The 42,556-nt window shown below is 40.9% G+C and carries 44 protein-coding genes; 19 read left to right on the forward strand and 25 right to left on the reverse strand.

What is annotated here, in order from left to right; all coding sequences use genetic code 11:
* Positions 1–159: 159 nt before the first annotated feature.
* Positions 160–1,005 carry a carboxylating nicotinate-nucleotide diphosphorylase gene (gene nadC / locus Q0Z55_RS08690; protein ID WP_297427117.1) on the reverse strand — a complete coding sequence of 282 codons (846 nt, stop codon included), beginning with the start codon at positions 1,003–1,005 and terminating at the stop codon, positions 160–162.
* A gap of 175 nt (positions 1,006–1,180) precedes the next feature.
* Between nadC and ampD the strand changes: the two genes are divergently transcribed.
* Both ampD and murJ read left to right on the forward strand, forming a co-directional pair.
* Positions 1,181–1,756, forward strand: coding sequence for a 1,6-anhydro-N-acetylmuramyl-L-alanine amidase AmpD (gene ampD, locus Q0Z55_RS08695; protein WP_297427119.1), 576 nt, complete (start codon positions 1,181–1,183; stop codon positions 1,754–1,756).
* Between the two features lie 58 nt (positions 1,757–1,814).
* Entirely contained in the window at positions 1,815–3,365 is a 1,551-nt protein-coding gene (gene murJ, locus Q0Z55_RS08700; protein ID WP_297427121.1) for a murein biosynthesis integral membrane protein MurJ, read from the forward strand.
* A gap of 28 nt (positions 3,366–3,393) precedes the next feature.
* On the opposite strand, the gene Q0Z55_RS08705 is transcribed toward murJ, so the two are convergent.
* From Q0Z55_RS08705 to Q0Z55_RS08745, 9 genes are all read right to left on the reverse strand, one after another.
* Complete coding sequence (locus Q0Z55_RS08705; RefSeq protein ID WP_297427124.1) at positions 3,394–4,080, reverse strand: FKBP-type peptidyl-prolyl cis-trans isomerase; 687 nt, start codon at positions 4,078–4,080, stop codon at positions 3,394–3,396.
* Positions 4,081–4,139: 59 nt separating this feature from the next.
* On the reverse strand, positions 4,140–4,844 hold the full coding sequence (locus Q0Z55_RS08710; RefSeq protein ID WP_297427127.1) for an FKBP-type peptidyl-prolyl cis-trans isomerase: 705 nt from the start codon (positions 4,842–4,844) through the stop codon (positions 4,140–4,142).
* 183 nt (positions 4,845–5,027) lie between these two features.
* Positions 5,028–5,585, reverse strand: a complete 558-nt coding sequence (locus Q0Z55_RS08715; protein WP_297427130.1) for a DNA-3-methyladenine glycosylase I — start codon at positions 5,583–5,585, stop codon at positions 5,028–5,030.
* A gap of 25 nt (positions 5,586–5,610) precedes the next feature.
* Positions 5,611–5,856: a hypothetical protein gene (locus tag Q0Z55_RS08720; RefSeq protein WP_297427133.1), complete on the reverse strand. Its 246-nt coding sequence runs from the start codon at positions 5,854–5,856 to the stop codon at positions 5,611–5,613.
* A gap of 15 nt (positions 5,857–5,871) precedes the next feature.
* Positions 5,872–6,402, reverse strand: a complete 531-nt coding sequence (locus Q0Z55_RS08725; protein ID WP_297427135.1) for a M23 family metallopeptidase — start codon at positions 6,400–6,402, stop codon at positions 5,872–5,874.
* Positions 6,403–6,443: 41 nt separating this feature from the next.
* On the reverse strand, positions 6,444–7,478 hold the full coding sequence (mutY, locus tag Q0Z55_RS08730; RefSeq protein ID WP_297427139.1) for an A/G-specific adenine glycosylase: 1,035 nt from the start codon (positions 7,476–7,478) through the stop codon (positions 6,444–6,446).
* A 91-nt stretch (positions 7,479–7,569) separates the two neighbouring features.
* On the reverse strand, positions 7,570–7,926 hold the full coding sequence (locus tag Q0Z55_RS08735; protein ID WP_297427141.1) for an HIT family protein: 357 nt from the start codon (positions 7,924–7,926) through the stop codon (positions 7,570–7,572).
* A 35-nt stretch (positions 7,927–7,961) separates the two neighbouring features.
* A complete protein-coding gene (locus tag Q0Z55_RS08740; RefSeq protein ID WP_297427144.1) occupies positions 7,962–8,699 on the reverse strand; it encodes a dienelactone hydrolase family protein in 738 nt (245 codons plus the stop codon).
* Positions 8,700–8,807: 108 nt separating this feature from the next.
* A complete protein-coding gene (locus Q0Z55_RS08745; RefSeq protein ID WP_122900757.1) occupies positions 8,808–8,963 on the reverse strand; it encodes a DUF1328 domain-containing protein in 156 nt (51 codons plus the stop codon).
* A gap of 186 nt (positions 8,964–9,149) precedes the next feature.
* Between Q0Z55_RS08745 and Q0Z55_RS08750 the strand changes: the two genes are divergently transcribed.
* A complete protein-coding gene (locus Q0Z55_RS08750) occupies positions 9,150–9,602 on the forward strand; it encodes a YcgN family cysteine cluster protein (protein WP_297427150.1) in 453 nt (150 codons plus the stop codon).
* Here the strand turns inward: Q0Z55_RS08750 and Q0Z55_RS08755 are convergent.
* Positions 9,599–11,716, reverse strand: coding sequence for an EAL domain-containing protein (locus tag Q0Z55_RS08755; RefSeq protein ID WP_297427153.1), 2,118 nt, complete (start codon positions 11,714–11,716; stop codon positions 9,599–9,601). The genes Q0Z55_RS08750 and Q0Z55_RS08755 overlap by 4 nt on opposite strands.
* Before the next feature lie 248 nt (positions 11,717–11,964).
* Between Q0Z55_RS08755 and Q0Z55_RS08760 the strand changes: the two genes are divergently transcribed.
* Positions 11,965–13,233, forward strand: coding sequence for a replication-associated recombination protein A (locus Q0Z55_RS08760; RefSeq protein WP_297427156.1), 1,269 nt, complete (start codon positions 11,965–11,967; stop codon positions 13,231–13,233).
* A 199-nt stretch (positions 13,234–13,432) separates the two neighbouring features.
* Here the strand turns inward: Q0Z55_RS08760 and purC are convergent, their stop codons facing one another.
* Genes purC through dapA form a run of 3 tightly spaced genes read right to left on the reverse strand, consistent with a single transcriptional unit; the run spans position 13,433 to position 15,697 of the window.
* Positions 13,433–14,152, reverse strand: coding sequence for a phosphoribosylaminoimidazolesuccinocarboxamide synthase (gene purC / locus Q0Z55_RS08765; RefSeq protein ID WP_297427159.1), 720 nt, complete (start codon positions 14,150–14,152; stop codon positions 13,433–13,435).
* 36 nt (positions 14,153–14,188) lie between these two features.
* Positions 14,189–14,785 carry a lipoprotein-34 precursor (NlpB) gene (locus Q0Z55_RS08770; RefSeq protein WP_297427237.1) on the reverse strand — a complete coding sequence of 199 codons (597 nt, stop codon included), beginning with the start codon at positions 14,783–14,785 and terminating at the stop codon, positions 14,189–14,191.
* 15 nt (positions 14,786–14,800) lie between these two features.
* Positions 14,801–15,697, reverse strand: coding sequence for a 4-hydroxy-tetrahydrodipicolinate synthase (dapA, locus tag Q0Z55_RS08775; RefSeq protein ID WP_297427162.1), 897 nt, complete (start codon positions 15,695–15,697; stop codon positions 14,801–14,803).
* 735 nt (positions 15,698–16,432) lie between these two features.
* On the opposite strand from dapA, the gene mhpT reads away from it, so the two are divergent.
* The 3 genes from mhpT (at position 16,433) to Q0Z55_RS08790 (ending at position 19,353) form a co-directional block, all read left to right on the forward strand.
* Entirely contained in the window at positions 16,433–17,656 is a 1,224-nt protein-coding gene (gene mhpT, locus Q0Z55_RS08780; RefSeq protein WP_297427164.1) for a 3-(3-hydroxy-phenyl)propionate transporter MhpT, read from the forward strand.
* A 118-nt stretch (positions 17,657–17,774) separates the two neighbouring features.
* Positions 17,775–18,425, forward strand: coding sequence for a bifunctional nicotinamidase/pyrazinamidase (gene pncA, locus Q0Z55_RS08785; protein ID WP_297427166.1), 651 nt, complete (start codon positions 17,775–17,777; stop codon positions 18,423–18,425).
* The gene (locus Q0Z55_RS08790) at positions 18,418–19,353 is read left to right on the forward strand and encodes a bile acid:sodium symporter family protein (RefSeq protein WP_297427170.1); all 936 of its coding nucleotides are present in this window, start codon (positions 18,418–18,420) and stop codon (positions 19,351–19,353) included. Before pncA ends, Q0Z55_RS08790 begins: the two co-directional genes overlap by 8 nt.
* A 30-nt stretch (positions 19,354–19,383) precedes the next feature.
* On the opposite strand, the gene Q0Z55_RS08795 is transcribed toward Q0Z55_RS08790, so the two are convergent.
* Positions 19,384–20,637, reverse strand: a complete 1,254-nt coding sequence (locus Q0Z55_RS08795; RefSeq protein ID WP_297427173.1) for a hypothetical protein — start codon at positions 20,635–20,637, stop codon at positions 19,384–19,386.
* 77 nt (positions 20,638–20,714) lie between these two features.
* Here Q0Z55_RS08795 and serB point away from each other — a divergent pair, with 77 nt between their 5' ends.
* From serB to Q0Z55_RS08810, 3 genes are all read left to right on the forward strand, one after another.
* On the forward strand, positions 20,715–21,935 hold the full coding sequence (gene serB / locus Q0Z55_RS08800) for a phosphoserine phosphatase SerB (protein ID WP_297427177.1): 1,221 nt from the start codon (positions 20,715–20,717) through the stop codon (positions 21,933–21,935).
* A 154-nt stretch (positions 21,936–22,089) separates the two neighbouring features.
* Positions 22,090–22,389: a hypothetical protein gene (locus tag Q0Z55_RS08805; RefSeq protein ID WP_297427180.1), complete on the forward strand. Its 300-nt coding sequence runs from the start codon at positions 22,090–22,092 to the stop codon at positions 22,387–22,389.
* A 101-nt stretch (positions 22,390–22,490) separates the two neighbouring features.
* Positions 22,491–22,961, forward strand: coding sequence for an SCP-2 sterol transfer family protein (locus tag Q0Z55_RS08810; RefSeq protein WP_297427183.1), 471 nt, complete (start codon positions 22,491–22,493; stop codon positions 22,959–22,961).
* Between the two features lie 29 nt (positions 22,962–22,990).
* Here Q0Z55_RS08810 and dtd read toward each other — a convergent pair whose 3' ends face one another.
* Positions 22,991–23,431 carry a D-aminoacyl-tRNA deacylase gene (gene dtd, locus Q0Z55_RS08815; RefSeq protein ID WP_297427185.1) on the reverse strand — a complete coding sequence of 147 codons (441 nt, stop codon included), beginning with the start codon at positions 23,429–23,431 and terminating at the stop codon, positions 22,991–22,993.
* Positions 23,432–23,666: 235 nt separating this feature from the next.
* On the opposite strand from dtd, the gene Q0Z55_RS08820 reads away from it, so the two are divergent.
* The 3 genes from Q0Z55_RS08820 to Q0Z55_RS08830 all read left to right on the forward strand — a co-directional run bounded on the left by Q0Z55_RS08820 (position 23,667) and on the right by Q0Z55_RS08830 (position 26,141).
* A complete protein-coding gene (locus tag Q0Z55_RS08820) occupies positions 23,667–25,187 on the forward strand; it encodes a catalase (RefSeq protein WP_297427188.1) in 1,521 nt (506 codons plus the stop codon).
* A gap of 166 nt (positions 25,188–25,353) precedes the next feature.
* Positions 25,354–25,812, forward strand: coding sequence for an ankyrin repeat domain-containing protein (locus tag Q0Z55_RS08825; RefSeq protein WP_297427240.1), 459 nt, complete (start codon positions 25,354–25,356; stop codon positions 25,810–25,812).
* Positions 25,813–25,946: 134 nt separating this feature from the next.
* Positions 25,947–26,141 carry a CopG family transcriptional regulator gene (locus Q0Z55_RS08830; protein WP_297427191.1) on the forward strand — a complete coding sequence of 65 codons (195 nt, stop codon included), beginning with the start codon at positions 25,947–25,949 and terminating at the stop codon, positions 26,139–26,141.
* A 62-nt stretch (positions 26,142–26,203) separates the two neighbouring features.
* Here Q0Z55_RS08830 and Q0Z55_RS08835 read toward each other — a convergent pair whose 3' ends face one another.
* Positions 26,204–26,560: a roadblock/LC7 domain-containing protein gene (locus Q0Z55_RS08835; protein ID WP_297427195.1), complete on the reverse strand. Its 357-nt coding sequence runs from the start codon at positions 26,558–26,560 to the stop codon at positions 26,204–26,206.
* A 373-nt stretch (positions 26,561–26,933) separates the two neighbouring features.
* Here Q0Z55_RS08835 and pncB point away from each other — a divergent pair, with 373 nt between their 5' ends.
* From pncB to asd, 3 genes are all read left to right on the forward strand, one after another.
* Positions 26,934–28,139 (forward strand): nicotinate phosphoribosyltransferase, encoded by a 1,206-nt coding sequence (gene pncB, locus Q0Z55_RS08840; RefSeq protein ID WP_297427198.1) that lies wholly within the window; start codon positions 26,934–26,936, stop codon positions 28,137–28,139.
* Positions 28,140–28,245: 106 nt separating this feature from the next.
* Positions 28,246–29,082, forward strand: a complete 837-nt coding sequence (locus tag Q0Z55_RS08845) for a sulfurtransferase (protein WP_297427201.1) — start codon at positions 28,246–28,248, stop codon at positions 29,080–29,082.
* Positions 29,079–29,930, forward strand: a complete 852-nt coding sequence (gene asd / locus Q0Z55_RS08850) for an archaetidylserine decarboxylase (protein ID WP_297427204.1) — start codon at positions 29,079–29,081, stop codon at positions 29,928–29,930. The genes Q0Z55_RS08845 and asd overlap by 4 nt, the downstream gene beginning before the upstream one ends.
* 32 nt (positions 29,931–29,962) lie before the next feature.
* On the opposite strand, the gene phoR is transcribed toward asd, so the two are convergent.
* Entirely contained in the window at positions 29,963–31,321 is a 1,359-nt protein-coding gene (gene phoR, locus Q0Z55_RS08855) for a phosphate regulon sensor histidine kinase PhoR (RefSeq protein ID WP_297427207.1), read from the reverse strand.
* Between the two features lie 2 nt (positions 31,322–31,323).
* The gene (phoB, locus tag Q0Z55_RS08860) at positions 31,324–32,034 is read right to left on the reverse strand and encodes a phosphate regulon transcriptional regulator PhoB (protein WP_297427210.1); all 711 of its coding nucleotides are present in this window, start codon (positions 32,032–32,034) and stop codon (positions 31,324–31,326) included.
* Between the two features lie 504 nt (positions 32,035–32,538).
* Between phoB and Q0Z55_RS08865 the strand changes: the two genes are divergently transcribed.
* Positions 32,539–33,375: an SDR family NAD(P)-dependent oxidoreductase gene (locus Q0Z55_RS08865; protein WP_297427213.1), complete on the forward strand. Its 837-nt coding sequence runs from the start codon at positions 32,539–32,541 to the stop codon at positions 33,373–33,375.
* A 12-nt stretch (positions 33,376–33,387) separates the two neighbouring features.
* On the opposite strand, the gene Q0Z55_RS08870 is transcribed toward Q0Z55_RS08865, so the two are convergent.
* The 5 genes from Q0Z55_RS08870 to Q0Z55_RS08890 form a co-directional block, all read right to left on the reverse strand.
* Positions 33,388–34,755 (reverse strand): MATE family efflux transporter, encoded by a 1,368-nt coding sequence (locus Q0Z55_RS08870; RefSeq protein ID WP_297427215.1) that lies wholly within the window; start codon positions 34,753–34,755, stop codon positions 33,388–33,390.
* A gap of 70 nt (positions 34,756–34,825) precedes the next feature.
* Positions 34,826–35,980 (reverse strand): methionine aminotransferase, encoded by a 1,155-nt coding sequence (locus Q0Z55_RS08875; RefSeq protein WP_297427218.1) that lies wholly within the window; start codon positions 35,978–35,980, stop codon positions 34,826–34,828.
* Positions 35,981–36,045: 65 nt separating this feature from the next.
* Positions 36,046–37,350: a DUF445 domain-containing protein gene (locus Q0Z55_RS08880; protein ID WP_297427221.1), complete on the reverse strand. Its 1,305-nt coding sequence runs from the start codon at positions 37,348–37,350 to the stop codon at positions 36,046–36,048.
* Positions 37,351–37,364: 14 nt separating this feature from the next.
* On the reverse strand, positions 37,365–37,910 hold the full coding sequence (locus Q0Z55_RS08885) for a hypothetical protein (RefSeq protein ID WP_297427224.1): 546 nt from the start codon (positions 37,908–37,910) through the stop codon (positions 37,365–37,367).
* Positions 37,911–37,950: 40 nt separating this feature from the next.
* A complete protein-coding gene (locus Q0Z55_RS08890; protein WP_297427228.1) occupies positions 37,951–38,490 on the reverse strand; it encodes a DUF924 family protein in 540 nt (179 codons plus the stop codon).
* 211 nt (positions 38,491–38,701) lie between these two features.
* Between Q0Z55_RS08890 and gshA the strand changes: the two genes are divergently transcribed.
* On the forward strand, positions 38,702–40,279 hold the full coding sequence (gshA, locus tag Q0Z55_RS08895) for a glutamate--cysteine ligase (RefSeq protein ID WP_297427231.1): 1,578 nt from the start codon (positions 38,702–38,704) through the stop codon (positions 40,277–40,279).
* A 12-nt stretch (positions 40,280–40,291) separates the two neighbouring features.
* Positions 40,292–40,786, forward strand: a complete 495-nt coding sequence (locus Q0Z55_RS08900) for a disulfide bond formation protein B (protein WP_297427234.1) — start codon at positions 40,292–40,294, stop codon at positions 40,784–40,786.
* 34 nt (positions 40,787–40,820) lie between these two features.
* Here the strand turns inward: Q0Z55_RS08900 and Q0Z55_RS08905 are convergent, their stop codons facing one another.
* The gene (locus tag Q0Z55_RS08905) at positions 40,821–42,143 is read right to left on the reverse strand and encodes a hypothetical protein (RefSeq protein ID WP_366806871.1); all 1,323 of its coding nucleotides are present in this window, start codon (positions 42,141–42,143) and stop codon (positions 40,821–40,823) included.
* Between the last annotated feature and the right edge of the window lie 413 nt (positions 42,144–42,556).

Below are 42,556 nucleotides of genomic sequence, written 5' to 3' on the forward strand. Positions count from 1 at the left end.
CGTGATGACCGTGATGACCGTGATGACCGTGATGACCGTGATGACCGTGATGACCGTGATGACCGTGATGACCGTGATGACCGTGAGCAAAATCGTGACGATGATTAAAGCATAAAAAAGGGTGCTTTATAGCACCCTTCATATTTTGGCTGTTTTTGCTTAACCATTAAAGCGCATAGATAAATCAATGGCTGTTACATCTTTAGTCAAAACACCCATTGAGATGTAATCGACACCTGTAGTCGCCACTTCACGTAAATTGGCAATAGTAATATTACCCGATGCTTCTAATTTACAACGTCCTGCAACATGTTTCACTGCATCAATCATTTGTTGTTGGCTAAAGTTATCCAGCATCACAATATCGGCTTTGGCTTCTAACGCTTGATTGAGCTCATCCCAAGTTTCAACTTCAACTTCAACCAATTTACCCGGTGCAATTTGATGGGCTTTGGCAATCGCTTGCGCAATGCCACCTGCGGCCATAATGTGATTTTCTTTAATTAAAAAGGCATCAAATAAACCTAAACGATGGTTTTGACCACCACCAATCGCCACTGCATATTTTTGTGCAATACGCAGGCCCGGTAGAGTTTTACGTGTATCTAAAAGTTTGGTATGTAAACCATCTAACTCTTTGACATATAGTGCCGTTTTGGTCGCTACAGCCGACAAAGTTTGAATAAAATTCAGGGCAGGGCGCTCTACGGTAAGTAAGCTACGTGCTGAGCCTGCGAGCTTTAAAAAGGCTTCATTGGCTGCAACAGTTTCGCCCTCTTGCTTTAACCAAGTCACTTCTACTGTAGCATCGTAAGCTTGAATCAGCGCATCGACCCAAGGACGACCGGCAAGAATCATCTGTTCACGGCTAATAATGGTTGCCGTAGCTTGTTCATCTTCAGGTGTTAATAAAGCCGTGATGTCACCGTCACCAATATCTTCTTGCAAGGCATGCTGAATATTGATTTGAATTGATTCTTCTAACAAAGATTGAGAGATGCTCATGCGAAGTTCCGTATCTTATAACGTCTATCAAAAATTGCGGCTTATATTAGCATTGTTACTTTAAAATGACTGATTTTTTATCCAATTTCTTTGCAAGGTTTGAGATTTTACCAAGAAAGTTTTAGCATGGAGCCCAGTTTTTATTTTATTTTAATTATTTTTAAGGACGTGCATCATGTCACAGGCTGTTACTTTTGTTGTGGAACATGGTCAGCTGATTGGGGCAAGGCAGGTGCCATCGCCAAACTATAATCAGCGCCCACAAGGCACTGAAATTCAACTGTTAGTGATTCATAATATTAGTTTGCCACCATCGCAATTTGGCGGTGGCTATATTGAAAAATTTTTTCAAAATCAATTGGATTGGAGTGAGCATCCTTATTTTAAGACCATTGAAGGCATGCAAGTTTCTGCACATGTTTTGATTTTGCGCACCGGCGAAGTTTTGCAATTTGTGAATTTCAATGACCGAGCTTGGCACGCAGGCCGTTCAAGTTATTTAGGCAAAGCAGAATGTAATGATTATTCGATTGGCATTGAACTTGAGGGAAGTGATGATCAGCCGTTTAGTGACCTGCAATATCAGGCTTTAAGTCAAGTTACGCATGCTTTACGTCAAGCTTATCCAAAAATTTCCTCACATATTGCCGGTCATTCTGACATTGCACCACAACGTAAAACCGATCCGGGCCCGTATTTTCAGTGGCAAAAATTTCGTGACTTGTTACGTGATTCGACACATTTTGAATGATTTTAAGCATGCGATAGGGCATGCCTTTCTTTACAATAGCGTTCAATTTAATCTGTAGGTGCTTCTGATGGCGCTGTGGCGATCGACCTTTATTGTGAGTGCAATGACCATGCTCTCACGTGTCATGGGTTTAGTCCGTGATGTAGTGTTGCTTGGGGTGTTTGGTGCAGGCAAAGACTTTGACACTTTTGTCATTGCGTTTCGAATTCCGAACTTTTTTCGGCGTTTGTTTGCTGAAGGGGCATTTTCACAAGCTTTTATTCCGGTTTTAACTGAATACAAAACCACGCGTACCCATGCTGAAGTGCAAATTTTAATTAGTCGAGTCTTTGGCTGTTTAGCCACATTCATGACTTTATTGACTTTGATTGCCATGATCGCAGCTCCTGCCATTATGTATGTTTATGCGCCGGGTTTTCATGATGATGCAGAGAAATTTGCCTTAGCTACAGATATGTTTCGTCTCACGATTCCATATTTACTTTTTATGTCACTCACTGCATTTGCCAGCAGCATTTTAAACAGTTATGGCTCGTTTACGACGCCTGCATTTGCACCTGTATTGCTGAATTTGTCCATGATCGCAGGGGCATTGTGGCTCACGCCTTATATGGCAACGCCAATTATGGCTTTGGGTTGGGCGGTGATTGTGGCGGGCTTTTTACAACTTGCCTTACAAATTCCTGAGCTATGGCGCAAAAAGCTGCTGATTCCACCTAAAATTGATTTTAAACATGAGGGTGTAGAACGTATCTTAAAGCTGATGCTACCGGCATTATTTGGTGTTTCAGTCACGCAAATTAACCTATTGCTCAATTCTATTTGGGCTTCGTTTATGCAAGATGGTTCGGTGTCATGGTTATACAGTGCTGAACGTATGACAGAGTTACCATTGGGTTTAATTGGTGTAGCGATTGGTACGGTAATCTTACCGGCATTGTCAGCGCGTCATGCCGAACAAGATCAAACCAAATATCGCAATATGATGGATTGGGCCGCTAAAATTATTGTACTTGCCGGTGTGCCTGCGAGTTTGGCTTTATTTATGCTCTCGACCCCAATTATTCAAACGCTTTTCCAACGTGGTCAATTTACCCTAGCTGATACGCAAATGACGGCACTTGCCTTGCAATGTATGAGTGCGGGGGTATTGTCTTTTATGCTGATTAAAGTTTTTGCGCCAGGTTTTTACGCCCAACAAGACACGAAAACACCAGTGCGGGTGGGCTTAATGACTGTGGCAGTCAATGCGGTACTGACCTTAATCTTGATTGGTGTATTTAAGTTTATGGGATGGCAAGAAGAGCACATGGCATTGGCTTTAGCTTCTTCCGGCTCGGCTTTAGTCAATGCTGGCCTGTTATATTTTTATTTACACAAACGCGATATTTTCCGCTTTGGCACACATTGGAAAAAGCTCATGCTGCAATTTTTGATTGCCAATAGCTTAATGGTACTCGCCTTAGCCTATGCCTTAACTTGGTATAACGGAGATGTTGCAGAGTGGTTACGCGTAGCGCAAGTACTGGGCTTATGCATGGTAGGCGCGGTGACCTATGCTGTAGGTTTAATATTAACAGGCATCCGCCCACGTCATTTACGCCCATAATTAAAAAGACCGCCGAGGCGGTCTTTTTTTAATCTAAAATTGCTAGTAATTCAATATCAAAAATCAAAGTACTATTGGGACCAATAACATCGCCTGAACCAGTTTCAGCATAAGCTAAATGCGCTGGAATAAAAAAACGATATTGGCTACCCACAGGCATTAATTGTACGCCTTCAGTCCAACCTTGGATCACTTGCGAAAGCGCAAACTCAGCCGGTTGTTGGCGGGCAATTGAACTATCAAATACGGTTTGGTCGAGTAAACGACCTTCATAATGCACACGCACTGTAGAAGATGCTTTGGGTTTTTTAGCTTGCGTTGACTTTAGCACTTGATACTGTAAGCCAGAAGCGGTGACTTGAATACCTGATTTTTTTGCATTGGCTGCTAAAAAAGCCTGACCTTGTGCAAGGTTATCAGCCGCTTGTTTTTGAAATTCAACCAGGGCTTTACTTTCGCTGGCTTGACGATATTGGCTAATTGCTGTGCCCATGTCGGCTGTGCTTAAACTGGCATTTTTGCCTGCAAGTGCCGTTTTAAAGCCTTGTAAAAATGCATCAATATCAATATTTTTAAAGACGTCACTATTATTGTCAGCCATGCTGTAACCCAGACTATAACCGACTTGTTTTTCTAAGCTACTTTTATTGTTAATGTCAGCAGCAAAACTGGTACTACAAAAAGTTAAAGCAAGTACAGATAAGGTTTTTTTCATAACATGATCTCAAAATAAATTAAGGAGAGCATTTGGCTCTCCTTAAATACAGTGTTGAATTATTTAACTTCAATTAATTCAACATCAAAAATCAGCGTGCTGTTTGGTGGGATCATGCCTGAAGCACCTTGTTCGCCATAACCTAAGTGACTTGGAATATAAAGTGTCGCTTTGCCACCTTCTTTCATCAGTTGTAAACCTTCGGTCCAACCCGGAATGACTTGATTAAGTGGGAATTCAATTGGCTCACCACGTTCAACTGAACTATCAAAGACTTTACCGTCAACCAATTTACCCGTGTAATGCACTTTTACAACTGAAGTTGCAGTAGGTGATTTACCTGTCCCTTCTTGGGTCACTTTATACTGTAAACCTGATGCAGTAGTTTGCACACCCGGCTTGGTTTTGTTTTCCGTTAAGAAAGCATCACTTGAAGCTTCGGCTTGTGTTGTTTGCGCTTCTTGCTCGGCTAGCATCTCTTTTTGGAATTGCTCATAAGCCTGTTGTAATTGTTGTTCTGTATAAGCGGGTGCAGTACGCGCATGACCGTCACGAATACCAGCTACAAAACTATTTACGTCTAATTCAGGTGGAGTTTGATGAGCCACTTCATAGCCTAATGCATAGCTAATTTTTGCAATTGGCTTGGCATTTGGGTCAGCTTTAGCAGTTAGTGTTGCCGGATTTTGTGATGCATAGTAAACAGGTACAAGAGCAGCACCGCCTAAAAGCACTGCAACAGCGATGGGTAAGGCTTTACTCATAAGTTTTTCTCAAAAATTCTTCGGTCAAATACGTCGGGCGCAAGTGTACCGTGTCACCATAAAGATGATGGGATTAAACAATAGCTCTAAATATATGCTGATCAAGTTAAATAAGCTAGACGCTTTTTAGGTGCAAACACACTTTTTATACATATTATTTTAAATCAATCAATTAGATAGCTTTTAATGTACATATCTAAAAGCACAATTTGCTTCATGGTCGTTGACCATACCCACCGCTTGCATAAATGCATAACAAATTGTAGGTCCAATAAATTTAAAACCACGCTGCTTTAAGGCTTTAGACATTAACATACTGGCTTGTGTATATTGTGGAATGGGGTGTTCAGGACGCTGAACTGGCTGAGTAGAATGCTCGGCAAAACGCCATAACCATTGCTGCATTTCAAAGCCTTTACTTTGCATATTTTGCCATGCGATTGCATTATCACGAATAGAGCTAAGTTTAGCTAAATGACGAATCAAAGCTGAATCTTGTGATTTTTTCTGAAGCTCAGCGTCTGAAAGATTAGCAATATAGGCAATAGGATATTGAAAGAAATGCGCACGATAAGCGCTGCGTTTTTTTAAAACGGTGAGCCATGACAACCCAGCCTGTTGCCCCTCTAAACACAGCATTTCAAACAGCAAATGTGGTTCATGCACAGGACGCCCCCATTCTTGATCATGATAATCTTGATACATAGGGTCGGTGGAGCACCACGAACAGCGGCTCAGCATGGTTTGCTCCTCCTTATATACTCAATTAGAGTTTAAATTCTACCCATTGATCTTGTTGGTTATCCCAAAACCAAAGCTCAGCTTGTTGTAGCTCATTAAAATCGATCCAAATATCTTTACCGGTTTTTTCAGCAAAACCTGTACTAATTTGTAAGGCTTCGTCGCTAATTTCCATGATCCAGCCTTGATGGCTTTGACCTGCCAACACAATTTTTTGTTGATTGCCTGATTCAGCAAACTCTACCAGACGATTGATCAACGCTTCTGACATGAAAACTTCCTAAAATTAACGTAAATATAAAAATGGATTGACTGCACCACGCCCTTTACCTTGTAAATATAAACCGTAGTGCAAGTGAGGAGCGGTGGCTTTGGCATTACCTGTATTGCCTACAAAACCAAGATGTTCCCCACGACGAACATAGTCCCCAACTTTTAAGTCACTACGATGGACATCTAAATGCGCATAATAATGCCAGCTAGAACTAGGGCCGAGTATCCAAATTACTTTACCACCCAAATTGTTATTACGTAAGTCGGCAATGACACCTTCTGTGGCACTTAATACTTTTGTACCGCGTGGCGCCATAATATCAATACCTTCGTGACGACGTCCTTGACCGCGTGCCGCACCCCAAGTGTCACGTAGTTCATGGCTTTGAATACCTACAACAGGTAGGGTAAATTTTTGTGGTAAAGGGGTGTTTTTCAGGTGTGTACTTGGATCTTGAGGAATCGCTGGCGGGGCAGGTGGGCGTGTAGTACACGCCACTAAAATGAGGCTGAACAGTGTTAAAACAAGCAATTGATACGGCATAGATCACCCCTTGGGTTTTTATTATTATGGGGATGACTATGTCATACCTGAACAGCTGAAATCAATTTCTTCATTGCAGTGGGAATTCCCATGTCATGTGCCATTTCTGGTTTTAACCACTGACCACCCAACTGATTTAATATCTGTTGTTGTTGATCAGCAGGCACTTCAAAACATAAGGCTTCAAGTTGCCAAGTAAAATGCGTAAAGCTGTGGGTAATTTCAGCGCGTTGAATGACCTGACTTAAACCTAAATTTTGACATAAATCTGCAAATTGCTCAGGTTCTTCAATAATAGGTAAGCACCATAAGCCACCCCATAAGCCACTATGCGGACGTTGTTGCCATAGCCAATGTTGTTGATCTTTAATGAGTAACACTTGCGCTGATTTAACGGGAACGGGCTTCTTGGTTTTTTTAAACGGAAGTTGCTGCTCTAAACCTTGTTGGTGCGCCTGACAATGTGCCTGCATAGGGCAATATAAACACAAGGGCTTTTTAGGTGTACATACCGTTGCACCTAAATCCATAATTGCTTGGGTATAGTCATGATTACGCTTGGTGGGGCACAGATCTTCTGCAATGTTCCACATGTTGCGTTCATGTATTGGTTTAGATAAATCATCTTCAATGGCAAAAAAACGCGCCAACACACGTTTGACATTACCATCCATAATCACGCCATATTGACGTAAACCCAGCGACATCAAAGCGCCTGCGGTTGAGCGCCCAATACCGGGCAGTGCCATCCAACCTTCTAAATCAGTTGGAAAATGTCCTTGGCTTGCTACTATGCCTGCCGCTTTATGTAAATTACGTGCACGCGCATAATAGCCAAGCCCTGCCCAATAGGGTGCGACATCATCCCAATTTGCTGTGCCTAAATCGTTGACCGTTGCAAAGCGTTGAATAAAACGCTCAAAATACTGCAATACCGTTTTCACTTGAGTCTGTTGCAACATAATTTCAGAGACCCAAACTTTATAAGGGTCATCAGCCACTTGCCACGGTAAATCATGTCGACCATGCACATCAAACCAGCTTAATAACGCATCAGAAAAACGAAATTCACTCATAGCAACTCAGACTCAAAATGAGCGCATGAGTATATCGCATAAAAAAAGATGATGCCGAAGCATCATCTTGATTGCGTCAAATTAGGTCGTATTAAGCCGAAGCCTGCATGCCCCAACGTTCATCAAGTTGCAAATTTTTACCTTCATAACGTGGAATAATGTGCACATGCAGATGCTGAGCATGTTGACCAAAAATATCACCATCATTAAAGCCCACATGAAAACCTGCCGGTTGATGACGTAATACCAATTCGTTGCGCGCCAGTTCAAGCAATGACATCAGGCTTTTACGCTCTTTGTCCGTGACTTCAAAAAAAGAAGACACATGGCGCAGCGGAATAATCACACAGTGACCTTGAGAAAGAGGTTTTGGTTCAGGTAAAACCACACCAAAATCATTTTTAGCAATCACGTCGTATTCGTCAAAATCGCAGTAAGTACATGTCATGGTGATGCTCCTTATTGTTATAAAATGGGAAAAATTTAAGCTAAACGGCGCGCCAGTAGGGCATACATCGCATCTAAGCTTTCAGCTTCGGCTTGTGGGTTATAGCCTAAATCGACACCGTTGGCTTTGGCACGCTCATCGGCTTGTGGGTTACTAAAGCCATGCTTCGCGTCTTTAAAGATCATGACGTGATGCTCAACTTGGGCATTATGCATCTCTGCTCTAAATTTAGCCACGTCATCAAGGCTTACCATGCTATCAAGCTCGCCGTGTAACACTAAAATTTCTGCTTGAACTTTATCTTTTTCAGCTGGGGCATTGGCTGCAAGAGCGGCATGGAAAGTGGCCACTGCTTGAAGAGCTGCACCTGAGCGGGCTAAATCAAGTACCACCTTACCGCCATAGCAAAAGCCAATTGCGCCTAATTTGTTAGCATCCACTTGGTCTTGGGCGGCTAAAGTGGCTAAAGCTGCATTGGCGCGCTCTACAATGGTATGTGGATTTTGAAAGGTTTGCGTCATCCATTCATTGGCTTGACTTGCAGTTGTGGTTGATTTTTTATCGCCATACATATCAATGGCGAAAGCTGCATAGCCTTGTTGTGCCAATTCACGCGCGCGTTGTTCGGTATAACTGTTGCGTCCCCACCATTCTGGTGCAACCAAAACACCTGCTAGATTTTGTGCATGTTCTGGTGCTGCAAAGTAGCCAATCAATTGAGTGCCATCTGGTGCAGTATATTCAATTTCGCGTGTTTGAATGCTTAAGGCCATGAAAATTTATCCCTTTTTATAAAAGTTTCTCTTTAGCTTTAGTTGTACCTTATTACGCAAAAAAAAAGAAGAAGCGTGCTTCTTCTTTTTTATACAGATTATGTTGCTTTAGACTTTGCGAGAAAAGAAACCAACAATGGCTAAAATTACAGCCACAACCAATAAAATAACGGCAAAATCTTTAGATAAACCGGCTACGCCACCAAAGCCAAGCAAACTGGCAATTAAAGCGATAACGGCAAAAATAATCGCCCAACGGAACATGGTTTTCTCCCTCATATTGTTGTTATACCAATTAAAGTATAGAAGTCAGTAGCGCCAAGATTGTTAGGCTTTTGTTGATAAAGTGTTCAAATTACATATTAAAGCATAGGGAGAACTTGGATGAACGACCCAAAATTTAGCATGTGAAGCTGCTATAATCGCGCGTTTATAATTAGTATCTATGTGATGAGCACTGAATTACGTCCTGAGTTTTGGAAAAATTATAGCCTTGATCAATTAACTGGTGCAGAGTGGGAAGCACTGTGTGATGGCTGTGGTTTATGCTGCTTGATTAAACTTGAAGACGATGAAAGTAATGAGGTTGCCTATACCAAAGTGGCATGTAAATTACTCGACTGCCAAACTGGGCATTGCAGCGACTATAGCAATCGTTTAGCACATGTACCTGATTGTATTCAATTAAGCCCAGAAAAATTAAACACGATTCATTGGTTACCTAACAGCTGTGCCTATCGTCGTTTACATGAAAATAAACCACTGCCTACATGGCATTATTTAAATACAGGCTCGCGTGATAATGTCATTCAAGCGCGAAAATCTGTGGCAGGGCGCTGTGTATCAGAGCTTGATATTCATGAAGATGATATTGAAGATTATATTGTACGGTGGGTGCGTTAAAGGCTGTTGATTAAAGTAACGACTTCATCAATTGGCATTGGCTTGTGGAAGTAAAAGCCTTGCCCCGTGACGCATTGACGTTGTTCTAAGCTGGCAACATGTTCTGCGGTTTCTATGCCCTCAGCTAAGATTTCAATTTGCATAGATGGACCGAGTTGTCCAATTGCAGTCACGATGGCTAAAATACTTGGATCAGTGTGCATTTTTTCAATAAAACTACGATCAATTTTAAGAATATCAATTGGATAGTCTTTAAGACGCGTTAGAGAAGAATGCCCAGTACCAAAGTCATCAAGAGCGATACGGATGCCAGCATGTTTGAGCTTTTTTAAGGCTCTGAGTACATAACTTGCACCACGCGCTTCTAAACTTTGCTCAGTGATTTCAATTTCTATGAATTGTGGTGCAATATTATATTCATCTAAATGAGCCAGTAAACTCTCGGCATAATTGTCGCGTAAAAACTCAACTGGTGCTGCATTAATCGCCACAGGATGTAAGCGGATATTGTGCTCTAGACAGTAGCGAATATCACTAAACACCTTACGTTGCATTACTTCGCTCATGCGCGTGGCTAAAGCAAAGTCTTCAAAAGCAGGTTCTATATCTACCGGAGATTGGACTCCACCGCCTTGATCATACCAACGTAATAAAGCTTCAAAGCCGACAATTTTTCCTGTCTTTAAATTCACTTTTGGTTGGTAATACGGTACTACACTATCATGAAGTAAAATTTTACGCGCTAAGTTAAGCTTCTGTGCAGTACGCTCTAGCGCTTGCAGCATGTCATGATTAAAAGGTAAAACCCCACCGCCACCGGTTTTTTTAAGATCATTTAAGGCGGTATCCGCACAGCGAACTAAATGTGCAGCGCTACTGGCATTTTCAGGGTAACTGGCACAACCAATACTGATCCCACCATTGATGTATTGTGATTCATAATAAATTGGGGTGTCAAGTTGTTCAGCGGCACGCTGCGCGTAATCAATTAACTCCTGTTTAGATTTTAAATCAGGAATAATAATCGCAAACTCATCGCTACCAAAACGTGCAACTACCATAGGCTCAGGAAAAGCTTTTTTTAAACGATAGGCAAACACTTTGAGTAAATGATCACCTGCCATATGACCCAGCGTATCATTTAAATTTTTAAAACAATCTAAATCTAGCATGACCAAACCTACCGATATAGCATCAGCTTGTGCTTGTACAATGGATTGTTCAAGGAGTTGATGAAAGGCACGTCGATTATACAATTGCGTGAGATCATCAAAGGTATAGGCATGTTCAAGACGTTTTTCGGCAAGAATCTGCTGACTGGTATCTCTTGAAATACATAAGATATGTTTGACTTGCCCTTTTTCATCTAATAAAGGGGTTAACAGATTATCCCAGTGATAAATAGGTTCATCTCTACGTTGTGTCATACTTGAAAAACGTGCTTGATGGCCTTTTTGGGCTTTGGTTAAGGCTGTTACACCTTGAGGTTGTACCGTTTTATCGAGTAAGTTTAGCCAAAATAAATTATTTAATTTTTGTTCAGGCTCAAGTAACACATTACGACCAAATTGATTAATATAGGTGATTCGACCATCTGGGCTAAAGACTTTAATACAGTCGGCACTACTATCTAAAAACTTTTTTTGGTTAATCTGTTGCTGCTTATAAAGTTTTCGCTCTACCACATAATTGTGGATGCAATCTAAAGTGGCAATCCAATCCAGATCGGGATGTGGTTTAAATTGCACATTAATACGAAACCATTGATAACGCTGCTGTAAGTTTTTAATACGACATTCTTTTTGAAAATCTTGATTTAAAATAGAAGCTTCATCCCATAATGCAGTTAGATTTTCACGATCTTCAGGATGAATGAAATAGCCTATATGCTGACGAGCAGAATGATTTAAATTTTTGCCTAAGTATTGATTTAAGGCTGTATTACAAAAATAATGTTGGGATTTGGTCTTAATACACAGCAATTGCGGAATCAAGTTTAAAATATTTAAAGTACGTTCCGATGCAGAAGCGGCAAGAAGCCTCGAGATATGCGTTGGTATACTGCAATCCTGAGCATGAGAAATGGAGTGCTTATTTTTGAGCGAGGATTGCATTTTTTTCTTGATTACACTCTTGAAAAAATATTAAATCGTGAAAGAGATCACAGACTAAGCTTGAAGTATAGCAATAAACATCTGAATGCTAAATATTGAAACTTTCCATTTTTACGCATCTTCAACAAAAATAATATTTTATTATCATCGTATGTAAGCGAAGTATTTTAGTGATATTCAGCGACAACTAGCCATAGCTTAAAATTACATAGTAGACTTTGAATTAAGATCACTACAAGAATATGACGATGTCAGAGACTTTAATTCCACTACCTGAACGCTTAAGACCACGCGACTTAAGCCAAATTATTGGACAAGCACATTTGCTCGGTGAGCAAGCACCTTTAAGACAAATGATTGACCAAGGTCATCTACCTTCGTTAATTTTTTGGGGGCCACCAGGAGTTGGTAAAACCACCATTGCATTGTTATTGGCGCAAGCGGTAGACCGTCCTTTTATTAGTTTATCCGCGCTCAATACTGGGGTAAAAGAGTTGCGTGAAATTATTGCCGACAGCGGTGATTTACTGACGCCTGTGGTATTTATTGATGAAATACATCGCTTTAATAAATCACAGCAAGATGCCTTATTGAGCGCGGTTGAAAAGGGCAAAATTACCTTAATTGGCGCGACCACAGAAAATCCATCTTTTGAAGTCAATAATGCATTGTTATCACGTTGTCAGGTGTATCGTTTAAATGCCTTAGATGAACAGGCAATTGAACAGCTATTACGTTATGCATTACAGCAAGATCAGTTTTTAAAAGAACGCCATATTCAAATTGGCGAGTTTGATGCTTTAATTCAATTTGCAGCAGGCGATGCACGTAAAGCACTTAATTTACTCGATTTAATTGCCAATACTTTTGAACCTGATGTTGAAAATGTGATTGATAATGCTGTGGTAGTACGTGTGGCGCAGCAAAATATTGCGCGCTATGACCAATCTGGTGAGCAGCATTATGATTTGGTTTCAGCCTTGATTAAATCCATTCGTGGCAGTGATCCCGATGCCAGTTTGTATTGGCTAGCACGTATGCTTAAAGGCGGTGAAGATCCAGTGTTTGTTGCGCGGCGTATGTTAATTGCAGCATCTGAAGACATTGGTAACTCCAATCCCAATGCTCTGCTATTGGCTGGTGAATGTTTTCGCTCGGTACAGGCGATTGGTATGCCAGAAGCGAGAATTATTTTAGGGCAAACGGCTGTGTATTTGGCCACCAGTGCCAAAAGTAACAGTACCTATTTAGCCATTAATCGGGCCATGGAATTGGCTGAAAAGACTGCTAATTTAAGTGTGCCTTTGCATTTACGCAATGCACCAACCAAAATGATGCAGCAAGAAGGCTATGGCGTGGATTACCTATATCCACACAATTATCCTGAACATTTTGTCACACAGGATTATTTGCCGCCTGAATTAAAAGGGACTAAGTTATATACATCGGCTCGTAATAAACGCGAAGTAGAAGCTGAGCGTTTACAGCAAAGACGCTGGAGTGAAGAACAACAATAAATAAAATGAGGTGACAAGGATGTCAAAAAACGGCACAGGCATGTTCTGTTTAAATATTATTACGCGATTAGTTTTATGTGTGGTTATGTGTATATGGTTGTTATTGTTATACGCCAAATACGTGGGCTATCAACCAGGAACAGTATTTTTATAAAAAAAACCGAAGCATCAGCTTCGGTTTTTTTAAACTTGCTCTGAATTAAAGATCAGATAAGTCGATACCAATACGTGTAGCAACTTCTTCGTATGCCTCAACCACACCGCCTAAACCTTGACGGAAACGGTCTTTATCAAGCTTTTTCTTAGTGTCTTTATCCCATAGACGGCAGCCGTCTGGAGAGAATTCGTCACCAAGTACGATACGGTCGTGGAACACACCAAATTCAAGTTTAAAGTCAACAAGAAGCATGTTACCTTCAGCAAATAGTGCTTTAAGAACATCGTTCACTTGGTAAGTGAGTTCTTTCATGCGAGCAAGTTGCTCTGCATTTGCCCAACCCAATGCAATCGCTTGAGATTCATTGACCATTGGATCGCCAAGAGCATCATCTTTAAAGAATAATTCAAATGTTGGCGGAGTTAACTCTTTACCTTCTTCTACACCTAGACGACGGCAAAGCGAACCTGCAGCATAGTTACGAATGACACATTCAACAGGAATCATTTGTAATTTTTTCACTAAAACTTCAGTTGGCGTAAGAAGTTTTTCAAAGTGAGTTTCAATGCCGGCAGCAGCAAGCTTTTCCATAATAAAGGCGTTAAAACGGTTGTTCACCTTACCTTTACGCGCGAGCTGTTCAATCTTTTCACCATTGAATGCAGAAGCATCATCGCGGAAGACTAAGACTAAGTGATCAGCACTATCTGTTTCATAAACAGATTTAGCTTTACCAGTATAGAGCAAGGTTTGTTTTAACATGAGGGGAACCTTTTGCATAAAAAATGCCTAGTACGACTAGGCTGGCCAATTTTGGTAAATCTGGGTTAACAACTGCGCGGCAAGCTCTTGATTTGCAAAACTGCCATCTGTGTTGAATACAGCTAAAGTTTGCGTAGAACCTAAAGAGGTCAATTTGATGACAACAGCTTTGCCATCAAGTTGGACAGAGGCTTGATAACGATATTTGCTTGAACTTGTCACGGGGTAATTAAGGCTACTTAAAGTGGCAAGGGTATACTGCCAAACTTCATTGCTTTCACCTTCCATTTTAAGTAATGGATTTTGATTACCATCGACCAACGGGGTTGGGCGTGAGGTCGTTGTTGTCATTGTTTGAGCGGGCGTTGCTTGAGCCAACTGTGGGCGTGGCAAATCAAAACGATTGCCTTTGCTATTTTCAAATGCAGGTGCATTTTCAATGGCTAAAGGGTCAACTGTTGGCGCAGGATACAGCGGCGTTGATGGGCGTACCATCGCACCTTCAGGATATTGCAAAGGGCTCAGTTCAGTTGCTTTTTTATAGTCTAATGAACCATTGTCAAGTACAACCGAATTACAACCAACTAAGCTGATCGCGGAAAATGCGAGAATAAAACCAAAACGTAACTGCATCATAATTTGCTCTTATTAAATGAGGCCCACTTCCTTAAGTGCTTCACGAAGTGGCGCGCGATATGCTGGGGCAAGTGGAGTTAACGGTAAACGAATACCTGACTCAATCAAGCCCATTTCATGAAGTGCCCATTTCACAGGAATTGGGTTTGATTCACAAAATAAAATATTGTGAAGATTTGCAATTTTTGCATTTAAAGCAGCAGCTTCTTGGTGCTGACCTGCCAAACCTGCGGCACAAATTTCACTCATTGCTTTTGGTGCAATGTTAGCAGTCACAGAAATGTTACCTAAGGCACCTTGTTCAATCAGTTGATAGGCTGTGGCATCATCACCTGAATACACAGACATATTTTTTCCCTGTAAACCTGCAAGTAATGCTGTACCACGCGCAACATCGCCTGTTGCATCTTTAATACCCACAATTTGTGGAATATCTGCAAGACGAATCACAGTGTCATTGTGCATATCAACGCCAGTACGACCTGGTACGTTATAAAGGATTTGAGGTAAATCTACAGCTTCAGCAATCGCTTTATAGTGTTGATATAAACCTTCTTGGGTTGGCTTATTATAATAAGGGGTCACCAATAATGCAGCATCTGCACCTAAAGCTTTGGCTTCTTTTGTCAGCTCAATTGCTTCATGTGTTGAATTTGCACCCGTTCCGGCAATAATTGGAATGCGCTTGTTGGCAACACGAATAATTTCTTTAATTACTTGTGTGTGTTCTGCCATGCTCAAGGTTGAGGCTTCACCCGTTGTACCCACTGCCACGATACTGTTGGTACCTTGCTCAATGTGCCACTCAACGAGCTTCTCAAGACCCTTCCAATCTACGCTGCCATCTTCAAACATAGGGGTGACGATTGCGACAATTGAACCCTGAATGGTCTGTGCTTGTTGAGTCATTTGAAAAAATATCCTATTTGTCCATCCGATTACGGTTAGAAAAACATGAATTTGGATGGATTTGTATTTTGATTTGTAAGTAAATCAACGTGATTTTTTGAACGCTGAGTCTACTTAGCTAAATTATGACTGATGAAACGCATAAGAACAATATACTTTTTTCATCGTCGATAAAAACAATAGCTAAAGTTGAGAAAAGATGGGGTCGTTAAACTTTTACTTTCTCTGCATTAGACATGTTCAAGGTAAAGCAAATTGTAATTAAACACTAGTAATTTTCTGAATATTTATATAAGACTTAAGCCATAAAAACTCATGCAAAAAGTTATTTTGTGGTGCTTTATGCTAGTTTTTTAATCAATTTAAGATTAAATAGCGATTATCATATATCTATAATGTATATTTAACGGATAATAAATAACTGTAAATGATCTGTTTAGAATAGGTTAATAATTGCTTTTAACTATTAATCGCTTTCTAGGGATTTTTTTGTAAAAATCAATAACTTGAGTAATTAATACTAATTTACTCGGATTTTTTGACTAAAATTAAATCATATTAATTGATTTTAAGACTATCAAAATCACTCAGAAAAAAAATAACTTTCCAATAAATTATCAATATACCCTTTCTAAATGCGCATTTTCTTAAACTTATTGATAGCTCGTATAGAGATGCACTCTTCGCCATGATTGCTGGCTAAATTGGCCACTGATTGCAACAAAGGAGTATCCAATGCAAAGATCAGATAACAAACACGCGGTGACTACAGTCGCGATTTGTTTCCTTATTGCCGTGATTGAAGGTCTAGATATTCAAGCTGCAGGTATTGCAGCTGCCGGTATTCGTGAAAGTTTCGGCTTAAATAGCTCTCAACTCGGTGTGTTCTTTAGTGCAGGGATTCTGGGTTTATTACCCGGTGCACTTGTTGGTGGTCGTATTGCCGATCGTATTGGTCGTAAGACGGTATTGATTTGGTCGACTGCAATTTTCGCTGTCTTTACTTTATGTACTGTATGGGTCAATAGCTTTAACAGTTTACTTGCAGTACGTTTCTTAGCAGGTGCAGGTTTAGGTGCGGCGATGCCAATCTTAATTACTCTTGCATCGGAAGCGGTATCTCCACAAAACCGTGGTCGTGCTGTAGGTCTTATGTACTGTGGTATGCCAGTGGGTGCTGCAATTTTATCGTTAATTGCAAGTACAGAATTTGGTGCGAATTGGAAAAATATTTTCTATCTAGGTGGTTTATTACCGATTATTGTAATTCCAGTGATGATGTGGTTATTACCTGAATCTAAGGAATACTTAAAAGCCAAAGATTTAGCTGCACAAGCGCCAGTAGGTTCAGCAGCTCAAGGTGGATCTTTTGCAGATCTATTTAACTCGCAAAATCTGCTGCGTACCTTATTTATTTGGGTAAGTTACTTCTTTACATTGATGGTGGTTTACATCATGTTAAGTTGGTTACCTTCATTGTTCCAAGAGCTTGGCTTTAGCCGTAAAGAAGGTGCAACTGCACAGTTCTACTTCATGGTCACTGCAACGATTGGTACGATTATTCTTGGTATGTTAACTGACCGTTGGAAAAAATCTTACGTTATTATCTTAATGTACGGTGGTATTTTAGCAGGTCTTATCGCTTTAAATGCGGCAGGTTCATTAACACAAATGTATCTTGCTTCTGCTTTAGTGGGTGCGTTCGTGATTGGTTGCCAAGGCGTATTATATGCTTTTGGTGGTATTGTTTACCCAACTGAAGTACGTGCAACCGGTGTTGGTGTTGCCTCTGCGGTAGGTCGTGTAGGTGCAATGCTTGGACCTGCCATCGCTGGTTCATTATTGACAGCAGGCTTTGGCGCTACAGGTGTAATCTCAGCTGCTATCCCATGTATTATTATTTCAGCAGTATTTATGCTGATCTTAGTGAAACGTATGCAAACTCAAGACGCGCAATAAGTTTCAACCTTGATATAGCCCACATGATGTGGGCTATTTTTTTGCCTAAAAAACGTAGCTTAACCATCTATAGATCCGCTAGGATGCTAACAAAATGCAATGTTGATGGATAACGAACATGAACAACAAAAGTGTCTTATTGGTGGTTGATGTACAAAATGGTTTTACACCGGGTGGTCATTTAGCAGTGGCTGCTGCCGATCAAATTATTCCGTTAGTTAATCAATTGGCAGCGCAATTTCAACAGGTTGTGCTGACCCAAGATTGGCATCCTGTTGATCATATTTCCTTTGCCGAACAACACCCAGATAAACAGGCTTATGACAGTGTGCAACTGGATTATGGCAATCAAGTGCTATGGCCAACACATTGTGTACAAGGCACGCATGATGCCGATTTTCATCCCGATTTAAATATCAATCATGCCCAACTGATTATTCGTAAAGGCGTTAATCCACACATTGACAGCTATTCTGCCTTCCAAGAAGCAGATCGAAAGACTACGACAGGTTTGGCTGGATACTTACGTGAACGTGGCATTCAACGTGTATTTGTAGTGGGAATAGCCACCGACTTTTGTGTAGCGTGGAGTGCCATAGATAGTGCCAATTTAGGCTTTGAAACCTACGTGATTGAAGATGCCTGCCAAGGGATAGATCTAAATGGTTCGCTGGCGCAAGCATGGCAAGCAATGCAACACGCAGGGGTACATAAAATTCAGGCAGCAGATGTTGCGCAAATTCTAAATGCAGATCAAAACCATGCATAAATTTTTAGGTTTTTCTAATTTTATACAAAAGACGTTTGCGCTTTGGGTACTGCTCTTTGCCTTACTTGCAATGCTCAGTCCAAATACTTTTATATGGCTTAAAAGCTATATTCCGTGGATGCTCGGCATTATTATGTTTGGTATGGGCATGACCATGACTTTGGCTGATTTTAAAGGTGTGATGCAAAGTCCTAAAGCGGTGTTGATTGGGGTGGCGGCACAGTTTATCGTAATGCCAAGTTTGGCTTTTATGTTATGTAAGCTGTTTAATTTAGCGCCTGAAATTGCCATTGGGGTAATTTTAGTGGGTTGCTGCCCCGGTGGTACGGCATCTAATGTCATCACCTATATGGCAAAAGGCAATACAGCGCTGTCGGTGGCATGTACGTCGGTGTCGACTTTACTAGCACCGTTACTGACACCAGCAATTTTTTACTTGCTTGCCAGTCAATGGATTGAAATTAATGCATGGTCGATGCTGACTTCAATTTTACAAGTGGTGCTGTTACCGATTGTATTGGGGCTTATTGTACGTGGTATTTTAAAACACAATATTCAATATTATATGCCGGCGATGCCATTGATTTCAGTGGTGGCGATTGTAGCCATCGTGGCAGCCATTATTGCTGGCAGTAAGGGACAAATCTTAGAGTCAGGATTATTAATTTTAGCCGTGGTAATGCTGCATAATGGTTTAGGCTACTTACTTGGTTATTGGGCAAGTCGTCTGTTTAAATTACCTTATGCCGATGGTAAAGCGATTGCCATTGAAGTGGGAATGCAAAATTCAGGTTTAGGAGTAGCTTTAGCCGCGGTGCATTTTGCTGCATCACCAATTACGGCTGTACCAAGTGCGATTTTTAGTTTATGGCACAATATCTCAGGACCTGCACTTGCCACCTATTGGGCGAGTCGTCATCAAGATTAAAAAAAAGGGATGCGATGCATCCCTTCATTCTTATGCATTGCTTGCAGATTTACTCTTTAAAATCTCACTACGGATCTGTTGAGCGACTTCAGCAGTTTGCGCGTCCATACCACTGATCATAAAGGCATGACGAGTCAGGGCATTGCTTGGATTAGGCAGGGCCACCAATTCGTAATGATCACTCAATTGTTTGAGTAATTCATTGGCCAATTGCAAGGCACTTTCTTTGGCTACTAGCTGTTGCACTAAACGCTCTGCTGCTTGTGCCGCAGACAAGTGCATAGCAGGCACGGCAGTCGATAAAGCGGTGCGTGTTTGTAGCACAAAGCGTTTATCCTCACGGTAACGCTTATACAGCACCTCAGACAGCAATTGGAACACGTTGCTAATCATCACCAAACATTTCACTGCATCGGCTTTTTCAGAAGACACGCTCAGCATCGCGCCGTGTTCATTAAAGTTCTGTACCAACACCACATCAGGACTATTGAGTTTGTAATGCTGTAAACATAAGTCGATACTTTTGTTTAAGAACAACTGACACAAATTAAAATATGGCACCGCCACAGTTGGACTGACCGAATTGAGTAATTGTTTCGGGTCATAATATTGAATACTTAATGCCACCGCAGATTGATCAAGCACTACAGGTTTAATCTCTTTGAGCTTAGGTTTGTTTTGCGCTTGTTGCTCAATTTGTGCCAATGCTAAAGCTGTATTGTGCTTTTCTTGCTCTAAAGCTTGGCTTAGGGTTTGTAATTCATGTTTTAGACGCGCTTCGTGATTAATACGTTCTAAATATTCTTTACGGCTTGGGCGGGCAATGGCACGGTAAATCAGCCACAACACGCTATGGGCAATTAAAGACACCAAAATCATGAGCCATTGGTTACGCAAAATCTCGCCTGTACTTGGTTGCACGAGGGTAATTTCAATGCTGCCAATTTTTTGTTCATTTTGGATGGCATCGCGAACGAAGACTTCACCTTCACGGGTTTTGGCTAAGCCACCTGTGGCTAAGACCTGTTGATTGGCATCTAAAATACGAATTGAAGCCACACTTGGATTGGTGGCATAACGATTCGCTAACAACGCTAAAGACACCGTATTGGCGGGCTCAAGCTCAGTTAAACTGTCTGTAACCAATTGGCTGGTCATCAACTGACCTTGATTGGCACGGTTTTCATTCAGTTGATGAGTTGTGGCTAACACCAATAAAAAGGTGTGTAGGGCAAAACTTACAATGAGTAGGCTAGCAAATAGCCCTTGTCTAGGCGCATTCAACGTAAACTTCCAAGGCAATTCGATTCAATTTCGATTATGATTCTAACAATAGTTGTAGCTCAGACCCGAGTCAATTCATGCGAGAAATCATTCTTATTTCATTTTTAGGGCCAGACCAACCTAATCAGTTTACTCGATTAATGCAGGTGTTGTCCGTTCATTCCTTACAAATTCTTGATGTCGGTCAAGCCGTCATTCACAACCAGCTCACTTTAGGCATTGTGGTTGCTTCAGAAGACCAAACCGCAACCGCGCTTGCGATGAAGGAAATTCTGATTTTAGCACACGAAATTGGCTTAACTGTGCGCTTTAAACCGATTACTCAAGTGCAATATGAGCAGTGGGTCAGTGAAGGTGGGCGTACACGTTATATTGTCACCGCGCTTGCCCCTGAGCTTGAAGCCTCTCATTTACAAGCCGTAACTCAGATTGTTTCAGAGCAAGGCTTTAACATTGAAACTGTAACCCGTCTTTCAGGGCGTCCAGTACTCAATGAGCCAGAACAAAGTAAACGTGCGTGTGTTGAGTTTGGTTTAAAAGGCCAAATGCTCGATGCAGCAGCCATGCGTGCAGCGTGTTTGAGTTTGTCTAATGAACTCAATATGGATATTGCAGTACAAGAAGACAATGCTTACCGCCGTAATCGTCGTTTAGTCTGCTTTGATATGGATTCAACTTTAATTGAGCAAGAAGTGATTGATGAGCTTGCCATTGAAGCAGGTGTAGGTGCGCAAGTGGCTGAAATCACCGAGCGTGCTATGCAAGGGGAGCTTGATTTTCAAGAGAGTTTCCGTGCCCGTGTTGCGCTGCTCAAAGGTATGGATGCTTCAGTGCTTTCTAAGATTGCTGAGCGTTTAACCATTACCGATGGTGCAGAACGTCTGATTTCAACCTTAAAAGCACTGGGTTACCGTACTGCGATTTTATCGGGTGGTTTTCAATATTTTGCCGAATATCTACAAGCAAAATTAGGCATTGATGAAGTGCATGCCAATATCTTAGATATTCAAGATGGCGTAGTCACAGGCGAAGTCAAAGGTCATATCGTTGATGGCGCGCGTAAAGCCTTATTACTCAAGCAAATTGCTGATGAAATGGGTATTTCACTCGAGCAAGCCATTGCGGTAGGCGATGGTGCCAACGACTTACCTATGCTTTCAATTGCAGGCTTAGGTGTGGCTTTCCGTGCTAAGCCATTGGTACGTGAAAATGCCAAACAAGCCATTTCAAGCGTTGGTTTAGATGGTGTGTTGTACTTGCTTGGCGTGCATGATAAAGACTTAAATCGTGATGCATAACTATTGAGCATCAATTAAAAAACGCAGCTTAAGGCTGCGTTTTTTTCACGACAAGGTATGTCGTTTTGAGTGCTCGCTTACGTTTTTTTATAGCTTCAATTGCGCATAATAGCAGCGACGAATTTAGCGAAAGCGAACATTGCGGAGCTGATGAATGATTGTATTACTGTTGATAAACGTGGTGGTATTGTACTTTGCCGCGCCTGATCGCCGTTATGTGTTGGCGGCACTCACTTTATTGATGATTGAACTGTTTACCTTAAGCATGATGTGGCTATTTAATTTATCTAGCTTGATGGCTTATGGTTTAGGATTTGCCTTGTTGATGTTAGGTTTAGTTGTATTATTGTTGCGTGAAGATCGTCATTTACAACAACAAAATAAGTCGCCACAGCAGCCTATTGAACATACGCCTTTAGAGAGTGACAGCCATTATCTTGCACATAAGTTTTGATTTTTATTGTCTTGGCGCTCGCTTAGCGCTTGTTATACAAAATAAAATTTAAATTGTGCTAGCATGCATAATTTATAAACAATTAAAAATAGGCTGTTTACATGAAATTTCCAAAACTCCCTGTGGTGAAGTTACCGCTGGTTGATGTCAGTACCGATCCGCTTGATTTATTGGTCAGTGGTTTAGTGTTACGCATGAAGCAACTTGCCCGCAGCAATCCTAAATTTATTGACCTGATTCAAGAGCGTCAATTTCGTTTAGAGATTGCAACGCAGCAGGGCATGGTCCGTCAAATTGTGGTAGATCATGGCAGAGTTTCAACAGTTTCAGGACGTCAAGCAGCCGCAGATTTTGTTTTAGAATTTGAAAACAGCGAACAAGCGGTAAAAACTTTAATCAAAGGCGATACTTCAGCCATTATGAGCGGTGTACAAAACGGTTCGATTAAAATGGAAGGTGATTTTAGTTTGTTGGTTTGGCTTAGCCGTAGTGCACAGTTGGTCGTGCCTAAACAAGTGAAAACTAAAGTTAAGCAAGTGCGCCGTTTGATCCAGCAAAAAATGGGTCGTTAAGATAAAGCCCGCAATCGCGGGCTTTATTTTTATTCAATGTCTAAGTTAAAAGTCACCGGTCCATCATTGACCAAATGCACTTTCATATCGGCGGCAAAAATACCGGTTTGTACATGCGCAAATTGGCTTTTGGCATATTCAACCAATTGTTCATATAAAATTTTAGCTTCTTGAGGTGGCATTGCCGGCCCAAAATCAGGGCGTAAACCTTTTTGAGTTTGCGCCATCAGGGTAAATTGTGACACCAACAACAAACCACCACCGGCTTGGCTGATGTTCCAACCCATTTTGCCTTGCTCATCATCAAAAAAACGATACTTTAAAATCTTATCAATCAGCTTTTTGCCTTTGTCTAAATTATCGTCTTTGCCCAGTCCTAAAAAAACCAAAATACCGTGTTCAATTTCACCTGTGATTTGACCATCAACTATAACTTTTGCTTCTAAAACTCTTTGTAATAATGCGCGCATAAATTAACCAAAATCATATATTTCTCAGCTTGTTTTCAATTGTAGCAAAACTACATAATCCCTCGTAATGATAAAAAATATTAGCCTTTAAATCTTTGATAGAAAAATATTTTTGATTTATTAAAGATCAATTTAAGAAAACGATGAAGCTAATAAAAATTATCATTTTTACCTCTAAACTAAATTTTAGTACCTTATGCTCTGCAGGAAAGGTATTTATTGAGAGATGACATTCATGTTTAAGCGTTCTTTGCTCGTAGCAATGCTTGCAGCAGTGACTGCTGGTGTTCAAGCTTCGCCATTAACTAAAGACAATGGCGCACCGGTTGGCGACAACCAAAACTCTATCACCGCTGGTGAATATGGTTCAGTTTTATTACAAGACGTACAATTGGTACAAAAATTACAACGTTTTGGTCGTGAGCGTATTCCTGAGCGTGTAGTACACGCGCGTGGTACAGGTGCTTATGGTGAATTCGTTGCAACTAAAGATTTATCTGATCTTACTGTTGCATCACTTTTCAAAGCAGGTACAAAAACCCCTGTATTCTTACGTTTTTCTACCGTAATTCACCCGAAGGGTTCACCAGAAACTTTACGTGACCCGCATGGTTTTGCAGTTAAATTTTATACTCAAGAAGGTAACTGGGACTTAGTGGGTAACAACTTACCTGTATTCTTTATTCGTGATGCAATCAAATTCCCTGATTTCATTCATGCAATGAAGCCATCTCCAGTGAACAATGTTCAAGATCCAAACCGCGTATTTGACTTCTTACAAAGTCAGCCTTGGGCGGTGAATATGTTGACTTATGTTTACTCAAACAACGGTATTCCAACCAGCTACCGTGAACAAGATGGTTTTGGCGTACATGCATTCAAACTTTACAACGATAAAGGCGAATACAAGTATGTGAAATTTAACTTCCGCTCTAAGCAAGGCGTAAAAGGTCTTAACCTTGAACAAGCTGCAATGATGCAAGGTAAAGATTTCAACCACTTAACCAATGATCTTTATAATAACATCAACGCGGGTAAATTCCCTAAATGGGATCTTTACATCCAAGTATTAGATCCAAAAGATTTAGACAAGTTTGACTTTAACCCACTTGATGCAACTAAGATTTGGCCAACAAACTTAGTACCAGAAACAAAAGTAGGTACGTTAACGCTTAATCGCATGCCGAAGAACTTCTTCAATGAAACTGAGCAATCAGCTTTAGCACCTGCGAACTTAGTACCGGGTATCGAGCCATCTGAAGATCGTTTATTACAAGGTCGTATCTTCTCTTACTCAGATACTCAAATGTACCGCTTAGGTGCTAACCACCAGCAGCTTCCTGTAAACCGTCCAATTGTTGCTGTAAACAACAACAACCAAGAAGGTTTCATGAATATGTCTGAGCGTGATTCTAATGTGAATTACGAACCAAGCCGTATGGAGCCAAAACCTGCAACAGCTAAAGCCAAAGCTGTAAACACACCACTTGACGGTACTGTTCTTCAACAAGCAATTAAGAAAGAACAACCGTTTAAGCAAGCAGGTGAGTTATACCGTTCATATTCAGCTCAAGAAAAAACTGACTTGATCCGTAACTTAGCTGCCGACCTTGGTGCAGTAAAAGATGCAGAAACCAAGCACATTATGTTGTCTTACTTCTACAAAGCTGACGCTGACTACGGTACGCGTTTAACAGCAGCTGTGAAGGGTAACCTTGCAACTGTTAAAGCAAAAGCTGCTCAATTAAAAGACTAATTTTAATTAGTCCTTGAGATTGGTGATTGGTGCATCTCGGAAATCACCTCCGTTAAGTCCTGTAAAACTCAATTCCTTTCCTGCACCCTAGGGGAGTTTTACAGGCACTATTGGTTTGACATCATTCAATCTATCTATAGGAACAACCATGAATTTATTGAAAAGCATGCTGCTGACTGTAGCTTTAGGCTTGTTTGCTGGATCAAGCCAAGCACAACCAACACATGCAGCAGTCAAACAACCTGCTCAACAAGAATTGATTGATCTTTATTTTGCCGCGGCTCGTACAGGCAACCATGAAGTCATTCAAGAGTTTTTAAAGCATGGCTTCCCCGTGGATATTAAAAATCACGATGGTTATACCGCTTTGATGATGGCCAGTTATTACGGACATCAAGATATTGTCAGCACTTTAATTGAGCAAGGGGCTGATCGTTGTTTACGTGATCATAAAGGCAATACAGCGTTAATGGGCGCAATTTTTAAATTGGAATGGTCAATTGCAAAGCAACTTAAAAATGTGGATTGCGATGTAAATGCCAAACAAACGGGTCAAAAAACTGTAGCTGAATTTGCCAAAGTCATTGGACAAGATGAAAAGCTCAAACAGCTTTTAAAAGAGTAATCTATAGGATTGATTAAGGTCGATGGCGATCGACCTTTTTAAGCTTAAGTTAAAAAACAAACGATAAAATACTTGAGAAAGTTAAATGTTAATCATATTATAATTTTATGTGAATTTAAGATCTATTTTGAATTATGGAAAATAAAACAGCGCGTCTAACTGTACTCATCGACCCTATAAAAAAGCAAGCCTTTGAAGAACTCTGTGCAGGTCAAGATCTCAAACCTTCTCAGGTTGTGCGTCAATTGATTCGGGATTATTTAAAGCAGCATGGTGTTGATTACTCAACTAAAATGCAACAAGCTAATGCTTCTGAACGTGGTGAATAAATGCGTTTTTAAGCATAAAAAAATCTGTCATTGATGACAGATTTTTTTATGTCAGTTCACAATTAAGCGAAATCTAAACCTTTTTCAAAGCCACGTAATTCATGACGTGCCATTGCAAGGTTTGATTTTTGACGGTCTAATACAAGGTACAAGAACAACTCATCGTTACGGTCAAGCGGACGCATTAAGTGATATTGTTTACCTAAAGTAATTAAAATATCTTCAATTTTGTCATTTAGTTGTAGTGCTTTTGCAGTTTTTACTTTTGCACGAATTACTTCAGTGTTACCAGCAGCTGCTAATTCTAAGTCTAAACCACTACCTAAAGTTGCTAGTGCAAGGCCACTTGAGCTGTCTACAAGTGCAGCTGCTACAAAGCCGTCAATTTCTGCTAATTCATCTAAAGTCAATTTAGCCATGGTGGGTCCCCTGGGTGGTATAAAAATAGAGTAAAGATTTTACTTTTTTTAGCAAAACAATACATTTTTTGCTAAGAACTATGCTAATTAAAAAGCTTATCTATTGCAATAAAATATAATTAAAAAAATATTTAATCATCATTAAATTAACATAATATGTTAATGTTTTGTGATGTGGTTATCAAAAATAATAAGAACAGTCTAAATGCTAAGTGAAGTTAAACTGATTAATTAAAAACTAACATGACTTTATGCGCCAAATGATGACAGATATACATTAAAAATGTAAAAAATGCCCCAGAATCGTTTTTTTTGATTTGCAACTGTCAATTAAGTTTTTATAGTGAAGATAGGAATTCTTCACGAGCAGAATATGCAACCCATCATTCAATCCTTGCTGGATACTGACCTGTATAAATTTACCATGCTACAGGTGGTATTACACAAATTTCCTCAAACGCATAGCGTCTATCATTTTCGCTGTCGTAATTTGGAGCAGACTGAATATCCTTTGGTTGATATTTTGCCTGAACTCCAACAACAGCTTGACTACTTATGTGAACTTAAATTTAAAGAAGATGAACTGACTTATTTACGTAGTTTGCGTTTTATTAAAAGCGACTTTGTTGATTATTTAGAATTGTTCCAACTCAAACGTCGTTTTATTAAAGCGGGTATTGACCATGAAGGTCGTTTGGATATCTGGGTCGAAGGACCAATGGTACAGGCGATGATGTTTGAAATCTTCGTGCTGGCCATTGTGAATGAGTTATATTTTAACAAGATCCGTTCAGCATCTGTCTTAGAACAAGGTCAGCTGCGTTTAAAAAATAAAATCGCCTTAATGCAAAGCTATCAAGCGCAGCAAAATCCTGAAGATCCGCCATTTTTGGTGTCTGATTTTGGTACGCGTCGTCGTTATAGCTTTGAATGGCAAAAACATGTGGTACAACAATTTCATCAAGCCGTACCTAATATTTTCCGTGGTACCAGCAATGTCTTTTTAGCCAAAGAGTTGAATATCACGCCAATTGGTACTATGGCACATGAGTTTTTACAAGCTTTTCAGGCTTTAGATGTGCGGTTACGGGATTTCCAAAAGTCCGCGCTTGAAACATGGGTGCAAGAATACCGTGGTGATTTAGGTATTGCTTTAACCGATGTGGTTGGCATGGATGCTTTCTTACGTGATTTTGATTTGTATTTTGCCAAGTTATTTGATGGTTTGCGTCATGACAGTGGCGACCCTTATGAATGGGGGGACAAAGCCTATGAGCATTATAAAAAGCTCAAAATTGACAGTAAAACCAAAATGCTTACCTTTAGTGATGGTCTAGATGTGGAAAAAGCATGGCAGTTGTATCAATACTTTAAAGACCGTTTTCAAGTCAGCTTTGGTATTGGCACGAACTTAACCAATGACATGGGGCAAACACCACTCAATATTGTGTTAAAACTGGTGGAATGTAATGGTCAGTCGGTGGCAAAAATCTCGGATAGTCCGGGCAAAACCATGACCGATAACGACACATTCTTAGCCTATCTACGTCAAGTATTTGATATTCAAGAAGCTGAATAAATGACAGATGTGCTGATTTTTTGCTTATCATTGCTTAAAAATCAGCACAAGTATTGCAAAACGCTATGCTAATATTTTAAGCGACCTTGATATAACGATTACAACGATGACCCATTTCAATTTTGATTTGCTGATTGAAGCCGAAGATGTTGTGCCATTTTTAGGGCATGAGCAATTACGTATTGTTGATTTAAGCCGCCGTTCGGTATATGAACAATTACATATTCCCGGTGCTGTGCATCTAGCGCCAAAACTTTTGGTGCGTCAAGAAGAATATGCCTCAGGTTTATTACCTGAGCTTGAGCAATTACAAAGCCTCATTGAATATTTACAGATTTCTCCTGAGCACCATGTGGTGGCTTATGATGATGAAGGGGGCGCTTGGGCTGGGCGTTTAATTTGGAATTTACATTGTCTTGGCTTTGAAAACACTAGTTTAATCAATGGTGGGATTCATGCATGGCTAGCAGCGCAACTACCCACCTCTTCTGATGCAGTACAGCTACCCCAAATAGCCAATTTAGTGAAGGCTGAGCTGAATTTGCAATACCGTATTGAATATGATGAGCTGCTTGATTTAGTTGAACGCCAAAATATACAACTCTGGGATTGTCGTACCGAAGATGAATACACCGGTTTACGTTTAGCTGCGCGCCGTGGTGGACATATTCCGGGGGCACGACATTTTGAATGGAGTACTGCCCTTAATCGGCAAAATCATCTAAAATTGCAGCCTTTAGAACGTACCCAACAACGCTTAGAACATTTGGGTTTTAATCTGAATGAGCCTGTGGTGGTGTATTGTCAGTCACACCACCGTTCTGGTTTGGCTTATATTGTCGGACGTTTGTTAGGGTGGAATATTCGCGCCTATGATGGTGCATGGAGTGAATGGGGCAATCGCCTCAGCAGTCCAATCATTACTGGAGAGTTGCCGTCTTGAGCCTCACATCACGTTTAAAACAACAGATTTTTATTAAAGCGCAAAACGTTGTCCCACAACATCAATTGTCACGTATTGTGGGTAAACTTGCTGCAACAGAACAGCCACTGCTTAAAAATGCGGTGATTACTGCATTTAAGGCGCAATATGGCATTGATATGTCAATTGCTGAGCAAGACAACGCATTAAAATATAAATCATTTAATGAATTTTTTACCCGTGCTTTAAAAGAGGGTGTACGTGCAGTTGACCAAGAGCCAAGTAGTATTGTGTCACCTGCTGACGGTGCTATTTCACAAATTGGTGGCATTGTAGAGGGTGATGTTTTTCAAGCCAAAGGACAAAGCTTTTCGGTAGAAAAACTGATTGCTGATCCACAGCTGGCTGAACCGTTTAAAAATGGGCAATTTGCGACTGTATATTTATCGCCAAAAGATTATCACCGTGTGCATATGCCATTTGCAGGTACGTTAACTGAAACTTTGTACGTACCGGGTGAGTTGTTTTCGGTAAACCAAACCACCGCTGAAAATATTCCGGGTTTATTTGCCCGTAATGAGCGTATGGTCTGCTTGTTTGATACTGAGCTAGGTCGTATGGCGGTGGTGTTAGTCGGTGCGATGATTGTGGCCGGCATTGAAACGGTTGCGACAGGTAAGGTCAAACCAACAGGGCGCTTAGAGCTGAATCAACATGATTTATTCTTAGAAAAAGGCGCAGAACTTGGACGTTTTTATTTAGGCTCTACTGCAATTGTTTTGTTTGAACACAACAAGATCCAGTGGGATCCAGCATTTGGCGCCAACTCTGCGGTGGAAATGGGCAAAGCCTTGGGGCATATGCTTTAATAAAAAAAATCCCTCAAATTGAGGGATTTTTTTTACAGCATTTTATAGAGTCTTTCTTTCGGAAAAATGACTTTAAATAATGAACCTTGATTTTCTTTAGATTCAATTTCAAGGTGCGCGTTATGCTGCATCAATACGTGTTTTACAATGGCTAAACCCAAACCTGTACCACCGGTTTGACGGCTACGTGCGCTATCAACCCGATAAAAACGTTCGGTTAAACGTGGTAGATGTTTAGGGTCAATGCCGATGCCTGTGTCCTGCACCGTTAAGATGCCTTGTTCACCATCATCATGCCAACCAATGGTGACCGTGCCGCCTTTTGGCGTGTATTTAATGGCATTGGTAATGAGGTTAGTAAAGGCACTGGCCAATTCGCTGTCCGAACCAATCAAATCACAATGACTGTCGATGTCTAGATTCAAAGTATGACCGTAATCAACGTTATAGGCTTGTGCATCATCAAACAATTGATTCATTAAAGTTGGCATATCAATAATTTGATTTTTCACAATACTTTTATCATTTTCTAGGCGTGATAAGAGCAGTAAATCATTCACCAAAGCATTCATGCGTCGTGTTTGCGATTGCATCTGATCGAAAGCACGTTTCCAACGCGGATTAATATCTTCTTGGTCGGTAAAAGTTTCGATATAGCCACTTAAAACCGTCAGTGGGGTACGTAATTCGTGCGAAATATTATCGACAAAGTCTTTACGCATTTGCTCAAGGTTATGCATACGCGTGACATCGTAAGCCACCAATAAACGACTTTCACCACCAAAACGGGTCATTTTGACTTGCACATAATGGTCTTCAAAAACTGAAGATTTCATTTTAATGCCATCAGGTGCATCATCAATATGATGAAAGTACTCAATAAAAATAGGCTGACGCAAAATGGTTAATAAACTACGGCCACGGTCTAAACTTTGAAAGCCTAATAAGCGCTCGGCTGCAGGATTCCACCATTCAATTTGATGGTTTTCGTCAATTAATACCACAGCTTCTTGTAATGCCACCAAAGACGATTGAGCACGATCAATTAAGCCTACCATCTCTGCTTGTACAATACGTTCTTGGCGTTGCGCCCGATAAACATTGAACAACAATGCGCCCCAAATCCCATCTAAGTTTGGTGGAATATCGTAAGGACGATTAGAAATCCAATCATTAACCAAATATAACGAACGCATTTGCAAAGCAAAAAACAGTGCACATGCAAACAAAATGCATGGGCCTAAATACCCTGTACCAAAACCAATCAGTGTTGCGATGAGTAGAAAAAATGCCAATAAACGCAAGTCTTGTTTGGCAAATGCCCATAGACTGCTGTAGCGAAACTGTTTATGTTCGCGGGCAATCTCAGGCACGGGGTAGGGTTCATACATAGTTAACCTAAAGCAACATCCGCGCGGGTTGAGAAGCGATAACCTGTACCACGTACAGTTTGTACATAACGGTCAGCGCCAAACGGTTCTAAAATTTTACGTAAGCGACGAATATGCACATCAATGGTGCGGTCTTCAATGTAAACATTACCACCCCAGACTTGATCAAGCAATTGGGCGCGGGTATAAGCGCGCTCAGGATGGGTCATAAAAAATGCCAATAAACGGTACTCAGTTGGACCCATTTCTAAAATGCTTTGTCCAAAGCTGACACGTTGACTGACCGGATCTAAGATTAAGCCATTGGCATCAATTGGCTTTTCACCGCTTAAGGCATTGGCACGGCGTAACACAGCTTTAATGCGTGACACCAATTCACGGGTAGAAAATGGTTTGGTCATGTAGTCATCGGCACCGGCATCTAAGCCTTGTACCTTATGATCTTCTTCACCGCGCGCTGTGAGCATGATGACTGGAATTTCAGCCAAGTTTTCATCGCGTTTTAAACGACGGCACAAATCTATACCGCTCACACCACCGGGCATCATCCAATCCAATAGGATTAAAGATGGGCGTTGATCGACAATCATTTGATGCGCCTGCTTTGCATCTTCCGCTTGCAAGCATTGGAAGCCTGCCATATCTAAAGCAGTATGCAGCATTTCGCGAATCGGCAATTCATCATCGACAATTAAAATGTAGTCATCTTTCACAACGCAATATCCTATGTTTTGATCACGGTTTATGACAGGCTTATTACAAAGACTAATTATGACAGTATCATTGCAAAAGCTAAGCTGTGCGGAGTTTTAGTAAAAAAATGTGACTGTTTTTAGAATGATTTTTGATACTTAATCTATGAATAAGGCAACTTTAAACGGCTTAATATTGCTGATATTACATATGAGAAAACTAACATGGCATGGTAAAGCTTGATTTAAATCTATTGTAAATCAGGGTTTAAGCTAAGCATTGCGTGAGATAAAAAAATCCAGTGGCTATTCATAGCGCAAGCTAAAAATGCCTTTAAATTAAGTGATTAATACATAAAATCTGTATTTCGGCCAAGTGTCATAATCATTGCAAGATGTTGCTATAGAAAATTGCACGGAAAATTTAAGAATTAAGCTGCTGTAACTTTGAATGAATCGTTAGTATGACAGTGACAAAAACTGTATTTCTTATAAGATGTGATTTTTTTCTTGAGCAGATAAGCGATGCGCTATTTTGAAAATAAAGTTGCAGCAATTACTGGTGCCGGCTCAGGTATTGGTCAACAATTGGCAATTTTACTGGCCAAAAAAGGCTGTCATTTGGCGTTAAGCGACATCAATGTACAGGGTTTACAAGCCACGCGTGACTTAATTACAGACAAGGTGATCATCAGCTTAACGGTGGTAGATGTAGCACAAAAACATCAAGTGGAAGCATGGGCAGAACAAGTGATGCAAACCCATCAGCAGGTGAATTTTATTTTTAATAATGCTGGTGTAGCACTGGGTTCCACGGTAGAGGGTGCAAGCTATGAAGAACTTGAGTGGATTATGGATATTAATTTTTGGGGTGTGGTCTATGGCACCAAAAGCTTTTTGCCTTTCATTAAGCAAAGTGGTGCAGGGCATGTGGTGAATATTTCAAGTGTTTTTGGTTTAACAGCGCAGCCAACGCAGTCGGGTTATAACGCAAGTAAGTTTGCAGTACGAGGTTTTACCGAAGCTTTGCGTCAAGAATTAGATCGTCAAGCATGTGGGGTGAGTGCACTGTGTGTGCATCCAGGTGGGATTAAAACCAATATTGCCAATGCTGCACGTATGAACCAAAGTTTGGCGAGTTTAGGCATAAATGTGGATGATTCAAAGCGTAGTTTTAATGATTTTTTACGTTATCCAGCTGAAAAAGCTGCCGAGCAAATTTTGGAGGCTGTAATTAAAAATAAGCGCCGTGTTTTGATTGGCAATGACGCAAAATTTTTAGATCTATTACAACGTCTATTGCCAAGTGCTTATCAAGTGATACTGCAAGGTTTAAGTCAATTACGCGATAAGTTGAAGTAAACCCACGATATATTAAACCAACGCAGTAATGGTTTTTTTCTTCCAGACAAATTGATAGTACAGACCTTGCATGAGGCATAAGCTAAAAAATGCCAATGCATAGGCATACCAAATGCCTTGTAAGCCCCACCAATGGCTAAACAAATAAGCACAAGGCACTTCAATCAAAATAATCGCCACAATATTAATGATCATGGGTACAGTGACCGTGCCACTGGCGCGCATAATTGAGGCAAAAATGGCACTGGCGCCAAAAAATACAATTGACCACAACACAATAAATAACAGTTGTTGTCCTAGCTCAACCACTTTGGGGTCGGTAATAAACAACGCCATTAAATATTTAGAGGCTAAATAGCCTAAAATCACCAAGCCACCGGTAAACACAACATTCATGCCTAAAGCAGTACGTGTGACTTTGTTGAGTAAATCTGATTTACCTGCACCAATGGCTTGTGCGGCAAAAATAGAAGCAGCAATTGCAATAGATAGGGCTGGAAATTGAATATAGTTGAGTACTTGATTGACCGCACCATAAGCGGCCGTGGCTTCAGAACCATAACGATTGACCAAGCCCACAATCACTAAACCTGCCACAGACGTAGTCACCATTTGAATACCGGTAGGAATCCCTAAACGCAAAATAATTTTACTGAGTTTAGGTTGATGCCGAATTTGGCGTAACAAAGCTCGGTCAGGTTTTAAAGGATGATTACGCTTATTGAGATACACGGCTAAAAATAAGAGCACTGCCATATAACCCACAATGGTTGCCACAGCAGGAGCAACAATGCCTAATTTTGGAAAACCAAAATAACCGGCAATTAACACTGGGGTAATCACCAAACCAATCGCGCTGGTCAGGCTCAATGCAATAAGCGGAGTGATACTGTCACCCACACCACGTAAAATAGAGGTATAAATAATATAGACAAACAACAACGGGCTACCGCCCAACATCCATTGGACATACGGCAATGACAAATGCATCACGTTTGGGTCTGTACCCAATAACAATAGAATTTGCTTGGCAAAAATCACCCCAAAAGCAGCCACAACTGTGCCGCCAATCAGCGTCATAAATAAAGTCGAACCCACCACACAACGGACTTTTTCTACATTTTGCGCGCCCCATGCTTGACCCACAAGCACAGTGGAACCCGCCGATAGACCAATCACAAATGCCATTAAACAAAACAAAATCGGGAAAAATACCGCCACCGCAGCAATCGCATCCACGCCCATCATTTGTCCTACAAAAATGGTATTAATGGTGCCAGATAGGTTTTGTAAAATATTGGTGGCAATTAAGGGCAATAGAAAAATCAAAAAGGTTTTCCATAGCTTACGTTCGCCCATTAAAGTTGGCTGTTGTGGCATAGGTGATCCTGTTGTTGTTATGTACTCAGCTTAACCAAAGCTTAACCGCGTTGTCTGTAGAATTTTTGCATTAACAATTTGTTAGAATTTTTGCAGCTTGCGCTAAGGTTTGATCTTGTTTGGCAAAACAAAAACGAATTAAACGCAAATCTTGTGGGGGATGTTGATAAAACACTGAAATTGGAATGGCCACAATGCCATGTTGATGGGCAAGCCATTGGCACATTGCAACATCGTCTAAATCGGGACGGATGGCAGAATAATCCAGATTTTGGAAATAAGTACCTTGTGACGGTGTGAAGATAAAACGTGAATCTTGCAGTCCGCTATTAAACAGATCACGCTTGCGCTGATAAAACGCGCTTAAGCCTTGAATATGCTCAGGATGCTGTTGCATAAACTCTGCTAAAGCAGCCTGCACTGGGGTCACACCGCAAAAATTGGCAAATTGATATACCTGACGGAACAACTGCATCAGATGTGGCGCTGCAATACAGTAACCCGTTTTCCAACCGGTCACATGAAAAGTTTTACCAAAGGAGCCGACCACCACACTACGCTGCCTTAACTCAGGAAAAGACAGTGCTGAAAAATGTCTGTGACCGTCATACACCAAATGTTCATAGACTTCATCTGAGAGCACCACAATATTACTTGCTTGAATGAGTTCAATCAGATTCAGCCAATCTTGTTTTGACCACATACTGCCGCTTGGATTATGTGGTGTATTGACAATAATCATGCGGGTTTTGGTGTTGATAGCATCTTTAACCTGTTGCCAAGGGACTGAAAAATCAGGTTGTTGCAAGGCAATACGAACTGCTTTAGCACCAACCAGTTCGATGCTTGGAGCATAGCTGTCATAGCTTGGGTCAAATACAATGACTTCGTCACCTGCATTGACCAAAGCTTGAATGGTGCTAAAAATCCCAATGGTGGCTCCGGGAGTAATGCTAATTTCAGTGATCGGGTCAAGTTGAATATGATCACGGCTTAAAAATAACTCGGCGACTTGTTGGCGTAAGCTCGCTAAGCCATCACCGGGTGCATATTGATTGCTGCCGTGTAAAGTGGCATGGCTTAAACTTTCTAATAAGGCTTGTGGTGGGGCAAAATCGGGAAAACCTTGCGATAAATTGAGCGCCCCCAATTGCTGTGCCAGTTGGCTCATGATGCTAAAAATAGTCACCCCTTGGTTGGGTAATTTAGAGTGAAGTTCTAGCATGGCAGGCTCTTATTAGAATGAAATGATGCTTAAAAATAGCATACATATCGCACATGTTTTAAGGCTTAAATGGCATATTCTACAATCGCGCGGATGAGGCCTAATGCCAAACCAATGAACGCACCCACCACAACGCCATTGACCCGAATCATATGTAAATCGCCACCGACCTCATTTTCAATTTTGTCGATCATCTCTTGTGAATCCCATTCATGAATACGTTCACTAATAAAACGAATCACTTTTTCACTGTATTGATCGGACAAGGTCACTGCCATAGTGGCAATGCGAGCATTGAGTAAGTCGCGTACTTGTGCATTTTCGGCAATGTTGCGTCCTACTTGCATAATCGCAAGGCGTAGGTTTTCCGCAATGCCTGAATTTTCCTGCTGTAAATCATGTTTAACTGCATCAAATAAAATGACTACAGCACCACTGATAAAATTTAACACCTGTGGGCTATCGAGCAGCGCGTCTTTAGCACGATTTAAACTTAAACTTGCTTGCGATTGAGGATTACTTAAATCCTGCATATAACGACGTGCACTGTCTTCAATTTTTAAACGCCATGGATGGTCGGGGTCAGCAAGCATGGCTTCTAAACGCTCGACCATAGAATCAATACTGCGCTGTTTAACATCAATCCCAATGAAACTTGCCCCTTTGGCAAATTTAGATACCCCGAGTTCCTTAAACAGTTTACGCATCATTTCACGGGTATCTTCTGGATGATTAAGCATCCATACATGTACCACATCTAAACCCCGTTGTAATACATCCTGATGGAAATCATTGTCCAAGACGGCATGAAGCATTTCACTGGCCAAAGCATTGACCTTGGTATTTTTAACCCATTGCACACTGTTACTTTGGATAAAACGACCAATTTGTTTTTGCCCCACAAAATCGAATACTTTAGGCAAGGTTTGTTGCAAAACTTGGGTCACTTGGCGGCTATTGTCATGCGTTGCCAACCACTGGCCTGCGGCTAAACTTAAATCACTGTTGGCCAAACTTTTTTCCACCACCTGTGGCGATAAAAAGTTTTCTTGCACAAAACGCCCCATAGATTGGGCAATACGGGCTTTGTTGCGTGGAATAATCGCGGTGTGATCACGTAAAAATTTTGGAATCGGTAAACGCCCAAAAGGATTGCGAAACAATACCGTAATTGCGTACCAATCGGCTAAGCCACCCACCACACCTGCTTCGGCTGAGAGCATTAAAATATGAATTAGCCATACATAATCGGGCAATAGTTTTGCAGCAATCATGAGTGCTAACCAAATCAGCACAGCAATAACTAAAGCAATCGTGGCAAAGCGTTTGCTGCGTGCTAAGTTGGGCGAGGCGGTCTGTGGTGTGGTCATAGTGCATCCAAAGTTTAAGGTAAAGGCGCAGTTAAAACGTGTCCTGTAGGACTTAAGCCATATTTTTGTCCAAGGGATTGTAAAATTAAGCGCGCATCAAAAGCATCATGAGGTGTATTTTGATCTTTATAACATTCAATGCTATAGGACACTTGAATAGGATCAAGATTGACTATGCGTGGTTGGTCAAAAAATGGATCATGCCCATAATACGGACGACGCGAATAAAATCCATATGGATAATAATGTGGGCTTGAATACACCACCGCTTGACGAGGGGCTTGTTGTGCACGGTTACTTGGGTCATCTAGGATCTTAAAATGGCTAAATCCTTGATTTAAGGTCGTTTGAGCAGCTTTAACTAAGGTGATTTCTTCGGCAGTGGCATAGCTTAAATTCGGGCGGGCTTGAAAACTAATGCGATAGCTTTGGCTGTTGAGCGGATAGGCAGCAAATTGCCCCAGTTGATCAAAAGTCAGGGGTTGTTTAGGGGCGCTGGCACAGCCTGCAATAGTCAAACTTGCTGCCAATAGGCAGCTTAAACCAAATAAACGTGACATGAGGTCAGCTCCTGTGTTGAATGTGACAACCGTTTAGTGGTTAAAAACTGCTGTTCGGTTGTTGTAAAAATTCCAATTCTTCTTCGGTCGATTGACGTCCTAAAATCTCATTACGATGTGGATAGCGTCCAAAACGGTCAATAATGTTTTTATGCTTGATTTCATAATCTAGATTATGAGGATTAGCCAAAGCTTCAAACAGCTTAAGTGCCTCAACGTGAACCACAGCTGATTCACTGTGCATAAATGGCAGATATAAAAAGCTACGTTGTTCTGCGGTTAATGCTTGGTCTAAACCTTGAGCGATAGCTTCTTGAGCAAGGCTCAGTGCTTGGGCATCTTGGGCAAATGCGGCAGGGGTGTTGCGATAGACATTACGTGAAAACTGATCTAAAACCAGAATCTCGGCTAAGCGTCCTTCAGCACTGCTGCGCCATTGCCATAACTCAGCTTGCTGGGCTTGTTGTAGTACTTTGCCAAAGTCTGTGCGTAAACGTTGGTCAAAGTCATTGCTTTTGGCAAACCAAAATGGGCGAGTGTCGTCATTAAACCAAAAATCTAAAACCTGTTGATATGGCATGCGCTAAACCTCTCGTTGTGAGCTGTAAATTTATATTAATCACAAAATTGCCATGTCTTGTAGGGTAACTTTGTGATAAAAAATTGCCAAAAATACAACAACTGTTTGCTTTTGCAGGATACACCCCCTAAGGTTGACAGCTGAATTCAGGTTATAATGTTTAAACTGAAAAATTTATTTTGGTAATTTCTTTCTAATAGGCGAGATAAGAATGAGTCAACCCGAATCGACCTCTCAAGCTACACTTCCGACTTGGGTAGAGCCGTCTTTATTTAAAGGCATGCTACGTGGCATCGAACGTGAATGCTTACGTATGCAAGCCGATGGTCTGATTGCACAGACAGACCATCCTCAAGCGCTTGGTTCGGCACTGACTCATCCGCATATTACCACTGACTATTCAGAAGCTTTGCTGGAGTTTATTACCCCACCACAAACCAGTATTCAAAAAGCATTAAATTACTTAATGGATATTCATACGGTGGTGCATCGTCATTTGCCTGAAAATGAGCATTTATGGCCGATGTCGATGCCATGTATGTTGGATGAAGACGAAGAAAATATTCGTTTGGCTGAATATGGCTCATCTAATATTGGGCGTTTTAAAACTTTGTATCGCCGTGGTTTAGGCGTGCGTTATGGCCGTCGTATGCAGACCATTGCCGGCGTGCATTACAATTTATCTTTCCCTGACAGCGTATTTAGTGCCTTACAACAACAAGAAAGCGATGACTTATTAAAAAATATGTCGTTGCAGGATTATCGCAGCCATCGTTATTTGGGTTTAATTCGTAATTTTATTCGTTTAACGCCATTGGTAATGTTTTTACTAGGTGCAAGTCCAACAGTGCAGCCGTGTTTTATGCATGGTCGTGAACATCATATGTTGCCACTGACGCGTGGTACGTTGTATGTGCCTTATTCAACTGCATTGCGTATGGGCAATTTTGGTTATCAAAATTCAGCGCAAAAACAATTGGGTATTCACTACAATAATTTGCAAGATTATCTGAGTGGTTTACAACAAGCGGTCAAAACGCCGTATTTGGTCTTTAGCCGCTTAGGTTTAGACGATGCCCAAGGTGAACCATTACAAATTAATGATCACGTATTACAAATTGAAAATGAATACTATAGCTTGGTACGTCCAAAGCAAGTGCCGCAAAGTGGTGAAACACCATCACAAGCTTTAGCCAATCGCGGTATTGGTTATATCGAATTACGTGCAGTTGACATTAACCCGTATAGCCCAATTGGCATTGATGAAAATACGGCAGGTTTCTTAGAAACCTTAGCCACGTATTGTTTATTACAAGACAGTCCAGCCTTGTTAGATCCAGAAATGGCAGAGATTGAAAAAAATCAAGCCGAAGTGGTCAATCGTGGACGCGCTGAAAATGCAGTGATTTTGGTAGATGGGCAACGCATTCCAATTGAAACATGGGCACAAGGCTATTTAGATGCCATGCAGCCGATGAGTCAATTACTGAATAAAACTTATAACAACTCCATTTATAGCAATGCTATGCGTGTTATGCAGCAGCGTATTCATGAAGTGAATGACAGCTTATCTGCTATGGTGGTGGGTGATACCCGTGATGCTGGTGGTATGTGGCAATTGGGCTATTCGTTATTGCAAGATCACGAAGAATTATTTAGCCAATATCCATTAAGTGAAGAAACTGAACGTTATTTTGATGACTTAGCACAAAGTTCGTTACAACAACAACAAGCGCTTGAGCAAGAGCAAACCATGAGCTTTAGTGACTACTTGGCCGCTTACCGATAAGAGGATAAATTCATGCGCTACAGTTATCGCATGTTGAGTGGAATTTTATTTCTAGCCAGTGTCGTAGGTATGGCATTTGCGCTTTACCTTGAGCATGTACAAGGTTTAAATCCATGTCCATTATGCGTGTTTCAGCGTATTGGTTTAATGCTGTTGGGCTTATTTTCCTTATTAGGAATGTTGCATAACCCAAAGGCGCAATGGCTTAAACGTGGCTATGCTGCCTTGGGAACACTTGGTATTTTATGGTCGGCAGGTGTTGCAGCACGGCATGTCTGGTTGCAAACATTACCCCCAGATCAAGTACCCAGTTGTGGGCCGGGCTTAGATTACTTGGTGGATGCACTACCGCTTAAAAGTGTGCTACAGCAAGTGCTCTCAGGCTCAGGTGAATGTGCTGTGATTGATTGGACGTTCTTAGGTCAATCTTTGCCCGTCTGGTCATTGGTATTTTTTGCAGCTTTAAGCCTGCTGAGTGTGTGGCAATTGGTGCGACGCTATGCATAAAAAAAATCCTGCCCATAAGGTGGGATTTTTTATGTTAAGCAATATTTGATTGTGCAACATTGGTAAAATATTCATGTCGTTGCGTGTCTTTTTGAGCTTGAGAAGGTGGATACAGCCATGAGGCCACTTGTTCAGCCACACTTGGATGATATTGAATTTCAAAATGATTTAAGCCATAAAAGACTGCTTTATGGGCTTGTGGTACATTTAAAGCCAAACGCGGATTTGGATGCTCACCCAAAGCACTTTCTACACTGACCAAATAATCACCCAAAATTTTTAAAGCAAACTGTTGTCTGTTTTCATGCTCTAAAGTACCTGCCACCAAAAAAGTATTGATATGTGACGGTAAAGGTGCTGGTTTACGACTATCGTTAATTGAACCAAGCCTTGCGTCGTGATATTCCCAATCATCATCACGCACGCTACCATGACGTAAATCTAAAATGCCATTGCTGCGAATGTTGACCAAATGAGCAAATAATTTAACGATGGGCAAACTGCCAATTTTTTGTTGCATGGTAAAGCTAAACCGCTCTAAACCTGCACCATGATGCGGCGAGCCTAAACACACCAAATTTTCTGTTCTATACAGCCAATCTTGTAGATCTTGTTTGGCATAAAATAATGCGCTACGTGCTACCAATCCACCCATGCTATGCCCAATAAAATCAATACTGCTAATTTTGGGATGACGTGCCACTAAATCCGCCAACAGATTGGATAAGCTACGACCATTGGCAGAAATGCGTCGTCCGGAATTGTAGTTTAAATACAGCAAGGTTTTGTGACCGCGTTGCATCATAATTTTATCGGCAATGCCACTGTGGCGCGTGTTGCCCCAATCAAGATGGCTCATACACACCCCATGAATAAAAATCACGATTTTTCCGGCTAAATCGCCTTGATGTAGTTCACCGTAATGGTCATAAAGCGCCATAGGCACCGCAAGCGGATTATGATGTTGGAATAAATGATGCCCCAATACACCATTTAAAATGCCGACTAAAAAATGCAAAGCAGGCGTGAGCTTTTTTTGCCTTAAATTGGGAAATTTATTGACTAAATGTCGTAAACCCGGCGCCAATAAAAATTTGCCATAATGTTCAGAGGTTTGAGATGCAAACTGATACGCTTTTTTGATATAGGGCAGTTGCATGATTTTTTGACTTTGTAAGTCATTAATACCCAATATTTTAAATAAAATTTCACGTTGAATGGCAAACACCAAATGATGCACACCGCCAGCCAAGCGTGAGCTTAACAGTTGTGCCACACCCTCCAAAACATCGGCTTGGCTTAAAGGTCGATCATCAATACGACAATAGGTTTCATGTAGTGGGGTTAAACTTGGCATAACAGCGCATACTCACGATCAAATAGATGCACAGGCAGCATGACCAGCTGAAAAACAATCAGATGCAATTAACATAACGTGCTTGATTGATTTTTTGCTTGGTTTTTGTCCAACAATAGCCACTCTTTATGCATAAATACCGGTATAGGTTGCGACAATTTTTGTCGTGCAACTGTGGCATCAGGCTATGTCTGTCGGCGCAGTTATGTAACTATATACTTCGCTCGTCGCTTGAAGATGCTGTTACGAAGCACTTTGCCATCTGTAGCTAAAGTGGGCTTTTATGGATACATATCTACCGACAGATGCATATTTTAGATTATGATCTTGCTCAAGTGCTCAAGTGCTCAAGTGCTCAAGTGCTCAAGTGCTCAAGTGCTCAAGTGCTCAAGTGCTCAAGTGCTCAAGTGCTC

The organism is uncultured Acinetobacter sp., assembly GCF_947626835.1.
In the GTDB taxonomy this organism is placed as follows: Bacteria; Pseudomonadota; Gammaproteobacteria; order Pseudomonadales; family Moraxellaceae; genus Acinetobacter.

Bases quoted from the DNA above. Each gene is read 5' to 3' on its own strand.
- Q0Z55_RS08790 (WP_297427170.1), top strand. From the start codon at position 18,418: ATGCATAAATTTTTAGGTTTTTCTAATTTTATACAAAAGACGTTTGCG.
- serB (WP_297427177.1), top strand. From the start codon at position 20,715: ATGCGAGAAATCATTCTTATTTCATTTTTAGGGCCAGACCAACCTAAT.
- Q0Z55_RS08725 (WP_297427135.1), bottom strand. From the start codon at position 6,402: ATGCCGTATCAATTGCTTGTTTTAACACTGTTCAGCCTCATTTTAGTG.
- mutY (WP_297427139.1), bottom strand. From the start codon at position 7,478: ATGAGTGAATTTCGTTTTTCTGATGCGTTATTAAGCTGGTTTGATGTG.
- Q0Z55_RS08900 (WP_297427234.1), top strand. From the start codon at position 40,292: ATGCGCTACAGTTATCGCATGTTGAGTGGAATTTTATTTCTAGCCAGT.
- Q0Z55_RS08770 (WP_297427237.1), bottom strand. From the start codon at position 14,785: ATGCAGTTACGTTTTGGTTTTATTCTCGCATTTTCCGCGATCAGCTTA.
- Q0Z55_RS08810 (WP_297427183.1), top strand. From the start codon at position 22,491: ATGAAATTTCCAAAACTCCCTGTGGTGAAGTTACCGCTGGTTGATGTC.
- Q0Z55_RS08760 (WP_297427156.1), top strand. From the start codon at position 11,965: ATGTCAGAGACTTTAATTCCACTACCTGAACGCTTAAGACCACGCGAC.
- purC (WP_297427159.1), bottom strand. From the start codon at position 14,152: ATGTTAAAACAAACCTTGCTCTATACTGGTAAAGCTAAATCTGTTTAT.
- dapA (WP_297427162.1), bottom strand. From the start codon at position 15,697: ATGACTCAACAAGCACAGACCATTCAGGGTTCAATTGTCGCAATCGTC.
- Q0Z55_RS08750 (WP_297427150.1), top strand. From the start codon at position 9,150: ATGAGCACTGAATTACGTCCTGAGTTTTGGAAAAATTATAGCCTTGAT.
- Q0Z55_RS08870 (WP_297427215.1), bottom strand. From the start codon at position 34,755: ATGCCACAACAGCCAACTTTAATGGGCGAACGTAAGCTATGGAAAACC.
- gshA (WP_297427231.1), top strand. From the start codon at position 38,702: ATGAGTCAACCCGAATCGACCTCTCAAGCTACACTTCCGACTTGGGTA.
- Q0Z55_RS08880 (WP_297427221.1), bottom strand. From the start codon at position 37,350: ATGACCACACCACAGACCGCCTCGCCCAACTTAGCACGCAGCAAACGC.
- phoR (WP_297427207.1), bottom strand. From the start codon at position 31,321: ATGTATGAACCCTACCCCGTGCCTGAGATTGCCCGCGAACATAAACAG.
- Q0Z55_RS08905 (WP_366806871.1), bottom strand. From the start codon at position 42,143: ATGCCAAGTTTAACCCCACTACATGAAACCTATTGTCGTATTGATGAT.
- Q0Z55_RS08745 (WP_122900757.1), bottom strand. From the start codon at position 8,963: ATGTTCCGTTGGGCGATTATTTTTGCCGTTATCGCTTTAATTGCCAGT.
- Q0Z55_RS08735 (WP_297427141.1), bottom strand. From the start codon at position 7,926: ATGACATGTACTTACTGCGATTTTGACGAATACGACGTGATTGCTAAA.
- Q0Z55_RS08710 (WP_297427127.1), bottom strand. From the start codon at position 4,844: ATGAGTAAAGCCTTACCCATCGCTGTTGCAGTGCTTTTAGGCGGTGCT.
- pncA (WP_297427166.1), top strand. From the start codon at position 17,775: ATGAACAACAAAAGTGTCTTATTGGTGGTTGATGTACAAAATGGTTTT.
- pncB (WP_297427198.1), top strand. From the start codon at position 26,934: ATGCAACCCATCATTCAATCCTTGCTGGATACTGACCTGTATAAATTT.
- Q0Z55_RS08715 (WP_297427130.1), bottom strand. From the start codon at position 5,585: ATGCTGAGCCGCTGTTCGTGGTGCTCCACCGACCCTATGTATCAAGAT.
- mhpT (WP_297427164.1), top strand. From the start codon at position 16,433: ATGCAAAGATCAGATAACAAACACGCGGTGACTACAGTCGCGATTTGT.
- Q0Z55_RS08740 (WP_297427144.1), bottom strand. From the start codon at position 8,699: ATGGCCTTAAGCATTCAAACACGCGAAATTGAATATACTGCACCAGAT.
- Q0Z55_RS08845 (WP_297427201.1), top strand. From the start codon at position 28,246: ATGACCCATTTCAATTTTGATTTGCTGATTGAAGCCGAAGATGTTGTG.
- Q0Z55_RS08805 (WP_297427180.1), top strand. From the start codon at position 22,090: ATGATTGTATTACTGTTGATAAACGTGGTGGTATTGTACTTTGCCGCG.
- ampD (WP_297427119.1), top strand. From the start codon at position 1,181: ATGTCACAGGCTGTTACTTTTGTTGTGGAACATGGTCAGCTGATTGGG.
- Q0Z55_RS08720 (WP_297427133.1), bottom strand. From the start codon at position 5,856: ATGTCAGAAGCGTTGATCAATCGTCTGGTAGAGTTTGCTGAATCAGGC.
- Q0Z55_RS08835 (WP_297427195.1), bottom strand. From the start codon at position 26,560: ATGGCTAAATTGACTTTAGATGAATTAGCAGAAATTGACGGCTTTGTA.
- Q0Z55_RS08875 (WP_297427218.1), bottom strand. From the start codon at position 35,980: ATGCTAGAACTTCACTCTAAATTACCCAACCAAGGGGTGACTATTTTT.
- Q0Z55_RS08865 (WP_297427213.1), top strand. From the start codon at position 32,539: ATGCGCTATTTTGAAAATAAAGTTGCAGCAATTACTGGTGCCGGCTCA.
- Q0Z55_RS08890 (WP_297427228.1), bottom strand. From the start codon at position 38,490: ATGCCATATCAACAGGTTTTAGATTTTTGGTTTAATGACGACACTCGC.
- dtd (WP_297427185.1), bottom strand. From the start codon at position 23,431: ATGCGCGCATTATTACAAAGAGTTTTAGAAGCAAAAGTTATAGTTGAT.
- Q0Z55_RS08885 (WP_297427224.1), bottom strand. From the start codon at position 37,910: ATGTCACGTTTATTTGGTTTAAGCTGCCTATTGGCAGCAAGTTTGACT.
- Q0Z55_RS08825 (WP_297427240.1), top strand. From the start codon at position 25,354: ATGCTGCTGACTGTAGCTTTAGGCTTGTTTGCTGGATCAAGCCAAGCA.
- Q0Z55_RS08705 (WP_297427124.1), bottom strand. From the start codon at position 4,080: ATGAAAAAAACCTTATCTGTACTTGCTTTAACTTTTTGTAGTACCAGT.
- Q0Z55_RS08830 (WP_297427191.1), top strand. From the start codon at position 25,947: ATGGAAAATAAAACAGCGCGTCTAACTGTACTCATCGACCCTATAAAA.
- Q0Z55_RS08820 (WP_297427188.1), top strand. From the start codon at position 23,667: ATGTTTAAGCGTTCTTTGCTCGTAGCAATGCTTGCAGCAGTGACTGCT.
- nadC (WP_297427117.1), bottom strand. From the start codon at position 1,005: ATGAGCATCTCTCAATCTTTGTTAGAAGAATCAATTCAAATCAATATT.
- Q0Z55_RS08755 (WP_297427153.1), bottom strand. From the start codon at position 11,716: ATGCAATCCTCGCTCAAAAATAAGCACTCCATTTCTCATGCTCAGGAT.